Origin of the sequence: Bacillus sp. NH11B (genome assembly GCF_001884205.1) — a bacterium.
GTDB lineage: Bacteria > Bacillota > Bacilli > Bacillales > Bacillaceae_G > Bacillus_A > Bacillus_A proteolyticus.
Window position 1 is genome coordinate 1 of the sequence record NZ_MAOG01000138.1, and the last position, 57,671, is coordinate 57,671.

53 protein-coding genes, 7 pseudogenes and 1 riboswitch are annotated in these 57,671 nt (G+C 34.5%); of the genes and pseudogenes, 10 read left to right on the forward strand and 50 right to left on the reverse strand.

Going from position 1 to position 57,671, the window contains the following annotated elements; translation table 11 throughout:
* Together BAU27_RS33035 and BAU27_RS25785 are read left to right on the forward strand one after the other, a co-directional pair.
* A pseudogene (locus tag BAU27_RS33035) lies at positions 1 to 883 on the forward strand (zinc dependent phospholipase C family protein); the annotation flags it as partial.
* A 144-nt stretch (positions 884 to 1,027) separates the two neighbouring features.
* Positions 1,028 to 1,141: pseudogene (locus tag BAU27_RS25785) on the forward strand (CDP-diacylglycerol--serine O-phosphatidyltransferase); the annotation flags it as partial.
* 1 nt (position 1,142) lies between these two features.
* On the opposite strand, the gene BAU27_RS25790 reads toward BAU27_RS25785, so the two are convergent.
* On the reverse strand, positions 1,143 to 2,522 hold the full coding sequence (locus tag BAU27_RS25790; protein ID WP_071772405.1) for an aldehyde dehydrogenase: 1,380 nt from the start codon (positions 2,520 to 2,522) through the stop codon (positions 1,143 to 1,145).
* 916 nt (positions 2,523 to 3,438) lie between these two features.
* Here BAU27_RS25790 and BAU27_RS25795 point away from each other — a divergent pair.
* Together BAU27_RS25795 and BAU27_RS25800 are read left to right on the forward strand one after the other, a co-directional pair.
* Positions 3,439 to 4,461: a hypothetical protein gene (locus BAU27_RS25795; protein ID WP_071772406.1), complete on the forward strand. Its 1,023-nt coding sequence runs from the start codon at positions 3,439 to 3,441 to the stop codon at positions 4,459 to 4,461.
* Between the two features lie 512 nt (positions 4,462 to 4,973).
* Positions 4,974 to 5,609 (forward strand): lysozyme family protein, encoded by a 636-nt coding sequence (locus BAU27_RS25800; protein ID WP_071772407.1) that lies wholly within the window; start codon positions 4,974 to 4,976, stop codon positions 5,607 to 5,609.
* Between the two features lie 400 nt (positions 5,610 to 6,009).
* Here BAU27_RS25800 and BAU27_RS25805 read toward each other — a convergent pair whose 3' ends face one another.
* Both BAU27_RS25805 and BAU27_RS25810 read right to left on the reverse strand, forming a co-directional pair.
* Positions 6,010 to 6,294, reverse strand: coding sequence for a hypothetical protein (locus tag BAU27_RS25805; protein ID WP_071746594.1), 285 nt, complete (start codon positions 6,292 to 6,294; stop codon positions 6,010 to 6,012).
* A gap of 524 nt (positions 6,295 to 6,818) precedes the next feature.
* Positions 6,819 to 7,850 carry a hypothetical protein gene (locus tag BAU27_RS25810; RefSeq protein ID WP_071772408.1) on the reverse strand — a complete coding sequence of 344 codons (1,032 nt, stop codon included), beginning with the start codon at positions 7,848 to 7,850 and terminating at the stop codon, positions 6,819 to 6,821.
* A 209-nt stretch (positions 7,851 to 8,059) separates the two neighbouring features.
* Here BAU27_RS25810 and BAU27_RS32500 point away from each other — a divergent pair, with 209 nt between their 5' ends.
* Positions 8,060 to 8,299, forward strand: coding sequence for a hypothetical protein (locus BAU27_RS32500; RefSeq protein WP_175546562.1), 240 nt, complete (start codon positions 8,060 to 8,062; stop codon positions 8,297 to 8,299).
* A 213-nt stretch (positions 8,300 to 8,512) separates the two neighbouring features.
* Here the strand turns inward: BAU27_RS32500 and BAU27_RS25820 are convergent, their stop codons facing one another.
* From BAU27_RS25820 to BAU27_RS25910, 18 genes and pseudogenes are all read right to left on the reverse strand, one after another.
* Positions 8,513 to 8,809, reverse strand: coding sequence for a hypothetical protein (locus tag BAU27_RS25820; RefSeq protein WP_002078426.1), 297 nt, complete (start codon positions 8,807 to 8,809; stop codon positions 8,513 to 8,515).
* Between the two features lie 196 nt (positions 8,810 to 9,005).
* Complete coding sequence (locus BAU27_RS25825) at positions 9,006 to 9,203, reverse strand: helix-turn-helix domain-containing protein (RefSeq protein WP_254798010.1); 198 nt, start codon at positions 9,201 to 9,203, stop codon at positions 9,006 to 9,008.
* Positions 9,204 to 9,286: 83 nt separating this feature from the next.
* Positions 9,287 to 9,481, reverse strand: coding sequence for a hypothetical protein (locus tag BAU27_RS25830; protein ID WP_071746591.1), 195 nt, complete (start codon positions 9,479 to 9,481; stop codon positions 9,287 to 9,289).
* Positions 9,482 to 9,720: 239 nt separating this feature from the next.
* Positions 9,721 to 9,915: a hypothetical protein gene (locus BAU27_RS25835; RefSeq protein WP_071772410.1), complete on the reverse strand. Its 195-nt coding sequence runs from the start codon at positions 9,913 to 9,915 to the stop codon at positions 9,721 to 9,723.
* A 265-nt stretch (positions 9,916 to 10,180) separates the two neighbouring features.
* Positions 10,181 to 11,092 carry a 1,4-dihydroxy-2-naphthoate polyprenyltransferase gene (gene menA, locus BAU27_RS25840; protein WP_071772411.1) on the reverse strand — a complete coding sequence of 304 codons (912 nt, stop codon included), beginning with the start codon at positions 11,090 to 11,092 and terminating at the stop codon, positions 10,181 to 10,183.
* Positions 11,093 to 11,287: 195 nt separating this feature from the next.
* A complete protein-coding gene (locus tag BAU27_RS25845) occupies positions 11,288 to 12,172 on the reverse strand; it encodes an alpha/beta fold hydrolase (RefSeq protein WP_071772412.1) in 885 nt (294 codons plus the stop codon).
* A 558-nt stretch (positions 12,173 to 12,730) separates the two neighbouring features.
* The gene (locus BAU27_RS25850) at positions 12,731 to 13,330 is read right to left on the reverse strand and encodes a DJ-1/PfpI family protein (protein ID WP_071772413.1); all 600 of its coding nucleotides are present in this window, start codon (positions 13,328 to 13,330) and stop codon (positions 12,731 to 12,733) included.
* A 55-nt stretch (positions 13,331 to 13,385) separates the two neighbouring features.
* Entirely contained in the window at positions 13,386 to 14,369 is a 984-nt protein-coding gene (locus tag BAU27_RS25855; protein WP_071772414.1) for a phosphotransferase enzyme family protein, read from the reverse strand.
* Between the two features lie 59 nt (positions 14,370 to 14,428).
* Complete coding sequence (locus BAU27_RS25860; RefSeq protein WP_071772415.1) at positions 14,429 to 15,259, reverse strand: GNAT family N-acetyltransferase; 831 nt, start codon at positions 15,257 to 15,259, stop codon at positions 14,429 to 14,431.
* A gap of 153 nt (positions 15,260 to 15,412) precedes the next feature.
* Positions 15,413 to 15,601 (reverse strand): annotated as a pseudogene (locus tag BAU27_RS25865) (low molecular weight phosphatase family protein); the annotation flags it as partial.
* 134 nt (positions 15,602 to 15,735) lie between these two features.
* Positions 15,736 to 16,413: a DUF1266 domain-containing protein gene (locus BAU27_RS25870; protein WP_071772416.1), complete on the reverse strand. Its 678-nt coding sequence runs from the start codon at positions 16,411 to 16,413 to the stop codon at positions 15,736 to 15,738.
* A 12-nt stretch (positions 16,414 to 16,425) separates the two neighbouring features.
* On the reverse strand, positions 16,426 to 17,706 hold the full coding sequence (locus BAU27_RS25875) for a J domain-containing protein (protein WP_071772417.1): 1,281 nt from the start codon (positions 17,704 to 17,706) through the stop codon (positions 16,426 to 16,428).
* Positions 17,706 to 19,406: a molecular chaperone HscC gene (hscC, locus tag BAU27_RS25880; RefSeq protein ID WP_071772418.1), complete on the reverse strand. Its 1,701-nt coding sequence runs from the start codon at positions 19,404 to 19,406 to the stop codon at positions 17,706 to 17,708. The genes BAU27_RS25875 and hscC overlap by 1 nt, the downstream gene beginning before the upstream one ends.
* 553 nt (positions 19,407 to 19,959) lie before the next feature.
* A complete protein-coding gene (arsC, locus tag BAU27_RS25885; protein ID WP_071772419.1) occupies positions 19,960 to 20,364 on the reverse strand; it encodes an arsenate reductase (thioredoxin) in 405 nt (134 codons plus the stop codon).
* A gap of 19 nt (positions 20,365 to 20,383) precedes the next feature.
* Positions 20,384 to 21,430, reverse strand: coding sequence for an ACR3 family arsenite efflux transporter (gene arsB, locus BAU27_RS25890; RefSeq protein WP_071772420.1), 1,047 nt, complete (start codon positions 21,428 to 21,430; stop codon positions 20,384 to 20,386).
* A 15-nt stretch (positions 21,431 to 21,445) separates the two neighbouring features.
* On the reverse strand, positions 21,446 to 21,883 hold the full coding sequence (locus tag BAU27_RS25895) for an ArsI/CadI family heavy metal resistance metalloenzyme (RefSeq protein WP_071772421.1): 438 nt from the start codon (positions 21,881 to 21,883) through the stop codon (positions 21,446 to 21,448).
* A 60-nt stretch (positions 21,884 to 21,943) separates the two neighbouring features.
* Positions 21,944 to 22,249: an arsenical resistance operon transcriptional regulator ArsR gene (gene arsR / locus BAU27_RS25900; protein ID WP_000046014.1), complete on the reverse strand. Its 306-nt coding sequence runs from the start codon at positions 22,247 to 22,249 to the stop codon at positions 21,944 to 21,946.
* A gap of 264 nt (positions 22,250 to 22,513) precedes the next feature.
* Positions 22,514 to 23,278, reverse strand: a complete 765-nt coding sequence (locus BAU27_RS25910) for an SDR family oxidoreductase (RefSeq protein WP_071772423.1) — start codon at positions 23,276 to 23,278, stop codon at positions 22,514 to 22,516.
* A 261-nt stretch (positions 23,279 to 23,539) separates the two neighbouring features.
* Between BAU27_RS25910 and BAU27_RS25915 the strand changes: the two genes are divergently transcribed.
* A complete protein-coding gene (locus BAU27_RS25915) occupies positions 23,540 to 23,980 on the forward strand; it encodes an Lrp/AsnC family transcriptional regulator (protein ID WP_071746572.1) in 441 nt (146 codons plus the stop codon).
* A 155-nt stretch (positions 23,981 to 24,135) separates the two neighbouring features.
* On the opposite strand, the gene BAU27_RS25920 is transcribed toward BAU27_RS25915, so the two are convergent.
* A complete protein-coding gene (locus BAU27_RS25920; RefSeq protein ID WP_071772424.1) occupies positions 24,136 to 25,341 on the reverse strand; it encodes a M20 family metallopeptidase in 1,206 nt (401 codons plus the stop codon).
* Positions 25,342 to 25,428: 87 nt separating this feature from the next.
* A riboswitch (SAM riboswitch) is annotated at positions 25,429 to 25,530 on the reverse strand.
* 75 nt (positions 25,531 to 25,605) lie between these two features.
* A complete protein-coding gene (locus tag BAU27_RS25925) occupies positions 25,606 to 27,885 on the reverse strand; it encodes an AAA domain-containing protein (protein ID WP_071772425.1) in 2,280 nt (759 codons plus the stop codon).
* A gap of 140 nt (positions 27,886 to 28,025) precedes the next feature.
* On the opposite strand from BAU27_RS25925, the gene BAU27_RS25930 reads away from it, so the two are divergent.
* Complete coding sequence (locus BAU27_RS25930; protein WP_071772426.1) at positions 28,026 to 28,418, forward strand: VOC family protein; 393 nt, start codon at positions 28,026 to 28,028, stop codon at positions 28,416 to 28,418.
* 119 nt (positions 28,419 to 28,537) lie between these two features.
* A complete protein-coding gene (locus BAU27_RS25935; RefSeq protein WP_071772427.1) occupies positions 28,538 to 28,861 on the forward strand; it encodes a hypothetical protein in 324 nt (107 codons plus the stop codon).
* Positions 28,862 to 29,243: 382 nt separating this feature from the next.
* On the opposite strand, the gene BAU27_RS25940 is transcribed toward BAU27_RS25935, so the two are convergent.
* The 7 genes and pseudogenes from BAU27_RS25940 to BAU27_RS25970 all read right to left on the reverse strand — a co-directional run bounded on the left by BAU27_RS25940 (position 29,244) and on the right by BAU27_RS25970 (position 37,374).
* Positions 29,244 to 29,549, reverse strand: a complete 306-nt coding sequence (locus BAU27_RS25940; RefSeq protein WP_071746567.1) for a monooxygenase — start codon at positions 29,547 to 29,549, stop codon at positions 29,244 to 29,246.
* 204 nt (positions 29,550 to 29,753) lie between these two features.
* Positions 29,754 to 30,001: pseudogene (locus BAU27_RS33040) on the reverse strand (peroxiredoxin); the annotation flags it as partial.
* Between the two features lie 65 nt (positions 30,002 to 30,066).
* Entirely contained in the window at positions 30,067 to 30,558 is a 492-nt protein-coding gene (locus BAU27_RS25950; protein ID WP_071772428.1) for an anthrone oxygenase family protein, read from the reverse strand.
* Positions 30,559 to 30,641: 83 nt separating this feature from the next.
* The gene (locus BAU27_RS25955; protein ID WP_071772429.1) at positions 30,642 to 30,995 is read right to left on the reverse strand and encodes a DoxX family protein; all 354 of its coding nucleotides are present in this window, start codon (positions 30,993 to 30,995) and stop codon (positions 30,642 to 30,644) included.
* Positions 30,996 to 31,321: 326 nt separating this feature from the next.
* Positions 31,322 to 31,741: a MarR family winged helix-turn-helix transcriptional regulator gene (locus BAU27_RS25960; protein WP_071772430.1), complete on the reverse strand. Its 420-nt coding sequence runs from the start codon at positions 31,739 to 31,741 to the stop codon at positions 31,322 to 31,324.
* Between the two features lie 295 nt (positions 31,742 to 32,036).
* Entirely contained in the window at positions 32,037 to 35,234 is a 3,198-nt protein-coding gene (cypD, locus tag BAU27_RS25965; protein WP_071772431.1) for a bifunctional P-450/NADPH--P450 reductase, read from the reverse strand.
* Between the two features lie 643 nt (positions 35,235 to 35,877).
* Entirely contained in the window at positions 35,878 to 37,374 is a 1,497-nt protein-coding gene (locus BAU27_RS25970; protein WP_071772432.1) for a DHA2 family efflux MFS transporter permease subunit, read from the reverse strand.
* A gap of 288 nt (positions 37,375 to 37,662) precedes the next feature.
* On the opposite strand from BAU27_RS25970, the gene BAU27_RS25975 reads away from it, so the two are divergent.
* Positions 37,663 to 38,256, forward strand: a complete 594-nt coding sequence (locus BAU27_RS25975; protein ID WP_071772433.1) for a hypothetical protein — start codon at positions 37,663 to 37,665, stop codon at positions 38,254 to 38,256.
* 650 nt (positions 38,257 to 38,906) lie between these two features.
* Here BAU27_RS25975 and BAU27_RS25980 read toward each other — a convergent pair.
* The 7 genes from BAU27_RS25980 to BAU27_RS26005 all read right to left on the reverse strand — a co-directional run bounded on the left by BAU27_RS25980 (position 38,907) and on the right by BAU27_RS26005 (position 44,696).
* A complete protein-coding gene (locus tag BAU27_RS25980) occupies positions 38,907 to 39,293 on the reverse strand; it encodes a DUF1259 domain-containing protein (protein WP_071772485.1) in 387 nt (128 codons plus the stop codon).
* A gap of 301 nt (positions 39,294 to 39,594) precedes the next feature.
* Entirely contained in the window at positions 39,595 to 39,756 is a 162-nt protein-coding gene (locus BAU27_RS32505; protein WP_000441003.1) for a hypothetical protein, read from the reverse strand.
* Between the two features lie 259 nt (positions 39,757 to 40,015).
* Positions 40,016 to 40,645: a LysE family translocator gene (locus BAU27_RS25985; RefSeq protein WP_071772434.1), complete on the reverse strand. Its 630-nt coding sequence runs from the start codon at positions 40,643 to 40,645 to the stop codon at positions 40,016 to 40,018.
* Between the two features lie 208 nt (positions 40,646 to 40,853).
* On the reverse strand, positions 40,854 to 41,069 hold the full coding sequence (locus BAU27_RS25990) for a hypothetical protein (RefSeq protein WP_001104095.1): 216 nt from the start codon (positions 41,067 to 41,069) through the stop codon (positions 40,854 to 40,856).
* A 381-nt stretch (positions 41,070 to 41,450) separates the two neighbouring features.
* The gene (locus BAU27_RS25995) at positions 41,451 to 42,302 is read right to left on the reverse strand and encodes a DUF2935 domain-containing protein (RefSeq protein ID WP_071746559.1); all 852 of its coding nucleotides are present in this window, start codon (positions 42,300 to 42,302) and stop codon (positions 41,451 to 41,453) included.
* A 333-nt stretch (positions 42,303 to 42,635) separates the two neighbouring features.
* On the reverse strand, positions 42,636 to 44,081 hold the full coding sequence (locus BAU27_RS26000; protein WP_071772435.1) for a L,D-transpeptidase family protein: 1,446 nt from the start codon (positions 44,079 to 44,081) through the stop codon (positions 42,636 to 42,638).
* Positions 44,082 to 44,276: 195 nt separating this feature from the next.
* Positions 44,277 to 44,696 carry a YhfM domain-containing protein gene (locus tag BAU27_RS26005; RefSeq protein WP_071772436.1) on the reverse strand — a complete coding sequence of 140 codons (420 nt, stop codon included), beginning with the start codon at positions 44,694 to 44,696 and terminating at the stop codon, positions 44,277 to 44,279.
* 103 nt (positions 44,697 to 44,799) lie between these two features.
* Here BAU27_RS26005 and BAU27_RS26010 point away from each other — a divergent pair, with 103 nt between their 5' ends.
* Complete coding sequence (locus tag BAU27_RS26010; RefSeq protein WP_071772437.1) at positions 44,800 to 45,090, forward strand: hypothetical protein; 291 nt, start codon at positions 44,800 to 44,802, stop codon at positions 45,088 to 45,090.
* 179 nt (positions 45,091 to 45,269) lie between these two features.
* On the opposite strand, the gene BAU27_RS26015 is transcribed toward BAU27_RS26010, so the two are convergent.
* From BAU27_RS26015 to BAU27_RS26065, 13 genes and pseudogenes are all read right to left on the reverse strand, one after another.
* Positions 45,270 to 45,899 (reverse strand): class I SAM-dependent methyltransferase, encoded by a 630-nt coding sequence (locus tag BAU27_RS26015; protein ID WP_071772438.1) that lies wholly within the window; start codon positions 45,897 to 45,899, stop codon positions 45,270 to 45,272.
* A gap of 132 nt (positions 45,900 to 46,031) precedes the next feature.
* On the reverse strand, positions 46,032 to 47,027 hold the full coding sequence (gene cuyA / locus BAU27_RS26020; protein WP_071772439.1) for a D-cysteate sulfo-lyase: 996 nt from the start codon (positions 47,025 to 47,027) through the stop codon (positions 46,032 to 46,034).
* A 293-nt stretch (positions 47,028 to 47,320) separates the two neighbouring features.
* Positions 47,321 to 48,553, reverse strand: a complete 1,233-nt coding sequence (locus tag BAU27_RS26025) for a DUF4073 domain-containing protein (protein ID WP_071772440.1) — start codon at positions 48,551 to 48,553, stop codon at positions 47,321 to 47,323.
* A gap of 379 nt (positions 48,554 to 48,932) precedes the next feature.
* The gene (locus BAU27_RS26030) at positions 48,933 to 49,391 is read right to left on the reverse strand and encodes a VOC family protein (protein ID WP_071772441.1); all 459 of its coding nucleotides are present in this window, start codon (positions 49,389 to 49,391) and stop codon (positions 48,933 to 48,935) included.
* 516 nt (positions 49,392 to 49,907) lie between these two features.
* Positions 49,908 to 51,020: an aminopeptidase gene (locus BAU27_RS26035; RefSeq protein WP_071772442.1), complete on the reverse strand. Its 1,113-nt coding sequence runs from the start codon at positions 51,018 to 51,020 to the stop codon at positions 49,908 to 49,910.
* A 52-nt stretch (positions 51,021 to 51,072) separates the two neighbouring features.
* Positions 51,073 to 51,408, reverse strand: a complete 336-nt coding sequence (locus BAU27_RS26040; RefSeq protein ID WP_071772443.1) for a hypothetical protein — start codon at positions 51,406 to 51,408, stop codon at positions 51,073 to 51,075.
* Between the two features lie 105 nt (positions 51,409 to 51,513).
* Positions 51,514 to 51,646, reverse strand: a pseudogene (locus tag BAU27_RS33045) (IS3-like element ISBt2 family transposase); the annotation flags it as partial.
* Positions 51,647 to 51,794: 148 nt separating this feature from the next.
* A pseudogene (locus BAU27_RS33050) lies at positions 51,795 to 52,562 on the reverse strand (polysaccharide lyase family 20 protein); the annotation flags it as partial.
* Between the two features lie 220 nt (positions 52,563 to 52,782).
* Positions 52,783 to 53,742 (reverse strand): RtcB family protein, encoded by a 960-nt coding sequence (locus tag BAU27_RS33440; protein WP_368087161.1) that lies wholly within the window; start codon positions 53,740 to 53,742, stop codon positions 52,783 to 52,785.
* 939 nt (positions 53,743 to 54,681) lie between these two features.
* Positions 54,682 to 54,906, reverse strand: a pseudogene (locus BAU27_RS33445) (RtcB family protein); the annotation flags it as partial.
* A 186-nt stretch (positions 54,907 to 55,092) separates the two neighbouring features.
* Positions 55,093 to 55,518, reverse strand: coding sequence for an ester cyclase (locus BAU27_RS26055; RefSeq protein WP_071772445.1), 426 nt, complete (start codon positions 55,516 to 55,518; stop codon positions 55,093 to 55,095).
* A gap of 161 nt (positions 55,519 to 55,679) precedes the next feature.
* Entirely contained in the window at positions 55,680 to 56,594 is a 915-nt protein-coding gene (locus BAU27_RS26060) for a class I SAM-dependent methyltransferase (protein WP_071772446.1), read from the reverse strand.
* Between the two features lie 290 nt (positions 56,595 to 56,884).
* The gene (locus tag BAU27_RS26065) at positions 56,885 to 57,358 is read right to left on the reverse strand and encodes a DUF4188 domain-containing protein (protein ID WP_071772447.1); all 474 of its coding nucleotides are present in this window, start codon (positions 57,356 to 57,358) and stop codon (positions 56,885 to 56,887) included.
* Positions 57,359 to 57,671: the final 313 nt, after the last annotated feature.

Below are 57,671 nucleotides of genomic sequence, written 5' to 3' on the forward strand. Positions count from 1 at the left end.
GCACTACTTTACAGATGCTACCCAACCTATGCATGCAGCAAATTTTACTGCAATTGATACGAGAGCTATAAAATATCATAGCTATTTTGAAAATTATGTTACAACCATTCAAGATCAATTTGCAGTTAATACTGGAGGGAATTATAACGACTCTCTATCTACACCTGAAGAATGGATTGATTATGCAGCCCGAGTAGCTAAACCTGAAATTAAAAATATCGCTAATGATAAAACATTTAAGTATTACAATAGCGGTAAGGCGCAATTGTGGCAAGAAATGGTTATCCCAGCTGTGCAGCGAAGCTTAGGAGAATCTCAGCGTAATACAGCAGGTTTCCTAAATCTTTGGTTTAAAACGTTTACTAAAAATGTGCAAGCTCCAAGTTTAGAAACTGCACAAATCTATGATATAGCAGGAAATGTTATAGAAGCAGGGAAAAACTATTATATCGTACCAAGTGAATCTCCTTTTCAAGGTCTAACGTTTGAATGGTATGTAGTAAATCGTTACGATTATGTTTTACTTGCAAATAAAAAGAATGATATACAATCTGGTACACCTATGGAATTTGTATTTTACAAAGATAATGATGCAAAGCTACACCACGGTGAAAGCGTATACCTTCGCATGGAGCATTCTAATTATGATCAATATCAATATTTAAATTGGTCCAAATATTCTAGTTGGGTTCACCTTGCTGAGAAATCTGATAGTTTGGCTGACTTTAAAATTCAAATTAACCCGAATAATCCTACAGAATATAATATTTTTACAGATGGTTATCCATTAAATTATGAGAATATAAATGCAGAGAAAAGTTGGATTGTACTAGGTGAAAAAACACAAAAACCTAGCTCATGGAAGTTTGTACCTTTCAGATAACCTAAACACACTCGTTCCTAATCAGAACGAGTGTGTTTTTTGTTTTGAGGTATTTGCTTTTCTTAAGTTGTTGGATGTGGGATCACCATACATGCCCATCTACTTAAGAACGGAAACAGTTTGATCAACTTAGGGGGAACAACCTTGTTCAATCAGATGGTAAAAGCTGTACCGAATTTATTTGCGATTGGAAATTTATTGTGCGGTGTTTTTTCAATTACCATGAATATGAGTGACTACTTGGGAGTAGCCTCCATAATCACTTGAAAATCTTTTGTAAAATTTTAATTTTGTCCCTATACGGCGGAAATACAATCCCTAAGTCTATACTTGAGCATTTCTTTAAAATGCTTTTACGATGTGTAAAAGTATCAAAACTATGTTTACCATGATAGGCACCGAACCCCGCAGTTCCTACTCCGCCAAAAGGCAAGTGTAGATTAGCCATATGTGACATTGTATCATTGACGCATCCTCCCCCAAAAGAAGTTCGTCCTAGTACTTGTTTTTCAACATTTTTATTTTTAGTAAATATATACAAAGCTAACGGTTTGGGATGGTTGTTAATCATATGAATGACATCATCTAAAGCATTGTACTCCATAATTGGTAAAATCGGCCCGAAAATTTCTTCTTTCATAGCTGCAGCATCCCACGATTTTACTTCAAGAAGTGTTGGTTCAATATATAAATGACTTCTAGATGAATTTCCGCCAAATATTATATAATTTTGGTCTTGTTCTAATATAGAAATAAGCCTATCAAATTGTCTCTCATTGATAATTCGACCATAATCATTGCTTTTTGATACATCTGAGCCATAAAAGCTAGTAATAATTTCTTTCATTTTTGAAATTAGTGTTGCCTTGATAGATTTGTGCACAATAACATAATCAGGTGCAATACAGGATTGTCCAGCATTTATGAACTTTCCCCAGATAATACGTTTGGCCGCTATATCAAGGTTAGCAGTTTCATCGACAATAGCTGGTCCTTTTCCACCAAGTTCTAATGTTACTGGTACAAGATTTTTCGCTGCTGCTTCCATGACAATTTTTCCAACTTGAATGCTACCAGTAAAAAAAATATGGTCAAATGGTGCATGAATCAATAAAGAAGTTATTTCTCTATCTCCTTCAATAACACGAATATATTGCTTATCAAACGTTTCACTTATTATTTTGTTCATTACAGCTGAAACATTTGGTGCATTTTCTGAAGGTTTGAGAACTACACAATTTCCTGCCGCAATTGCCCCGATAAGAGGTTCAATTAATGATTGGAATGGATAATTAAAAGGGCCAACAATTAGCACTGTACCATATGGCTCTTTTATTATGTAACTTTTGGAAGGTGCAAGATGAATAGGTGTTTTTACTTTTTGAGGTTTCATCCATTGTTTTAGGTATTTCATTATAAAATTGATACTGTTATATGCGAAACCAACTTCGGCAGCATATGATTCAAATTCACTTTTGTGTAAATCTTGATATAATGCGCTAAGCACTTGTTTTTCATATTTCCGAATAGAAGTTTTCAATTTTTCTAACTGCTTAAGTCGGAATTGAAGACTTCTCGTATGATCATGATGGAAAAATTGTCTATGCTCTTGAATCAGTTGTTGCACATTATCAGCCATTATAAAATCCCTCCAATAGAAAAAAATTCATATACTATGCACATCAATTGTAGAGAGTATTTTAAAACATACTATAAATTTCTAATAATGTGCACTGAAATTATATTCTCAATAAGCAGCTAATATACAAGGTGTGTGATACTTATGTTTACACGGGGAGACAACGCCACATCATTATAAAACCACTATCTATAAAGAAAAAAGACATTATCCTTTCCTATGGTTTCTCAGAAAGAATAACGTCTTTTGTCATTTCAGGGGGGATTTTGTCTTACTAGCTTGATAGCGATGGGGCCCCACCAACAAAACGCTGAAAACATACGCTAAGCAAATTTCGCCATGAAAACAGCCGATTTTTCCTACACTAAGGTATCATCGGCTTTATTTTATTGAATAAGGAGCTGAAATACTATTCTTTTTGTAGAAGTATTATTAGGAAGGAAGGCGTTTTTGTATGAATCTATCGATTTCTGATGAACCCAACGGATAAGCACCGTTCAGAAATTTATTTTTATATTTTGGATTATGATGCTATAATAGCTTCTATTTTAGCGCATATATACGACGTCTTTGGCTCTTAAAAACAAGTCATGGCTTCTCTCCTTTATTATTGTGTTGTGTTTGATTGTGAAGTGCATCAAGATTCCTGTAAAGTCTAATATGAATCGTTTTCATGTTTATGTTCTACACGATTCATCGCTTCATATGATTAATTCCACTTATTCGAATGTAACGGTTCGATAAGTGAAATGTATTACCTCCCCCTATTTTACATCTGAAATGTACATGTTTTACTACAGGTTCATTACAAAATATATTTTCTCAAAACGTCTTATTTTCAAAATAAATATTTTATTATAGATCTATTATGTTACACTACATGATAGTGTTTTATTCTTGAAAAGATGGTGAAAAAATGGAAGAAAACAAAAAAAGTAAGAGATTTTATGCAGTTGCTTTCCTCGTTTCAACAAGTTATATTTGGCTTTTAATTTTAGGAGCTTATAGTATGGGGATTCCCCAATATAATAATTTACTCTACGGCATACTTTTAATGACAGCTTTTACATTTATTTTTACAGTTCCAATTCTTTATATCGGCATTCCATTGGTATATATTGGTGTAGCGCTTGCCTTGCTCCGTATATTCTCTGTAAAGCGAATGTTAAGTTACTATGCTCTATCTTGGGTGGTATTATGGATTACTTTACAGGCCCCTTTATTAATTTATGGACATCATGAAAAAAACTACATATTTAAAGAACAAGTAGAAAAACAACAAATTGTAGAAAAAGTAAAAGCAGCGGTTGAAAAAAAGAATGGTCCTATTAAGATTACAGATATGTTTAAAGATAGTATGCTAGATTGGAATGAAAATGCAGGAAGCCCTGCTCATCCGAAGTTAAACATTAGATATGAATTAGTAAATTGTGATAAAGGAAAAGAAAAGCAAATCAGTGGATATAGCTGTACATCTACTATCGAGACATACTACAAAGATAAAAAATGGATAGTAGATTTAGATTCAAAAGAAAATGCAAATGCAATGAATATATTAAAAAATAACCAAAAGGCTGAAGAAAAGGAAAAGAAGGAATCCCTGAGCGCTGAAGAAGAAACATTAATTCGTAATAGAGCGGAATTAAAGGCAGTGGAATATTTAAAAGAAGATTTTAATTTGAATTTAACAATCGTAAAGCAGACATTTAATAAGAATACGAATTCCAATAATAAAGCAAACCCTTTATCGTATAAAGTTCATGAAACAATATTTAACGGATATTTGAACGAGGATCCGCAAAAAGATGTCACAGTAAGAGTCGAATATGATCCAAACACAAAGAAATACTTTATTCATATGTATAAGTTTGAAATGAGTGATGAATCAGATAAGGAAATTGAAAAACAAATTGAATTAAAAAAAGCAAAAACTAATTAAAAATGAGATATCTGTAGCTTTGAATTTTGTTTATCAAACTTTATTTTAAAGTTACATAATACACCTTATCAAGTTCATTTTATATAAAGTAGTATTCTGGTATGGATATACTTACATACTTCGTTGACTACCTAAGAACAAGCCGAAACATTTACATCTGGATGTGAATGTTTCGGCTTGTTTTTGAATTGAAGAAATGATCATAAAACTCTATTTTGTTATAATTTTTGACAGTTTACTATATAGCAAGGTAGGAGATAAATAATTTGAATCCTAGACATGGTCTGTTAATCTCCCCTTTATACCAATATCCTTTTAAATTACTCTAATAAATGAACTTTATTTTATTTTTATCTTATCTTTACCTTATCTTTAAAATTTTATATTAAACTTTACATCTAAAAGAAAAGATTTCGAGTCTAAAAAAGCAGGGGAAAAGGTGATTATTGCATCTTTTATAAATAACCAACCACCATTGAAAATGCAATTTTTTATACAAGGAGGAGTAATATATGAAGAATAAGAGTAAAAAACAAGTTATTATATTATTTTTTATTAGTATTTTAGGTTTAGGAACAATCATTGGGATACTATATTTTAATCATAAAACTAATATTCATAGAAATAAAGCGCTCGCTACCGAAGAACGTTTATTACAATATGAGCCCATTATGAAAAAAGAATTAGAAAAATATAATTTAGGAGAGAAAACAGCACTTTTGTTAGGAATTATGTACCAAGAGAGTAGAGGTGAGGGCAACGACCCTATGCAGTCCTCTGAATCACTTGGATTAAAGCCAAATGAAATTCAAGAGATAAACTTGAGCATTAAACAAGGGGTAAAGCACTTTGCTCAAATGTACAAATATGGAACAGAAAAAGGTGTTAGCATGGATACAATTATTCAAAGCTATAATATGGGACCAGGGTATATTGATTTTATTTCTAGTCAAGAGGCTAAACGACACTCAGACGATTTGGCTAAAAAGTTTTCTAAGATGAAAGTTGATCAGAATCCAGACATATACACTTGTGGTGGAAATAAACAAAATTTTAGGTATCCATATTGTTATGGTGATTTCACATATACAACAAAGGTGAATGAAAAAACAAAACTTATTGAAGAACTTCTCCAAAAAAAATTTTAAAATATAATTCGAAAAGTTTTAATGCAAGAACTTAAAGTTACGTGTAAGAAATCTATTAAATTAGGTCGTATTAATCCTCGTATTCCAAAAATAGTATGATTACATACCCATTTGGCTAAGATAAGTTTGGATTGATATAACAAAAACGTTATTCTTTCAAATTTATCTTATTTAGAAAGAATAACGCTTTTTTACTTTTTGGAGTAGTTTTATATCCTTAAGTTGCTGGAAATGTAAGATGCACTTAATAGGTTCTTTGAAGGGGATATTAATCTTTAATACTCTGATGGAATGTTTTCTTGAACTAATTCCAGTTCCAACTCATTTTTTGTTTTACCCTTTTTAAATTCATATTGTGTCCCAATTTCAGATTCACTGAACTAATTCAAGAGATACTCCCCTATCCACCAAAGAAATGATATTCGTATTGTCCATTCATGCCATCTTTGACAGCTATAATATTAGTAAGCTTGTAGTTAAGTGAACCATCCCCGTAGTGAACCTCTACTAATAACTGTTCTCGTGACCAAAGAGCATCATAGTACTTTTTAACTCTTTCGTCAGTTCTAATAATAAACCCATCTGCAGTAGACATTTGCTCCTGATAATTCAAAGTTTTAGCTTCAATAAATGAAAGTTCTTCACTATCAACAAAAATCTTTTCAATTTCTTTCGTCACATCCATATAACCTCATCCCCTTTCCTCCAGAATACCATATAAATAATCGTTGACTTAAGAGACAAATTTAAAAGATCCGCTTAAAACCAAGCCGACCATTAGGAGAACCCTACCGATTTTCTTCCTATAATTCTTATCCCTTCCCCTTTTATGCAGCTAGATTGTAAACACTTATACTAGGATTTGAGCACGTACCAATCTTGGAAAACAACCGTACACGTTGTGTCGTCATCCCCGAAAGCAATGAATGATGTATATAAAGTGAAGTGTAAAATAAATGAAACGTATTAGTAAATCATTCATTGCGTACAGGTGATAGAAGTCAGGAATAAGATAAATTAAAGTGAGTTTTCTCCTCACTTTTTTCTTTTGAAGCGTGATGTGAAAATAATTGTAATTCATCAAATACAGAAATAGACATACAAAAACGCCACCCTTTCCTATAATTCTACAGAAAGAATAGCGTATTTTTTGTATTTTGTTTTGTTAGTTTGATAGCAATGTGGCTATGCCCTTCTAAGGGGGCTTTTTTATACTGCAGGTTCTGTTGGAGCTGGTTGAACAGGAGTTACTTCCCCGCCATCCATGTCATCATACCTCATAGATTGATTCATAAATTCACCAATCATTTTTTGCAACTCATCCATTGGGACAATGTTCTTTTCAGAAGTATCGAATGTGAATTTGATAGGTTTATCGATAGATTTAATATCAGAATTAATATTCATATCAAATTTAATTGTTTCTTTTTCGTCTTTAGAATTTTCTGCTTCTACATGAATTGCTGCATCTTGTTTTTTGATCGTTGTTCCATCCATTGTATAAATTAAAGAAACAGATGATTTATCAAGATTTGCATCTTTTAATTTTTCCTTAAAGTCTGCAATTTCTTGTTTTGTTCCAGTGAAGTTTTTCATTGTAGACATTTCATCAAATACCTTTTCAATCACTGTTTTTAAATCTTTACCTGTTAATTTCACAGTATATACATCTTTTTCTTTTGTAAATTTGTCTTCAGGAAGTGCTTTGATTGCATCTAATAACGCTTTCTGCACTTTCTCTTGGATTTCCACAGATTCTTTTGTATCTACTTCCCCTAAATCTTTCATATCCATTTTGATAACTTTTCCTTCTAGAGTAGAAAAACTATCACCAGGAACGCCAGCTAATTGTAATAGTGATTTTACATTATTCGCTTTTACATATAAAGCCTTTTTCCCTTCATCCATAAACATTGGAATCGATATATCCATTTTCATTCCATCTGTTTTAATATTTGCACCAATTGTTATTTCATCTTTTTTTGCATCTTTATCTGTTTTTGAATCAACTGTAAATGATATGTTTTTTAACATATCATTTGCCGCTTTATTTTCTGTTTTCATATCTTTCGCATTAGAATCGAATTTAAAAGAAATTGAACCGCTTGATTCCATTTGTTTTGCATTCAAAATGTTTTCTGTTGAAGAAACAACGGTTTCTTTTGCAGATTTTCCACACGCAGATAAAGCGAAAAGACTTAAACTTGCTGCAACAACTAATCCTATTTTACCAAACTTCATAAAATCACCCTTTCAACTCATTAACATATCAATCATAGCATGAAAAATAAAAAATAGTAATATTTGGATAGAAAAATATTACTACTCAGCTACCTTCTTGATTTGAGGGTTTCTTATTTTCTGTATCTTTTAGATTTCCCTTTTTTCCGTTAACACCTGAATTATCAAGGTTAGGAGGTGAAATATCAGGTAAACTAATCGGTCAAAACATGGCGGTGAAAATACTTGTATCATCCATTGTATTAGCAAAAGAAGGTGCTTTCGGACAGAACTATGTACCAACAATGCGGAATGAAAAAAAACTGCCTACTAATAAACGGATTTCAGAGAAATTACTTTCTTTATTCAATAAAACAAATGATTATAAGCGGATAAAAGAAAAATTAATAGGCAAAACATTAACATTTGTACCCGACCATCCCATAGTCAGCAGGCTTAGTATATTATAATATCGATTCCTTTTATAATAAATTTACATCCGGGAATACATATTACTGGGTAAACGGTATCCTAGCTGCTGGATTCCTTATATCCTTAATTATCAACATAAAAGATATCATCAAGAAAAACTGCACAACTTCTGAAACGAATTAAGGAGCCTATTATTGTTCCTTTTTTTATGCAAAATAAAAAAGCAGCTGTTAAGCTACTTTGAATTCTCCTTATCCCCAAATGAAATGATATATATATTCTCCCGTTACACGTTCATTAATTCCAGCAATCCTAGCGAATCTCATTAAGTCCGCCCCTTGAAGAAAATACACCGAGATCGTAACTGGTACTTGTGACCACATGAATTGATAAAGCTCATTCACTCTCTGATTCGTCGAAACGATTAAATCATTTACAGGCCCATGATTCCATGCAGAGGTTTGAACTGAAGTGAACGGAAGGTCTTTCCCATTAACCACTATTCTTGCCACACTTTGAGTTATGTCCACAACAATCCCCTCCACCATTACAAAAATTAGACCTGTTTCTATACTTATATTCTTGATTAATAATAAATGTTTAAGGCAAACCCCTATTTCATTTCTTTTCAAAAACAATTTATTTGATAAAATAAAAAAGCAGCGGATTCGCTACTTTAAAGTAAATTAAACTATTCCTTTTTCTTTTGCTATTTCGTACAAAACAGTACGACTAACTCCTGTTTCAGTACATATACAGGGTTGCACGAGCAACATCAAACATCTCACATACCTCTACTTTCGTTTTACCAGAAGCAAGCATTTCCATCATGCCTTGAATTTGTTGAGGAGTATGAGCCTTCTTTCTACCGCCTTCTCTTCCTCTTGCCTTCGCAGCAGCTACACCACTAATAACACGGTCATTAATTACTTCACGTTCCATTTCAGGCATTTAATAAGTATAAATTTAGAAAACCCATAAACAAAAAAAGAGTGCTGTGAAGAAACGCACTCATTCAAAGGACTTTACCAATCCTTACGCTTATCACAATCACAGTCACGATCATGATTACGTTTACGACGACATTCATCACAATCACAGTCGCGGTCACGTCTACAACGACGGTCATCACAATCTCTATGTCTGCGTCTACAGAACATTAAATCATCCCAAAATCTATTACAATCTCTGCAATGTCTGAAATTACAATTACATCCCATAAATATGATTACCTCCTCTTAACTCTTGGATTCCTCATATTCTATGCTAAAAAACAAAAACAGCTTGTTTACTAGTCTATTTTCTGCATTTTAAATTAATAATGTTATTATCTAATCTTTAAGTCTCAAATCTATTTCATCCCTTATCTTTCCTTAACAACAAACAAGACGCCACCCAGATTACGCGGTAGCGCCTACGATAATTGCTATACACTTAATCAAACTCATTTATTCTCACATTATTTATTTCTTTGCTTCCATACCCCATTCTCTTTACGATAAGTATTCTTGCCATTCATGAAGTCAGCTGTATTGCCAGGAATGCTATATTTTTTATTTTTCATTTTCTTTTTCTTTCTTTTCTCTTTAGACTTTTCCAAAATAATTTGTTGTAGATCTGCTCTCCATTGCTTTAAGCGTTCTTTTTCTCGCATCTTCACTTATACCCCTAATGAAATTTATATATGTTCATATCAAATATACCTCTAGAATTAAATCAACGAAAGGGGTTACAAATATTTATCAACTTAGTTTAAGTGTATATTTCAATTCAAATGTCCATTTTATTCAAATTTAAAAGAGCACCCGCCATTAGGTACTCTTCAACAAATAAGTATGGTGCTTCGGGTTTCACCTCATATGATTTCTCTATATTAAAATCGAGAATTTGAGGTTTAGTCACTTAACAATAGTTTTTATTTAAAACAGATAACTGATTAATAATCCTGCTGATAATAAGAAGCCAAAAATCGTATTTGTCATCGCTGTTGATTTCATTGCTATGCGCATATACCCGGGATCCTTTTCCCCTTTTTGGAAACTTCGAATTGCAGAGATTGGCTTTTTCAAACCTAGGAACATAACTAATGCCCAAGGGCTTATATAACCCATCAATACAATTACGGTAATCCATAAATAAGCAATGAAAAAGGCTACAGCTAGTGTTACTACAGCTTTCTCTCTCCCAAGGAGGATTACCAATGTCTTTCTTCCACCTTTAATATCTTCTTCGATATCTCGGATGTTATTCGACATGTTGATTGCACCGACTAAAATTCCAATTGGAACGGAAATCAATACACTTTCAATCGTTATAGTATTCGTTTGAATAAAGAAAGCAATGAGTACAAAACATGTTCCCATTAGCAATCCAGAAACTAATTCTCCAAACGGAGTGTACGCAATTGGTAATGGACCACCTGTATATAAATAGCCAACCGCCATCCCAATTAAACCGATAACGACTAACCACCAGCTGCTATTCATACAAATATAAATGCCAATAAATGCTGCTACTACATACAATAAAAGCGCAACTGTTAACACATTTTTTGGTTTCAATCCATGACGGACAATTCCACCACCAATTCCAACAGAATCAGCAGTATCTAATCCGCGTTTGAAATCATAGTACTCATTAAATAAATTCGTTGCTATTTGCAATGCTAAACATGCAACCATCATCGCAATAAATAAAAGCCAATCAATTTCGGCAACATAAAGTGATGCCACTGTCCCTAAAATTACAGGAGAAAACGTCGCCGTTAATGTATGTGGCCTCGTCATCTTCCATATTAATTTAGCGGAACTAATTTCTTTTTCATTCCCCATAACTCTGTTCAATCTCCCTACATTTTAAGTATAAATTACTAGCAGTATCTTTCTATCTATTTTCTGCTGTACATCTATTATATCAAAAAAAGGATTGGTGATAGAACTGTAATGCTCTTGCTTGTCCCCCTATCACTCTTGAATTAAGTTTTTCAACAAAAGGCCCGTTGTTCACATTCGAACAACGGACCTTTTTTATATGAACCAATTTAAAACATCCTCAGTAATCTCTTCTGGTCTATCCCAGTGCATTAAATGCCCTGTATCTTTATAAAGCTTAGTTGTAATATCAATATACTTCTTAAATTCCGCAATTTGCAATTCTCTTATTTCTAAATAATTATCTGGAAGATCACAATACAATAATAAAATATCGCTTTTAATTTTATGAGATTTCAATGTTTTATACACCGTATATTGAAACTTAATTACACTTCGAGCGGTATCGCCAGTAGCATGCCATTTCACTTTACTCTCTTCTTCTCGCATTAAATCATAAACCGCGCGTTCTATTAATGGTGACCATCTGCTATAAACCATTTTTTCTGATTGGATGAATGCTTCTTTACTGTCAAAAATATATTCATCAAAATCTTTTTCATAATGAGTGATTTCTTCTTCTAATGATCGCGGTGGACACTCCCCTTCTTTCGAATCTTTATATAGCTTCGCAAAATAATCTGCATTCATTTTACCATGATGATAACCACCATCTAACAAAATCATTTTATTAACTTTTTCTGGACATTCTGCTGCATAGTGAAGTGCAACGCTTGCTCCCCATGAATGTGCTAATATATGAAATGTTTCTTTTCCTATCTGCTCCAGTAATGCTACTACCCAATTTGTTAAATGGAATGCACCGTAATCTTCATCCTTCTTAAAACTTGGTGTTTTCCCATGTCCAGGTAGATCAAATGATACAATATGATATTTATCCTTTAAAAGTTCCGCTATTTCTATAAAACTTAATTTTGTACTTCCTAAACCATGAAAACAAATGATTTGAGGTTTACTTTTATCTCCCCATTCACAAACACTTGCTTGGTATTCACCAAATTCTACAAAAAAGTGATTCATTTTTAATCTCCTCTAATTATTAGATGTAAATTAGTTCCAATTCAAAATTGTTTTTTCAGAATAAATAAATTCAACAAAATTATCCAAATCCCTTTTTCGCAAATGATTTTTATAGAATACGAGAGTTAGAAAGTACCAAACACTTAACTTCATGTATATCGATGCGAATTCATTTAAGTTAATGGTTAGACTACATCTTCACGCCTATGAAATTAATATATTTTAATAATTATATTATTCGTGATTCTTGTACTATTGTTTCATCCTCTTTAGACGCTGTCACAAAGGGAATAAAGTGAAACTTTATTCAGCCCTCACCAATCGGGCGTTTACGGGCAGCCCGGCTCCCACCTAACTTCTTTGCATTCACTGAATTGTGAGGTGGGGGTCTTACTGCCCGGCAAATAGCGGGATAAAATTAGGTTATATTCAGCCAAATTATTAACCATAGAAAGTTCATACATAGAAGAAAGAGCCTACTTGTATTAAGTTGGCTCTTTCTCTTTTAAAATATCTAATACGCTCTACGGCAAAAAATATGATTCAGCGAATAAAAAATTACTTCCAAACAACCCCTCGCCTTTCATATTCCATTCTATATTCAACAGCAGCTGCAATTTTGGAGCTTGCGAACTTTTCAGTAATCCAAAGACCTAAATCGATTCCTGAAGTAACTCCCCTTGCAGTAATAATATCGCCTTGATCCACAATTTTGTAACGAAGAAGTTCTGCACCGTATTCACTCATTTCATCCTGTGCCAAATAGTGCGTCGTCGCCTTTCGACCATTCAATATACCTGAGGCAGCTAGTAGCATACCTCCTGTGCAAACTCCAGCAACAATTGTTCCTTCCTTGTGCATCCCTTTAATCATTTCGGTCAAGGTACCAATCTCTGCTTGCTTTCGTGCGCCATGTTCGGCTTTATGATTCCAGCCACCACCAGGTACAATTAACAAATCTGGGCGATTATCCATTCGTAAAAAATCATTTAGTTTAACCGTAGCTCCAAACGAAGTAGTAACTTCTTGCTTTGGTTCACTTGAAACGAATTCAACCGTAAATGAAGCCCCTTCTTCTATCGCTCTTTTGAGTACCTCAAACGGTGCGAAAGAGACAAGCTCTCCGAAGCCATCAAACAATACAATTTGTATTTTCATTTTTAGAACACCTCATATGGTTTCTTTTTTGAATCCGAAATTAGGAGAATAAATGTTATCTACAAATTAACAATGAAGATAATTTTTTCCCCCTCACTCTATAAGCTTCCAAATGTTCTTCTAATTCCCTCTCATCACTTATTATACTTAGCGTTTTCTTCACAAAATTCCAATTCAAACTACCAGATAGCCATAGTAATGAAGAAAGTCTTTTATAATCATTTAAAGTTAAAATATTATTAGCCTTATACCCTTCTAAAAATGAACTAGCAACTCTCGCACACACTTCATGCGAATGTATTCCTTTTGTTCGAGAATACCACTTTATTAAAAAAGCTAATCCTTCAATGCGGTCTACATAACTAATAGATTCAAAATCTACAATTCCTTTTACCTGTTGGCTTGAGTCCCATAAAACATTCAAAGGATTTAAATCTGTTTGTACGATAAACTCTAAGTCACTCGTATGTGCGCATTCTATATGATATTTAGCAAGATCTATATACTCGCGTAATTCCTTACATGCGCTTGCCTTACTTTCTAACATATTAAGAAACTGGGCATACCCATCTAAATGAGATTTCTTTTGAAAAATCGAGCTTTGAAATGTACTAGAAATATCATGGATCTTTCTTGCTTCCGTTCCAAAGGCTTCTGCAATATTTTCTGTACAATGTGTAATATGTTCCCCTTCAATCCAATTAGACAATACAAATCGGTATTGTTCATCATTCCAAGTGACAAATGTAAATGACTCTCCTGCCCTATTCTTGTTAATTTGCATAAAAGGAATCCCCTGCTCGCGTAAATAATACGTATACCGTGCCTGCTCTTTCAATTGTTCATTTGATAACGTCCCAAAGGCTGGATTGATTGTTCGAGCGCTATTCATAAATCTTGCGGAATATCGCTTTCCATTCACCATAATTTTATAGTGTAGATCGGTATTCCAACTATCCTTATGTAATTCTTCCTCCACTGCTATTGAATGAATTTCTTTAAAATAATGCATTAATACGTCTTTTATTATGTGTTTCACCCTATTCTCCTTTCATATAAAAACCTTTTAAGTTGATAGGTTTGTAAAATACGTCTAAGTTACTCAAATGGAAAATAATACCCTACATAATTAAACACATTTGCAAACCCTACATTTTCTACAACAGCCACAGAAGGCTTGTTCAATTCCATACAGTCCCAATATGGAATGATGTTATTCTCCAAACACTCTCTTACAAAACTATGAGTTATCTTTTGGGCTAATTTTCTTCCCTGATGACCTTCTATTGTTTCAATATCTATACAATGTATATTTTCAAAGACGAATCCTGAAAAACAAACACTTATGATCATATTGTCATAAGTAATGCAATAGCCTATTCCCTTAGTAAAAAATTCATCTGGTGAGGACCAAAACTCTAAAATTTTTGATTTTAAAAATTCAATGTTCTTCAATGATTTTTCATGATTTTCATAGAGGCTTTTACTTATTTTCAATACTGTATACCCTAGCTCAATTTTAGGTTCATAATTATATTCATAGTCTTCTTTTTTAATCGTATACACTCTTTGATTCCAACTCTTTAATTTACGATGCTGAAATATTTTTTCAATTGTTTTATTCCATTTTGAATGATTGCCGATTCCTTCAAAGCAATTTAGTTCAACCTTTCTCGCCTCAGGTTCTATTACATTATTAATAAAACTATTAATTTCTTTATTAAACTTTTCATTTTCTGCACGTCCTATAAAAAAGAAGCCATCGTTATTACCTAACCATATAAGCCCAGAATTAGGAGAATAGATGTTATCTACAAATATACGACCAGGGTTCACTCCTGCAATGACAGCTTTTACTTCTAATTGCCCTTTTTCATTTACTAAACCGGTACATTTATAAAAATCATTCTTGTTTAATTCAGAAATCATATGTTAAACCACCTTCCTGGAACTCCTCTATTCTAACTTTACCACTATGACAGAATATTCTCTATTCGTTTTAATAGTTGTTTTTAACAATGAAATATATAATAAAAAAGAGCCAATTCCCCTATACGATAGAAGATTGACTCTTTCCTTTATTTACTCACCTGTTTCAGAAAATCGTTTAATCCGTTCTCCGATTTCATCGCGAACACGTTGAAATTCAGACCACTCTTTTCCTACTGAAGCGTTAAATCTCCAATGAATACGATTTACATGTGGAGGAGTAGGCAAATACATGGAGTCCGCATAATTCCAAAGAACGTTTTTATCAAGTATTTCTAAGGTCCACAATTGGGACCTGTTATAGAACTAAACTTAGATTTTCAAACGACTATATTGCTAATTCTTCATTTGGTGAAGTATTATGTATCAACAATTCTAATATAATCCGGTCTAGTTGTAAGATTCCCCCTCAAAAATTATCCTTCATTCAAATCTGTAAGGAGGTCATTTTCCCATACAATTGTATTCAGGTAAGAATCTCTAACTCTAAACATACTCTGTGGGTAAGTAAAATTATATTTATCCACATTCGTGAACTTTATGTCCGATTTATTAAAATGGCAACCGATATGATAAGCTAAAAAATACTCTTTCCAATCTGAATAGGATTTTTGAGCAAGTTTTGCCGCTTGTATCATATAATGTTCTGCTTCTTTTTTAGATAAATAACCTAATCTATTACCAATTCGACTTAAATAAATACACTGTGCATAATCAAATGCAGCAATCCCAGCATCCGGTAACATATGCAATGAGTAATTCACAATGTAGATTTTTTCATTGCTTGACTGACTCGTAAGTGACAGCTTTCGCCCTGCTTCTGAAAGAGGAGTTAATTGATTGTGTATAGTGTGAAATTCTTGGCGTGTTCCTTCTTCTAATAACCATTCAATCTTTTCTTTTAATTGCGCTGAGTCGTTACAATCAAATTCCCTTAATTGTCTTTTCAAAAATCTTTTACCAAGTATACGGTCTCTTATAAATGTAAATTCATATTTTGTAAAATAATGAACAAGAAAATAACTATCTATACAAATTGTAGACAGGCATCGAAAATATTGTTCTATCTGCTTTTGCTTTCTTGAAACGAACACCTAAGCTCCTCCTTAAAATTTGATTTTCAATCTATAAAACTTCCATAATTCCCAAACGATTGGAAGAAAAAGAATATACTTGAAAGGTAATCGCGTTACAGTAGCAAGTATAAAGAATAAGAAATACACCCAAGTACGACTTAAAAATAAGCCACTATACCAGAATATCCACCCAAATATATGAGCCTTTGTTATCTTTTGTTTAGGTGCTTTCTTTCCACTTTTTGCAAAGAATGTATTGACGTATGAGAAAAACTCAACACGGGTTATATCTATTTTCAGGGCATCTTGCACTATTTTTTCAGCTTTCTCTATTTCTCCTATTTTTTCTAAACATTTTGTCATCATAAGCATCGCATCCATATGCTCTGGATGGACAGAAAGAAGATGTTCACAATCTTTGATAGCATCGTGAAATTGACCAAGATTATACTGAATACGGGCACGATATAATAATGCATCTGGATCGTTTTTATCAATAGACACAATATCGCTAAATGCCTGTAATGCCTTCTCCTTATTATCTATACGTAAATAATAAATACCTTGCATACGTAATAATTCGGGGTCCCTTTGATACATTGCAAACGCACGATCCAATTCTTCTTTTACATCTTCTAGTTCATTCGCTATCAGTTTCCTTTGAATTTCTTCTCGTATATAAAAATACAACTCAAAATCTAAATCATCATTTTTTTCAAAAATATCATAACGCATTTCTTCTTCGCCGCTAATTCTTTCTAATAAAAATTGGATTGTTTCTTCTCCGTATTCATTTACTAAATCATCTTTTTGTTCACTGAATCGAAATACTTGATCGATTAATTCCCAAATCGAATGTGGGAAGTGATAATGATATAAGAAGAATTCAATTAACTGATCTTGTAGTGCTGCTGCATATTGAACATCCCATACCACGTCTGAACGCAATATTTCTTCCCAATTTCCCTGCTCTATCCGTGCAAAGAAATTATCATAAAGAGTCTCAATGCTTTCCATGAATACATGGACTGGATGCTCAGTGATCGTAGTAGTAGCAATTTCTGCATCACTGTTAGTCCATGGAGAAATTGCAAGTTCCCTATCAGGAGCGGTAATTTCATCTATTTGAATCGACGGCTTATCTTTCATATTTTTCGCACTTTTTACTGCCTGATCAAACGCTTCTCTTAATCGTTGATATCCTTCTGGATCCTCTTCTGGATGATGTATTTTTAAAAGTTTTGCATAGGCTTTTTTAATCACCGAAATATTGTCAGTAGGTTCAATCTCCAACGTATCCCAAATCCTCATTAGCGATTTGCCCACCTTTCCATACTTTCAATATGTTCTTTTAATATACTAGAAGCTTCTTTAATCTTTTTATCATTTTGTGTTGTAAGCACGCTCTCGAATTGTTGTAGTAATATAGAAATCTTTTTACGTTCATCGCCCAGCAACTCTTCGTAAAGTCGTTCACACTTTGCAAGAAGAAGTCGATTTTCTTCTCTATCTCTCGGATGAATTTTAATATCTCTTAACTCTAAAAGTCTCTTTTCTATTTCTTCATCTGTAAGATTTCCAGCGTTTTGCTGAATGATCGTTCTTTTCTTTTCTCCAGTTGACGTACTTATTACCTCAACTTCGAGAATGCCGTTAATATCGTATGTATAGCGAATATCAACCGATTCATTTCCAGCGGGAGCGGGAGGAATTTTAATTTTGAGTTCACCTAGTTTCAAATTGTTTACTACCCTGCGGTTTTCTCCCTGATATACATCAATAATGATAAATTGTTGTCTATCCTTTACTGTATATAGTCGCTCCATTTTACTTACAGGAATAGGTGTATTTCTCTCTATAATTGGGAAGAAGTAACCAGACTCTGTCTTACCATCTCCAAATTCTTGAACGACACTTGTTCCTAAAGAATATGGACAGACATCGGTTAAAATCACTTCTTCTAACGCCTTATTTCGTTCTTTCAAGGCAACTTGAATCGCGGCACCTAAAGCAACTGTTTCATCAGGATTTATGTTTGCATAAGGCATACGCCCAAACATTTTAGATATAACAGATTTCACAAGTGGCATTCTTGTAGCCCCACCAATTAAAATTACAGCATCTAAATCCTTCGGGTTTAACGAAGCATCGCGAAGGGCACGTTCAATTGGATAACGAAGACGTAACAGTAGTGGTGTTACAATTTTTTCGAATTCACCTCTATTTATGCTCGTTTCATATGTTTGATTTTGAATCACAACATTCATAGTCGCAGCTGACTCATCACACAGAGCAAGCTTACAACGTTCTGCTTGTGTATAAATTAATGATAATGTTTTAGAATCAAGTGAATCTGGATCCAGTTGATGTGATTCCAGGAAAAAGCTCATTAAACTTTTTGTAAAATCTTCACCACCAAGATAATTATCACCAGCAATAGATTTTACATCCATTATCCCTTCAAACAATTCCAAAATGGAAACGTCAAAAGTTCCTCCCCCTAAATCAAATACGAGAAATTTTGTTTCTGACTCTTCTTGGTATAATCCATAAGCAATTGCTGCAGCCGTTGGTTCACTAATGAGACGTTCTACGGTTAATCCAGCTATTTCCGCTGCACGTTTCGTTGATTTTCTCTGTGTATCATTGAAATAGGCAGGGACACTAATTACAGTACCGGTAACCTCTTCATTTAAATACGCTTCTGCATCTTGTTTCAAAGATTTAATAATAAAAGATGAGAGTTCTTCAGATGAAAAAGTATATGTACCTAGTTCATATTTTTTCTCTGTTCCTATAAAACGTTTAAAAGTTGCCGCTGTTAGTTGTGGATGAGTTATTAGTCTCTCCTTCGCAATACGCCCGACCAAAATTTCACCCGTCTCATCAACACTAACTACCGATGGTGTGAGGAATTCACCTAAAACATTAGGAATAAGTGTTGCACCATTTTCCGACCATGTAGCTACTAAACTATTTGTTGTCCCTAAATCAATTCCAATTGTTGCCATACTAATCCCCTCTCTTTTTTACTATATTTTACTATACCATTATAAACAGGAAAAGTATGTAAAAAACTAACAATATCAAACTTTCAGAATACAAAAATTCTATTTCAATCTAGTTAAATGAAATACTGTGTTAAGTTATAAAAAAAGTTGTTTATTTTAAAATAAAATCGTTTAAAAGTGCCAGTCATTTCAAATCAACCTTCTCTACATTCCTTAGACTCCCTTTCACCTAACTACAAAAAACCCAAAGGAGTAACCTCAGTAGGACAATTTATTACATTTTATATTTTGCGTTCCACTCTGTTCTCAAAAAAATGAGAGTAAACGCTATTCGCTATACCCCCACCACCAAAATTTTATAAACAAAAAACCATGTAAGGTGCACTCTAAAAGTAATGTATACGTTAAACCGCCTTCCTGAAACTGCTCTATTCTAACTTTATCACTATGACAGAATATTCTCTATTCCTTTTAATAGTTGTTTTAAACCAATGAAATATATAATAAAAAAAGCCAATCTCCTATACGATAGAAGATTGACTCTTTCCTTTATTTACTCCCCTGTTTCAGAAAATCGCTTTATACGTTCTCCAATTTCATTGCGAACACGTTGAAATTCAGACCACTCTTTTCCTGCTGGGTCATCAAATCCCCAGTGAACACGATTTATATGCGGCGGAGTAGATGGACAGACAGCATCTGCATGGCTACAAAGCGTAACGACTAAATCAGCACTATTTAAAATGTTTGCATCAATTATATCTGATGTTTGATTTGTTATGTCGATATTTACTTCTTTCATTGCTTTAATAGCATTTGGATTTACACCATGTGCTTCGATTCCTGCAGAATATACATTCCACTTATCTCCTAAGTATTGTTTTCCCCAAGCTTCTGCCATTTGGCTTCGGCATGAATTTCCTGTGCATAAAAAGTAGATTGTCTTTTTGTTTTCCATGTTGTTTTCCACCTTTGTTTTAGCTTTTTATTGGTTGGTCATTAAAATATTTACGCTTAAACCAAAAAGCAACGTTTACAAGTGCAATCATTACAGGCACTTCAACTAACGGTCCGATGACAGCTGCGAATGCCGCACCGGAATGAATACCAAACACACCAACTGCTACAGCAATCGCTAACTCAAAGTTATTACTACCTGCTGTAAATGCTAACGTTGTAGTCACCGGATAGTTTGCACCAATTTTTCTTCCCATAAAGAAAGAAACAAAGAACATCACAATAAAATAAATGAATAACGGAATTGCTATTCTTACTACATCTAATGGCACGCTAACAATCATTTCCCCTTTTAAAGAGAACATAATAATAATCGTAAATAGCAGTGCAATTAATGTAAGTGGGCTGATTTTAGGTATAAAGACCTTTTCATACCACTGTCTTCCTTTTAGCTTTACTAGTACAAAACGTGTCAACATACCTGCTATAAAAGGAATTCCCAAATAGATAAATACTGATTTCGCTACCTCTACCATTGTAATATTAACGATAGCCCCTTCAATGCCTAACCATTCCGGGATTACTGTTACAAACACATATGCATAAACTGAGAAGAATAACATTTGGAATACCGAATTAAACGCCACTAAACCTGCTGCATATTCTTTGTCCCCATCTGCTAGATCGTTCCAAACAATTACCATTGCAATACAACGGGCTAAACCAATCATAATGAGTCCGACCATGTATTCAGGCTTATCTGGAAGAAAAATAATTGCTAAAACAAACATAAGTACAGGTCCAATAATCCAATTTTGCACTAAAGATAAAACCAAAACTTTTACATCTTTAAATACCCGGCCCATTTCCTCATAGCGAACTTTCGCCAACGGTGGATACATCATTACAATTAAACCAACAGCAAGCGGAATAGACGTCGTTCCAACTTGTAATGTATTCAGTCCCTCTACTACACTAGGAAACACAAATCCTAAACCAATTCCAACAGCCATCGCTAGAAAAATCCATAATGTTAAATATCGATCTAGAAAAGATAAACGTTTCATTTTTCCCATCTCCTATTAACAACAAGAATTTTTAGCCACCTCATTAGAAATCGTGCAACAAGATAACTCTTCTATTTTATGAACATCACTATTTGCTTTTGTATAAAAGAACTCCCACTCGTTACCATCAGGATCCGTTACCCAAAACTTATCTTGTACTGCATAGCAACAAGTCGTATCCATCTCATCACGCGCAAAGAAACCTTCTTTTTCTAATCTTTCTTTATGTAATGTGATTTCTTCAGCTGTATCCACTTGGAAACCAAAATGATTTACCTGATTTCCATTCACTTCATCTCGCACGTTCAGCGTGAAATTAAGTCCTGGAGTCTCTAATAAAAATTTTGCATAATCCATTTTCACCTTAACTGGTGATACACCGAATACCTTTTCATAAAATTCAATAGACTTCTCTAAATTCGTAACATTTATACCGACGTGAACATATTTCATACCTTATTTCTCCTCTTTATATATCATTAATCAATTTTTTTTGATTAATAGCGCAAAAATTTAACAACAACTACCTTTTCCTGTTTTTCTAAAGATACAGCACAATTCTTCTGATAATAAATTATTCACTTCCGCATCATTTAAATCATAATAACTCCACGTACCTTTTGTTTCTTTTACAATTAAACCTGCATCTAATAAAATCTTCAAATGATAGGACAACTTAGATTGCGTCATTTCAAAAATCTCTGTTAAATCACATACACAAGTCTGACCTCGCTGACAAAGTTCATACATAATCTCTAAACGCTTCTGATCCGCCAACGCTTTAAATTTTTTCTCATAGAGCTGAAAATCTTGTGCCATTTTAGTTCACTCTCCCTTCATCAATTTTTTTGATGTTTATAGTATATACGCTGATGTATTCTTTATGCAACTTATTAATCAAATTTTTTTGATTTTAAAAAAACTTCCTCGCACCATAACTTTGCTACAACTAAAAAGGACCATAGCCTTTTCAAAAATGAAAAACTACGGTTCTTTTTACAACTTAATAGTTAAAATATTTCCGAGGAATGGAGTCTCTATAACTGTTTTTAATTTTAATTTGATCGTTATAAAGTAGTGCCCCTATAAACAAAACCCTCCAGAAACATCTAAAATCTGCCCCGTTACCCAGCGGCTATCAGAAGAAGCAAGGAATGCTACTGCATCTGCGATATCTTCAACTTGCCCTATTCGTCCAAACACAGATGAGTTCGTAGCAAAACTTCGTATTTCAGGATCATCTAGCAATTTCGCATTCATATCTGTCTTCGTATATCCAGGCATAATTGCATTCACTGTTATACCTCTTTCTCCAAGATGCTTAGCTAGAGGAAGTGTCATCGTATTTAATGCCCCTTTACTTAAACCGTATGCAATTGAGCCTGTAAAACCAAGTCGTACTTCAGCTGATGAAATGTTAATAATGCGTCCCTCTGTTCGTAGTAACGGTAATGTTTGCTGAATTAAGAAGAACGGTGCTTTAAAATTTACAGACATAATTTCATCAAAAACTTCTTCTGTCGTATTTTCAATCGTTCCTTGTGTACCTATCCCTGCATTGTTTACTAAAATATCAATCTCTGATGTACCAACTCTTATTTGTAATTCATTCTTTAATTGTTCTACTAGATTTTTGACACCATCAATTGAATTGAGATCAGCTTCAATTAAGAATGCCTTTCCTCCATTAGATTCAATCTCACTAATCGTTTCATCTGCAGCTGTTTTATTTCGGCCGTAGTGAATTGCAATTAATGCCCCGTCCTTCGCCAATCTCATTGCAATAGCACGGCCAATTCCGCGACTCGCCCCTGTTACTAACGCTACTTTCCCATCAAGATTCTTCATTTTTTCCATCCTTCCTAAATTTCCGTTTGATAAAATGAAACTTTAATCAGCCCGACTCCCACCTAACCTCTTTGCTCCAGCCGAATTTTGAGGTGGGAGTTTTACTGCCCGCAAATAGCGGGATAAATCCTATACTTATATTTTCATGCAAACACCAATCATTTTAAATATAGATTTATAGGTAATTCAGTTCTTTTACTTATGATATTATAGTTATAAATTGCAATTTACTTTAGAAAATAAAACAAGGGAGATAACCCAATGCAAAATGCAATAAAACTGGATGACATCGATCACAAAATAATGAACTTGTTATATGAAAATGCGAGGATTTCCGTTTCAGAAATAGGACGGATCATATCCATGACACAGCCTGCTGTAAAAGAGCGTATTAATAAGCTTGAAGATCAAGGAGTTATAGCGGCTTACCGAACGAAATTTGAGCCTTCCAAAATTAATAAAAACATTCAAGCATTCATTATGTTTAAAACGAGCCAATGCTCTGATTTTATCCAATATTGTAATGCAGCTCCTGAAGTAACAGATTTATATCGAATTAGCGGGGAGTTTAATTATATGATGAAGGTCATGAGCGATTCGATGGATTCTCTCGCTACATTTTTAGACTCTTTAATGCAATTTGGATTATCGTCTCCTTTAATTGTATTAAAGAGTGAGTTTGAGGAGAAATTGTCGTTCTGATAAAGGGATACGTAACAGTAAAAGTTTCTCTTTCTTGAGAAAAACCAACAAAATCAATGATTAGTAAATAAAAAAGAACATTGATATTTCAATGTTCTTTTTTATATCTCTACTTATTAATTAGATTGCTCTTCGAAAAGAGCACCTTAATCTCCTTATTCCTGATTCCTCTGCTCCTCCCTAAACTCCTCCTTCACCTTCTCTAGCAACCCTTCTTCCGTAATTAATCGATACGCTGTATTCGCTAGTGCTTTTGCAGATGTAACAAGTGCTTTGTCTCCTAACTCTGAACGTGCTGCTTCTCTAAATTCATTTGTATGCGCAATTAAGTCATCTGGACCGATTTTAATATATGGGTGAATTGTCGGTACAACTTGGCTTACGTTTCCTGCGTCGGTTGAACCGATGCCAAGTCTTTCTTTACGATTTACTTCTTCACCTTGTAATTCTAGTTCTTCAGCTACGATGTCGTTATATGTTTTTGTTACGAGTAATTCATCGATTTCATTTTGGAATTGATGAATTTTCACTTTCGTACCTGTTGCTAACGCTGCTCCTTGTGCAATATTTTTCACTTTTTCTGTTACTTCTGCACATCTTTTTCTCGTTGCTGCGCGGATGAAGAACCTTGCTGCAGCGTAGTCAGGAATAATGTTAGGTGCTTTTCCACCCTCTGTAATGACGCCATGAATTCTCACGTCTGACGGAAGTTGTTGGCGAAGTGCGTTAATACCGTTATAGAGCTGAATTACCGCATCTAATGCGTTAATCCCTTCTTCAGGTGAAGCTGCCGCGTGAGCTGTTTTTCCGTAAAAATGAAAATCAAGTGGATCAACTGCTAATGAAGGACTCGTCGTCGCTGTTTTTCCGCTCGGATGAATCATAAGCGCCGCATCGATATTTTTAAATAAACCAGCCTTTACATAACTCGATTTTGCGCTACCGTTTGGCCCGCCTTCTTCTGCTGGCGTTCCAAACACGACAACTTCTCCGCCGATTTCCTCAAGCGTTTCTGATAGTGCAATTGCTGCCGCAACGCTAATTGTGCCAATTAAATTGTGACCACACGCATGACCAAGTCCTGGTAAAGCATCATACTCAGCTAAAAATGCGATAACTGGTCCTTGTTTCCCTGAACTTTTTCGTGCGATAAAACCTGTTTCATGACCAGCTATATTGTGCTGCAATTGAAACCCTGCACTTCCTAGTAATAAACTTAACGTTCTTGATGCGTAAAATTCTTGGTTACCAATCTCCGGATTCGCATGAATATCATGACTTGTTTCTATGTACTTTTCCTTATTTCTTTCTATGCTCTCTTCAATTGTTTTTCTTTGTGACGTTACTCCTGTCGCTCCCATTTTTCTTCCCCCTTTTATTTTCACGTAAAAAAGCCTCTTTCTAAAAGATAGAAAGAGGCTTCTGTATATACAGTCAAATGAGCTTCTTTCTTATCTTTCAAGTAAACTTGCTGGAATTGGCACAGTATTCATATAGAATCCGCTGCCGAGGTATCGTAGGGCCAGTCCCTCCACCTCTCGTGATAAGAATTTTCATAAAATTATATTAAATTATTTTTATTCTAAGTTTATTCCGAATAAAAGTCAAGGAATTCCTATCCGAATTTACCGAATATCCAAAAATCCTTTTAATACACCAATCGTTTCCGGCGCTTGTAGTCTTGCACATATATACGGGAATTCCGTGCTCCCTTCAAACATCATTTGAGATGTGAGTGGTGCCCCTGCCCAAAAGATTTCATCATCAATTACTAGGAACGGGAACGCTTTATTTTGTCTTTGTAACTTTACATTTTTTAATGGAACTGGTCCATCACTATAAACTGTTACTTGCGCATTTGTGCGCATTAACGCTTGCCATACTCGTTTATCCACTTGTCTTGTACTTGGAAGTGAAATGATAATTTTTCGTTTTGCCACTAAAATATCTTTTAATAACCCTTTCGGCTCTTCAAGATTCATTTCCATAAACCAGCGTAAACGTTTCGAAATTTTTCGCTCCCACAATTGTCTTGATGTCGTGCGATCATACACATCACCGTGACGTTCTATATGTGCTGTTAATTGTGATAACGCTTGTTTTCTCGAAAGGTTTTTACGCATATAATGGCAATCCGATAATTGAATGAACTTCCCTCTCGCTCTCGTTACTGCTACATTGACGAGACGATGGTTTTTATGATCAAAGAATAATACACCAGGACGTTCTTGCGGATAACTATCAACCGTATCAAAGATCATCATATCTCTTTCAGAACCTTGAAACTTATGAACTGTTGCCGCTAATACTGGTATGTTTTGATATTTCGTTCTCTGTAACATTTCTCTAATACAAGTTGATAAAAAGCGGGACTGTGCTCGGTACGGTGTAACTATACCAATTGATTGAACACCGTCTAACAGTCCAATTAACATCATTTGCATCGCCACTAAACCAGACATAATATTAAAACGCGAACCAGAAGCAGCGTCTTTTAAAGAAAATGCTCCCATTAAGCTCGTATCAAATAAAACACTCGCCTCATTTGCGAACGGTTGTAGTTGCGCAAGTTCTTTACGCTCTGAAACAGATGGATGATCGTACACTCTATTTTTATAAATAAATGAGTTCGTAAACTTCGATATGTCTGCATGCATACGTCTTTGTTCCTGCAACATAAAGAGGTTTGGATGTGTCTCTGATTTATTTACAGTATCAACAATTCCTGCATGATAAAACATATCTTCGCCGAGCCATTTCCGAACGAGTTCATGGTTCGCCATTGCGATCGGAGGTAACTGTAAAAAGTCACCACAAACGACGATACGTTTTCCAAGTGAAGCTGCTAATGCAATTTGCGGAACATAGGCCATACTTACTTCATCTACGACAACTAAGTCAAATGTACGCTCATAAATAAGTGAATCAATGGCACATTTCGATAAAGTCGCACCGATTACTTTCGCATTTTCAATATATTCTTTTTCTACTTCTTTAATTTTCGCTTTTTGCTTTCGAAGTTCACCTTCTATTTCTTGCATACGCTTCTTATCAGCAGAAGTCGCTTTATATGATAAAATCTTTTCACGAAGATCTTGTCGTGTTTCTTCTAAATAGAGTCTCTCTTCTCCCCAAGATCCGTTCGTCGTTTCAACTAATTTCGATGCAAGTAACGTTTCATGATCTCGTATATGTTCATGTTGACTATAACCGTAACGAACAATTTCGCCAGGCGTCCATTTCTTTTTCTTTTCAATTTGCTTCGTTACTTCGCTCATTAATACATCTACTGCCGCATTACTATGAGCTAACACAAGTACCGATTTTCCTTTTTGATAATGCGCCGAAATAATACGTGATAAATTGTAAGACTTCCCTGTTCCAGGTGGTCCCCACACGTACGTTGTCGGGTTGTAAAATGAACGATACGCCAATTCATTTTTCGTATTTTTCATCTTCTCAATATGCCTTGGACTGCTCGTCCCCTCAACAAGACGCTTTATACGATTACGTTTCAGCTTATCCTTACGCGCTTCTTTCAATCTCTCTTGCAGTTGCTCTAACAATTGCCACGGTTCACTATATAAAACCGCTTCTCGTATTTCGCCTTGTATATAATCATTTAACTTCAGTTCTATTTCTAATCCATGTACAGATAGTACTTCCCCTGTCGCTTCCTCACCATCGAACTCAATTCGAATCGGTGAACCCTCAGGTAAGCTTACTTCCGAAATAAGCTGAAATACATACACTGTATTTTCATAATCTGTATATAAAAAACGACCGTTCATGATAGAAATTTTACTACCACCTATCGTTTTCCAATGTTTAATTTCATATGCTAATGCATAGTGCCACTCTTTCATCGTTTCTGATAATGAAGGAGTTTGAGTAGGTGTATTCATCGTATAATCTCCTTCCTTCTCCCAAACATACTTTCTCACTATACCATATAACGCCCTAAAAATTGTAACAATTATATCTTGCTTATTTTCTTAATTTTCCATATTATTTTATATATAATTTTCAGAAAGAAGGGTCGCACATGCCAATTAGAAGAATTGAACACGTAGGACTTATGGTTGCAGATTTAGAAACATCTATTTCATTTTATGAAAAAGTCGTTGGCTTACAGCTCATTAAGCGCATGGGACATCCGAACCCAGATTTAAAACTCGCTTTTTTAGGTGTGGAAGAATCAAAGGAAACGATACTTGAACTAATTGAAGGTTATAACTCTTGCCTTCCAACCGAAGGAAAAGTACATCACATTTGCTTTAAAGTGGATTCATTAGAAGATGAAATCAAAAGACTAGAAAGCCACAAAGTAACATTTTTACTAGGTGAAGAAATCGAAACATTGCCAGATGGAACACGTTACATATTTTTTGCTGGACCTGATGGAGAGTGGATTGAGTTTTTTGAGACGGAGAGATAGAAAAGGATCCGGTATTCTGACTCCTTTTTTCGCAAGTGCAGAAACGGTTTGAACACCAGTAACTTTCACCCTGAAAATTCACCAAGATTAAGAAACAATCATTTTGTGAGGAGTAAAGAATGATAAATACAGTCTATATTATTGTTTTTTGGATACTTATACTATTCCCATTCCTGTATGTAATCAAGATAAAGCATTGGAATATAAAAGTAGTTGCCGTATTTGTTGGAAGAATCCTATTAAGTATTATCTTTTTTATAAACGGAATGGTTTTAGGACTGCAACGAAATTGGGTAGAACCTCCCTATGAAAAAGAATGGGATTTCTTTCTAAAGTCTTTGCAGCATGGGAAAACGGAAGCACTTTTAGAGGTATTACTTATAATTATCATTGTCACATTTGACTTACTATTTATATTTAATTATATAAATAAAAAGAAATAGGATGTTCTACCTATAGTTACTAAATAACAGTTTTGTTCATATTTTCGTAATATGTATAGACTGGTATATATATTATAATCTTAGCAAATTACAAATAAATTTGCATTTACTGTGACCCTTACCTCCCAGTAAGGGTCTTACCCTTTTATAAATAACTATTTCAATACAACTTTTTTCACAGTACTTTCACGTCAATTTCACAAATTCAAGAACTCTCATATGTTACACTTAGAATATCCTTTTCCAAGGATCTATGTGCCAATACACGAATCCCTATCTATATAGGGATTTTTTTGTGTGAGATCCCCCTCATCATCAATTTAAGAATTCAAAAAAGAAGGGGATTATCCCCTCCTTTTTAAGCTTGCTCCGACTGTCGGAATTATTTAATATAACCACGATTCAGTTCCGTTAACTTTTCATTGATGTTAAAAATTCTTACTCTAATATCTTTAACACCAGCTTCTTCAAGTCTGTTTTTGTGCATTTCCGCGTATTTTTCAGCATCTTTTGTTTCTTCAAATACATAGATGCCTCCAGCTTCTTTTGTTTCTTGATTCTCTGTCCATATTTTCCAATGGAATCCTTCTTCTTCATTAATACTTTTTGCTAAATCCGAAAACGCCTTTTCCATTTCCTCACCAAAAGGACCTTCAAACGGAAAATCAACTTGTAATAAATATGCCATTTTCACTCACTCCTATTTTCAATATAAAGTTCACGGGGAATTCCTTTGTATAAAAAACTCTTCTCATTCTTTTACTAATTATGATTCGAATGATAGTAATGTCTAAATTCGTATTGCTTTTATTCCAGCACTAGTTTGAGACTTTCCCTATTCTTTATTGTATTAAAAAATTAAAGAGTTATTAAAAACTCATTAAAAAGAGCTCTATTTAGACTTGAGATTCTTACCTATATATTGAACAATTTTTCTAAACTCTGTCGAAGTTGGACGACCAAATGGCATCGTTTGTCTCTGTTGATATAGTAGTTGTCCATTTTTCTTCACAAGAAAGTAGGCTGGTTTTCCATGAGTACCGCGGGCTTCATAAGGGGAGCATCGCCATGATAGAAAACATCATAAGCTTTTAAATCCACCAGATATTCATCTGATAAAATCAGGAACGATAAGTTATTTTCCAATGCCGTATTCCTTAAGAATTATCCGGTTAATCACTATTTATCTAAATATATTCATACTACTAATTAATAAGCAACGCTATTAGTAGTGCCGACACACTCAAAATGCACGTTAAGGTACGCGTGTGATTCAGCAACGTCCAACGGGATTCAAATTCGACTCTGAGTTCCTCCCATCCAGAATCTCTTACAGGTAGTTCAGCTGAGATAATCGCTCTATTCATCGGAAGGTTTCCTGTGAAAGTGATCAGTAGAGTCGCAACATAACTAATCAATGCGATTAATCCTAAAATAAATTTATCGAATTGCTGTAGGTAAACCGCTAATACAACAAAACCGATCTGCGCTATAAGAGCACCGTTTGAAATGAAGAGAAAAATCGGATTAGCCACTGATGAGGTAAAGTGTCTAACCGAAAGAACAAAGGTACGATCATCCGCATTACGAAGACCAGGCATGACAGAATTAGAGTATGCAAAAACGGTTCCAGCAACAATACTTGTTGTCAATATAGCAAGAAACGCTAAGACTTTGAAAAATAATAACTCATTCATACGTTTTCACACCCCCTATCTATAAAATAATTACAAAACGATATGAACTTGAACGCATACAATTTAACAGTTTTCGGTTATGTCTAAAAAATATGATACAAACTTATCCCTATACTAAGGACAAACAAAACAAGCGCAGGTATTGCCTTCTTAAAGGGATCTCTCGCTAGTACAATAAGAGTTAATGCAGCTGCAAGCATCGTACCGCCTAACAATAATCCTGCCAATAAAGCTGCTGTTGGGAACCAAATTCCTATCAACATTCCAATTGCTCCTACAATCTCAAAAGCTCCAGTTAAAAAATTAAAAAACGAAGGTAAACCAAATCGCTTGAACTCATCTGCCATTTTCCCAGATATAATTTTCGTACCTGTCATTAAAAAGAACAGAAACAACACTGCTTTTACAATATTGATGAAAATTAAAATAGTAACCACACCTTTCTTATTATTTGATAAAAACTCAGTATTGTTCAGATAGTAATCACTACCTTTACCCTATTTCCTGAGATTGACCATAGGGAAGTCGCTTCAATTTACATTCCCCTTCTTAATATTAAAGGGATGGATTTTACATGCTATAGCATATATAATACAAAAATTTGACTGGTACTAGGCAAAAAGGTGACCCTGAATCAGATATCATACAAAATAAAGCTATCTTCCCATTCCTCCAAACAAACAAAAACTATATGCTATAGCACATAATACATAAAACAAAGTTTGTTCCTTATGAATAGCGTAGCATCAATAAGGAACAAGTATTAATAGCGTGTATCATACAATTTGTTTAATAATGATTGTAATACTTTAATCTCTTCTTCGCTCAAATTACTCGTAACGAAATGGTGAGCGTCTTTCACTACAGGCAAGAGTGTTTTCTTTAACTCGTCACCTTTTTCAGTTAAAAAAAGGTTGTGTGAACGCCTATCTTGGTCATTCAAAGCCTTCTTTACAATCCCTTTTCTCTCCATTGACTGTATCATTCTTACGACAGTAGTTTGATCTTTATCAATCGCTTCTGCTAACTCTTTTTGAGTAGTGGCCCTTTGGCTACAAAGAACACTAATAATCCCCCACTGCTCTGGCGTAACTCCAAAAGGCTTTAATTTCTTCGTAAAATAATTGGTCATTTTCACATCAGTACGATGAACAAGATAGCCTATTAAATCATGTAAGTTCATGTATCACCTCTATATATTAAGACATAAAAGGATATAGCATACCAGTCAATTATTCAAAGTGAATGTATTTGTTTTACTAATTACATGCTATGACATATATATTAAATTAGGTCATTTTAATTGTCAAATGAATTACCTATTATTTTTCTACAGTATCAGTCCAGCTTATTTAAAAATAAGAAAATCCCGTATTCAATAAAAATACGGGATTTTTATAAATGAGTTTATTACTTAAATCAACACTTATTCGAAAGAATTTCATTCGTTACATATTACTTATCTAATTAAGAAAAATTCATATACCAGCCCAAACATCTTTTCCATATCGCCCTTCATCTTGCACACGGTCCAACCAATTCCTTGCTTCTTGTTCACTGACTTCATGAATTTCTTGATATGCTTGACAAAGGGTATCTTCTACGTCAGGAGCCATTTTACTTCCATCACCACATATATAAAGATGAGCTCCATTATCTAATAACGAAATTAACTTGATTCTATCTTCTTTTATTAAATGCTGTACATATGTTTTAGGATGTCCTTCTAAGCGAGAAAAAGCTGTGTGTAAAGAGATTAATCCATCTCTTTCATCATTTTCTAGTTCTGTACGATAGAGATAATCCTTTTCAGGATGACGACAACCAAAGTATAGATGTGCTTGTCCTAAGTTCATACCTTTTTGCTTTTGAACACGTCGTGCTTGTAAGAATCCACGGAATGGTGCAATTCCAGTACCTGGTCCAACCATGATAATTGGTGTTTCTGGATTTTCAGGTAATTGAAAGTTTGATTGTGGCGTTCGAATGAAACAGATAATCTCATCTTTATTATGACGCTGAGCTAAATAATTAGAAGCGACTCCTTCATATGTCCCTTCCCCACTCCATGCAGGCGCATTCACAACACCAACCGTAATGCTCAGACGATCCTGTGCAACGAGTGGAGAGCTTGAAATAGAATAGTAACGCGGTTTGAGCGCCGGAAGAAGTTCTAAAAAACGTTCAAATCGAATTTCACAAGCCTCATACTTTTCAAGAAGATCCAACATTGAAATACGTTTCTTTAATATTTGTTCATGATAAACTCCTTCTTCCAATAATGATTCTAATTCCTTTTTATGAGGAGGACATGCTGTGAATGCCACCATTTCTCGTATTTGTGCTCGAGTGGCTGCTTCTTGAACTTCGACACTATAACTAAGGAGGTCAAATAAACTAACCGGACTGTCTAAAGGTATGTGATTTACACTTCGTCCACTTGCACTCAGTATGACTTGATCCTTTCCGTTTAATCCAAAGCGTTTTAAAATTCGGTTGACATTTTTCTCACTATTAATTGGCAGCACCCCAAGGTGGTCTCCTTCTTGATACGTAGCGCCTTCTGGCAAGGATATCTCAATATGTCGCGTGCTTCTTTCACTGCTAGATGATTGAAGTTCACGATTTTCCAATATAGATGCATAAACTGCTTCATATGTTCGCGCAAGAGGAGATCCTCCAAGACGACTAACAAATTGTAAACTTAATGTACTGCGTTCTTTCTCCACGTTTTTGTTAAGTTCCAATCCAAATGCCTTCATCGCATCAGACCACATACTTTGTTTCCATTGCTCGAGCTGTTCCTCAAAATCACCACTTGCATCCGCTTCTCCACGTGTAGAAAATCTTGTTGCTCCTTTTTGAGCCATTTGCTCATCAATGTATCTTGGAATTCGCTGATAGGTACTAACCCAATTATGATCTCCACAACCAAAAACTGCGTATTGAACACCTTTTAGCTCATCCGGTTTTAATTCCTCCAACCACTGCACAAACTGTCCGGCATTACTTGGTGGCTTTCCATTATAAGAAGAAGTTACAATAAGAACCGCTCCTTCTTTCGGTAGACTTCCAATTCGATCGTTAAGAGCTGCCACTTCCGTTTGAACACCTTCTAAACTAGCTGTATCTGCTAGTTCTCTTGCAATACCTTCTGCTACCCCTGTATCCGAGCCATACAGAACAAGAAGCGAAAGATTATCTGCTCCAATAATAGAAGGAGTCTTCTGAACTTGCTGCTTGATTTCATGGTTTTTCAGTTTCTCCTCTGTAGGCGCAAGAACAGTAGTATGGCTAATAGTTTGATTTCGGGGTAGAATCCTAATTTTAAAATCACCAGGCTTTAGCGTTAATGTTTGTTTTACGTCCAGCTGATAGTCTTGATAATCGATGAATTCAAAATGTTGAAGAAGCATGCCCATTACGAGTGTGGCTTCATGAAGTGCAAACTGCATACCGATACATGCTCTCTGGCCATTCCCAAATGGCTTATAAGCATGATGAGGAACCTTATCCAGCTCTTCAAATCGTTCAGGTTGGAATTCTTCCACATTGTCTCCCCACGCGTCTTTATCCCTATGCAGCTGTGGAATAAGGACAGAAATACGTTCTTCTCCTTTCTTAATTGGATATTTCCCACCAATCACTGTATCTTCTTTTGCATAGAGACTAAATGCTGGAGCAGTAGGCCATAGACGTAGCGATTCATTTAAAATCATCCGAATATACTTCAGTTTCATAACTTGTTGGTATGTTGGAGTCGGATCTGTCAATACTCGGTCTACTTCTTCATAGGCTTTTTTCAATTTATCTGGATTCTTTAATAAAAAATAGATTGCAAAAGATAACAATCCACTTGTTGTCTCATGCCCAGCTATTAAAAAGGTAATAATTTGGAAACGAATATTTTCATCATCTAATTTTTCACCAGTTTCCGGATCCTGTACATTTAACATACGGGAAAGTAAATCATTTTCTTCCTGATTTTCACTACTTTTACGTTCAGCAATAATATTATCTACTAAAGAAAACATAGATTGAATATCATGCTGAAATTGACGTTTCGTTCTCCACATGAGTTTATCTTCTATATCCAGCCGCTGTAATTGGTGCATCGCCTCATCTAGAGCACGGCTCATGCTATTGATAAAAGGATGAGGGGTCTCACGATAAAAGCTATTAAATCGATAATTAAAACCACATAGACCAATTGTATCTAATGTAAGGCGAGTCATATCTTCCGGAACATCTACGTTTTCATTCGGATTAAGCCGTGCCCATTTTTGAACGAGTTGTACGGCAATATCGACCATCATGGCATGGTAATCTTTCATTGCCCGTTGGCTGAATGTAGGCATCAAAATATTATGAGCTTTTTTCCAGTTAGGCTCGTCAGTCTCACTTGTAAATAATCCGTCTCCAGCAAAAGCACGAACTTTTGCTAAAGCACCATCTATACTTTTATCGAACCGTGTTTCGTCACAGACTTCTGCTACCAGTTCATGTCCAGAAACGACAATGATGGTATTACTTAAAGTTTGAATTCGAAAAATGGGACCATACTCTTCCGCCAGCTTAATAAACGATAGAGTCGGTTTATCTTTATCGATTAATGGGAGGTTACCCAGCGGTCCATATGTTTTCGGCTGAGGAATGGCAGATACATTTTTATCCATTAAAAACACCCTTTCAAAAAAGCATGAAATAAAGTGAAACTTTAATCAGTGGGGGGGTTTTGTTCATCCCACACTGATTATCAGCCCTCACCAATCGGGCTTTTACGGGCAGCCCGACCCCCGCCTAACTTCTTTGCTTCCGCTGAATTTCGAGGTGGGGGTCTTACTGCCCGGCAAATAGCGGGATAAAATATCCCATTCAATAAAGAAAAGATAGCAATGAATCGTCTGGGATACAGATATGTAATTGATTACCTTATTTATCTTTTCCCTAACTATTCATGATTATGATATTGCTTATAAGGTTGATAATCTAAGTTATTTGTTGACATTAGATTTATAACTTGCAGAAAAAATACTAAATTAAAATGAAGCGAATTATTATAATGTTTATCAGAAATTGAAAGCTAAAGATTGTAGTATTGGGAAAACCAGTAGTTTCTAATGTCAATTCAAACAAATACGATAAACAAGTATACTGTGTTACTAATGAAAAAGGATCTGATATGAATATCAGATCCTTTTTACTATATATAATTATTTCACTGTTTTTTTCCAGATTTAAATACCAGCGCCTTAGCAGCAGAAATTTGCATTTCTTCATAGTCTAACTAATCAGCAAAAATTTTTTAGAAATCATTATCTAAAGTTTTGTTTCACTCGACCGATTTAACCTCTCGACAGCTTCCACGCTTGTATCTACACGTTTAACGAAAAAAACTAATAGTAGTGCAACAACATTCATGCCAAGCGCTACATAGAATGAATATTGAATTCCGGATAATAAAGCTTTCTGCGTTAACATTGCCTTCGTAGCTTCTGTGAAGGTTGTTGGATCTACATCAACCATTAGACTTTCAGCTTTTGTTTTTGTTACAGAATTCATAATCGTAACAAGAATAGCAGTACCAATCGAACCGGACACTTGTTGAGCTGTATTATTAACAGCCGTACCGTGCGGATTTAAGCGAGTTGGCAATTGATTAAGGCCATTTGTCATAAGTGGCATCATCACCATCGCCATCCCAAACATCCGCAGTGTGTAAATAAGAATAATATGCGTGTGACTAGAGTCGATTTGCAGGTTTGCCAGCATATAAGTTGAAACAGCTGTAATGGAAAGTCCTACTATACCAAGAAGCCGAGGGCCATATTTATCAAATAATTTACCTGTAATTGGTGACATAACCCCCATTATTACCGCACCTGGAAGCATCATCAGCCCAGAGCTCAGCGGTGAAATACCGCGGACATTTTGTACATAAGCTGGTGTTAAAATCATACCCGAAAACATGGCCACTGCGTTGACAATTGCAATTACAGACGCAAGTGCAAACATTGGGTACTTGTAAACACGTAAATCCAATAATGGTTCATTCATTTTTAATTGACGGATAATGAAAGCAATTAGGGCAATAGCGCCTATGATTAAGGTTGTTAAGACAACTTTATTCGTCCAACCATCGGAGCTTGCAGAACTGAATCCATATAACAAACCGCCAAAACCGACAGAAGATAATAGTAATGAGAGATAATCAAGCTTTGCATTTTTGTTTTGTCTCATGACATTCTCCGATTTCCAAATCCCCAGCAGTAAGCTAATGATTGCTAACGGTAAAATCATTTCAAAAAGCAAACGCCAGTCATAATACTCTACAATATAACCTGATAGTGTCGGTCCAATTGCAGGAGCTGTAATCATAACTAATCCAAAAATCCCCATTGCTGTTCCCCTTTTTTCTCTTGGAAAGCTTACTAGCATAATATTCATTAACAAAGGCCCCATGGCTGAAGAACCTGCCGCTTGAACCATCCGGCCAGTAAGTAATAAACTAAAGTTCAGTGCTACAGCCGCTAAGGCCGTACCAAGAATAAAAATCACCATAGATGTAATAAATAAGCTCCTATTGGAAAAGCGGGTTATTAAAAATGCTGATGCTGGAATTAATATACCACTTACAAGCATATACCCTGTAGAAAGCCACTGGATTGTTGAAAAATCTTTAATATCTAAATCCTTCATTATTGATGGCAAGGCTACATTTAAAAGCGAGTTATTTAGAAATGAAACAAATGCGCCAATAAAAAGGATTACAAGCATTAAATATGGTGGTTTTCTTTTATGTAATGTTTCACTCATATATTTATTTGTCCCTTCATTATCAATTCCATTGATTCGTTTAAATCGTTTGTATATCTGCACAAAAATACATTATCCTTGCAGTATTTTGCCAAACTCTTCGAATGGATATTCTCTTTTTAGCAATTCTATTTGCTCAACGTAACATTTTAAAATCTTTTTTATTGATTACACCTTTATAAACATTTAAATACAGGCTTGTAAATCTAGTTATGTAACCATCCATAAAAAGGAATATTACATAGGCTAAATCTAACATTACATTTTTAAAGTGAGGGGAATACGCTTATGCACCAATATTGGTATTTGAATTCAGAGGGAAACGGGGAGCAATATAATAACCAAATTTCAATGTCATCATTATATTCACAGCCCCAAATAACTAAAGCTGAGGGAATGAATGGTCTGAAGATTCCTGAGAATTGGAGTTGTCGAGTCTATCCATTTGGTTGGGATTCACCAGCCAATTATACGGGTTTCAATCCCCAGTCCTCCCCCTTCTCTTGGGGCCAGCCAAACAATTATGCGGGGATGATGCCCCAAGGACATCCTGCTAATTGGGCTCCATTTTCAGGCCATGCAGGTTTCAATTTTCACCCCTCCTCCTTCCCTTGGGCTCAACCATTCAATCATACAGGGATGTTCGCACAAGGGCATCTTGCCGCTTTACTATCACCGCCAGCCAAGGCTTTTAATTTTAATTCTAATAAATGGGGTGTTTTCGGCCCCCCCCCAGCGTGGGGAGGACAGGTAAGTCCCATGGGATGGGGGAATAACGGTCAGCCAGGAATGCTTGGAAACTTACTTGCAGTAGGAAAAAGCAGCATGAATGGAATAGGAATGATTAGTAGTCTAATCGGTATAGGGAAGTTCTTCTTTTAGTTAATTAGAACGGGCGGATAGGTCCATAGCCCAGACTTAAAAAACATTTCCTTTTCCATTGATTTAATCTTCTTAAACATGCCCCCTCAATGTATTGATTGTACGCTTCCAATACTCCCTCCAAGTTCATTTCCTCGTCTTCCAAATTATAAAAACATCTATTACCTTGTATCTGATAACTTGATAGAGGTGTGGTAACACCAACAAAACGCAAATTTCGTACGTAAAAAACCGGTTCCTTTACGAAAGAATCGGTTTTTTACTCTTTATTTATTTGAAAAGTAGTCAAATTTTTTTGGAATCTCTAACAGATCTGGGTAAAACATAATAAAAAGTACAATACCAGCTAAAATAAATGCTGTTGCTGATGAAGCGAAACTTTAATCCGTGTCAGTGGGGTGCTCATCCCCCACTGATTATTAGTTGAGGCAAATCGGGCATTTACGGGATAAAATACGTACTCGGCTTTTGAATAAAATCTAGTAAAGCATAATCATCAGAAACGATTGGTTTTCTTACTCGATTTGTTAACTGTTTCTATTATTTCAGACTCACTTGCTAATACATAAATAATAGAATCTTTTTCTTGTCCATCGAAAGTGGACTGAAAATTCGCATGTGATAGCATCTCATTTAACGAAAGAAATTAGTTAATTGCATAACGCTCTTCTAACTTTTCTTGCGAAAGCTAGTGGATCATCAACGTCTTCAATATTAACGTAAATCAAATTTGGATCATCACATAACCACTCATTGTGTATAGATGAAACGATTATTCCTTGCTTAATAATTGAAGCAACAAATCCAGTGACTTCCTTTTGTAAGAGCGCTACCCGGCCTAGACATAATGCCCGTCCAGTTTTATTATCTCTTGATTCGAATGAGAAGGAAGTTGTTACTCTAAAACGTTTTCCTAAGATTGTTGCCTTTATTTCATCCCGATTTATTGTTGCTACGCATTTTCCACCGGCGAATCCTTCTTGGCCACCGATAATTCTTGCAAACTGTTGACAAATTAATTCATCATTAAACGCCATACCTTGAATCATCCCCCCTTTTACTGTTAGGTTATGAATGAATACTTAGGTCTGAAACGGTAATGAATCTATTCTAGTACAAAAAAGATTATCGGAATCTAACGAAGTCTATTTTATGATAAGACATTTTTAGGGAACATAAAAAAAACACCCTAAGGTGCCATCCTCCGACTTGAGAATCATATCTATGTATGGAGTAGTTTAGAAAAGAGAAGTTTCTAACTATAATTTATAGAGCTCTTATACCATGAATTACTTACATACATATTTCCTTATTTATCCGAAGAAGAATCCCGTTATATTACTTTCTGATCAGTCTCGTTAAAGCCATCCCAATAAATCCAGCACCCATCCCTATTAGCCATCCAGCATGAGTATCACCTAATATAGATCCCACTCCTCCGCCAAGAAACATGCAGCCAACGAATACTAATCCTCCAATTCCCCAATTCGGCCGTTCCATAATTCAATCACATCCTTTCCATAAAACATATGCGATTAGCTACCTGAACTTTCTTGCGTAGGATGGTTAATTATTTTGCTAGAAAGGGTATCATTATTTGGCTTGGGTTCAGCAACTTTTAGTAAATTCAAAAAAACGACGATTGACCGATAACAAGCAAAAAGCCCCTTCAAATTTGAAGGGGCTTTTTAGTATATAGAAATTAGCTTAAAGCAAAGATAACATCTCTTGAAAGGGGGCATTTTTTTATTATTCATGTTTATTGAGGAGCCTTCGTTTGAAGCAACTTTAACCCCATACCAATAAAAATCAGTCCTGTTACTTTATTTAGAATCGTTCCTACCTTTTGGTTTCCTCTTAATTTTTTTGTGACATATGAAGAGAAATAAGCAACAAATAAACACCACAATAGTCCTGTTACTGTAAAAGTAATTCCTAAAATGATAAAAGGTATAGGACCTGAAGCCTTTGTATCTATAAACTGCGGAAGAAACGCAATAAAGAATAAAGAGACTTTTGGATTCGTGAGACTTGTTAAGAGTCCTTGTAAATATATCTTTCTAATGTTCAATTTATTGGATGAGGCTTGAAAAGCTACATTTGTCTTATCGAGTATCATTTTAATTCCTAAATATACAAGATAGATAACACCTATAACCTTAATGGTGTTAAATAACACAATGGATTTTGTAAGTATAATAGATAAACCAAAAGCAACCAATAACGTATGAACTAAAGAACCAGTAATAATACCAAAAACAGAATACACACCTGCTTTTCTACCTTGTGAAATACTTTTTCCCACAATATACATGGTATCTGCACCAGGAATTAGATTTAATAAAATCCCTGTTAGTAAAAACACCTCGTAATTAATAATACCGTACATTCTAGCACCCCTATCTATTTTTTTGGTGCCCTTATTGATATTAGATGAAATAAAAGAAAAAGAAAAGCGTTTTCTATTTATTCAATAAATTAGTGAATTCTTAATTTACAACCGATAAAACTGATGGAGTGTACTATTCGTATCACGGACCCAAAACTCACTATTGAATAAGTAAAACCCCAGAAATCCAAAGATCTCTGGGGCTTCATTATATATTTAGCTCTTTTTGCTTTTTGTTTTGTTTATGTCTATACAGCAATTTTCGACTTATGAGAGAAATCAGTAATAAAATCAGTACTAGCACGAAAAGTTGCATATATGATAAATTAAAATATTTAGCACCTGTAACAAGTAAAAGTGTAGAAATCGTACCTTTTACAATGAAAAAAATAATAATCCATAATCCGCCTTTTTTCCAGTTCATTTTTATTTTACCCTTTCCTACGTTTAAATTCATAAAAAAAATTAGTGATAGTTCTTGAAAGTGACATTTTAATTGAAATCTATTACATTAATAAAAAAGTAGACTTTTTTCACAAAAATCATATCCAATTACATGGGACGATTCCATAATAAATGCAAATGATATTCAGTGTCAATTTTATTCAACATTTTTAATTCGAACTGTCTCCATAATGTGCCGATTTGAATAACCATTCTTTTCATCTCAATCTCTTTCCGCTTTGTTTCTTTTGGGTAATTTGTAAGGGGATAATTTGGAAATATTAAAAATCACAAGGAAAAGAAGCTAACAATAAATTGTTAACTTCTCAGCTTAAGGCAAAATAGTATCTTTCCTTATTTTTTAATATCTAGGTTGTGATTTAATATTGGTAAGATGAGCATCAAACATATCAATGATTTCAAGAAATCTATCCGCTTCACGAAATACATGGTCTGCTAATAATGGATGAATAATACTCTTTATTTTACATTGCTCAATTAAATCACGTGCCGTTTTCTTAAAATCCCGAAGAGATGTGACTGACACACGATTTTGATCTAAAAATTGATCTAAAAGAGGAACTGTTTGAGATTGTGGTTTCATAGATTCTAAGTCAATTGCTTGATACATTAATTCATCAAAATCATTGCTAAAATTCCGTGCTGTATCTACAAGCTTTCTTTCCGATGGATCAAGAAGATGACCAATAAATTTAGCATGGTCTGCCATAATCCTTAAAAAGAAAACATTTTCTTTAATAATAGCATCAGGAAGGGCATCTAATTTACCTTCATTTAATTCAATTAAGCGTTTTCTAAAATAATCAGCTTCCCTACTTGTATGGTCAACTAACAGTGGAAAATTATTTTGCCCTGGCAATTTACATGTGAGAATTAATCCTAGAATTTTTCGTTTAAATCCCCAAATATTAGTTGCAGCTTGTTGTACTTCTGAATTAAATCTTTTTATTTGCCCAGGATCTGTTTCATTTGTATAGGAATACGCTATTTGTTCGATATGTTCAAACAATCGATAAAATTGATTAGCTTCTTCGATTAGTTGGGTATCCTCACATCTAAACCCCAATCGAAGAAAAAAAGAATGCTCCTTCATGATTCTAGACCAAAAACGAATTTCATTTAATGACCGTTCAACAAACATTACAGACGTAACACCCGTATCAGGATGTAATGAGGTTTCATCCCTATTCATTCTTAATCCCCCCAGTAAATACTATGCTAGTTCCATTCTTATGAGTAAATATAAATATAAATGCCATCTTTATAAATCCATGATGATATTGAGCAGGTCCTTTTGGAAATAAAGAAAAGATACCATCAGGTGCCTTTCTCTGACTTGATAACCACATTTTATGTTTAAATGTACCTAGCTTATATTTTGTATTTTTTATAACTATCCCCCCGCACACGAGAAGTGCATAGTATAAATAGTAAAAAAGAAGCAGAAAATCACTCAGGATTTTCTGCTTCTTTTTTAAGTTTAAGTTCTTGATACATACATCGCTTCACGCAAGATTGCTATTTTCTAGTACACGATAACTGGATCATAAGTGTTCAAATTATCATACACAGTTTTTGCAACATTAGGAAGAAGGTTAACACACCCACCTGATCCCCCTGTTAAATAGGCATTATTCGCCCAGTTTGTTCGCCAGCCAGCATCATGGAATCCTTGACCGCTATTTGTGAATGGAACCCAGTAATCTACTTTAACTGCATAATCAGCTTTACCTACTGCACTGCCTTTGAGCGTGTATGGTGTTCGTTTATATAGGACGTACCACACACCTGGTGATGTATCTTCACTCGTGCTATGTTTACCAGTTACTACATTTGTTGTGACTGCTAATTTTCCATCTTTATAAATCCAAATTTGTTGCTCTGCAATTGAAACTTCCGCATACGTGTCTCCGATGCCATTATTCGATGTTGTTTTATAACCGATACCTTCCTTCTCCCAACCATTTCCGTGAATATTAGAAGCAGATAGCGATTTTTCACCCTTTTCAAAAGCTTGCCCAACTTGTTTTGTTTCTTTTTCAACATCTAGTGCCCAGCCGTAGCCTTGCCCTTTTACTGATATGACCGAACCAGAATGAGTTTTAAATGCGAAATCTTTATTTAACGTTGATTTAGCATTATTAATTTCAGCAATCTTATTCTTAATGTCGCTCGCATCGATTGTAACTTTCATATCCTTTGACATAGAGGCATTTTGAATTAAATCTTTTGCTTTTAAAGGATACACTTCATTCTGTACTTTATACTCAACGGACTGCCTAAGAAGATTTTGTAGTGCTTCCTCCTCTTTTTTGACAATCGGGTCGTCTTCTTTAATAGGCTTTATGTATGCAGACTTCAGATGAATTTCACTTTTATACTTCTGCTTGTCGTAATCTTTCAGTAGACTAGTAACGTCATACTGTTTTCCATCAACGCTCTTCGAGATAACAACTTTTCCTTGTTCAAGCTTCGCCATAGCATCTTGAGGCGCTTTTAGTTTTTCATTCATAGAGATGAGCTTTTCTTCTACAAGTTTTTTCATCGTTTCACTACGATACTGATCTGCCTCGTCCGGTAGCAATGAATAATTTTTTTCCTTTGAAGAAGGGAAAAATGTCCACTGGCTTTTTAATAGTTTCTTAACTTGTGGCAAATCTTTTTCCGTAAGTTCCGTTTTTGTATCTTTTTCATCTAAAATTTGTTGTTGATCGACATAGACTTTGTTTGCTAGTCCAGATGTTTTTAGTTTCTGTATTGCCTGATCAGCACTCAAACCACCAACATTGGTGTCATTAATCGTAACATTCGAATTGAAGTGAGTTGCCTGGTAATAACTCATTCCCCCAATGAGAAGTGCAATTATACCAACACCCGCTGCGATAAGCTTCCAATTTGTAAAACGTTTGCTCGATCTTACTCGTTTTCTCTCAACTTCTTCAACTGATTCATTTACTGTATTGTTGTTCATCAATTTTTCCCCCGTATACATTAACGTCAATCGATTTTAAACCAAAACCATTGACTAGTGTACCTTATTTTTCCTGAAATTTCATTACTTTTGACTAGATTTGATTGCATTTAATTGATCAACTTTAGACTTTTTAATAGAACACAAGTAGTAAACCATTACAATAAACACCAAAAAGTTAAGTAACATATACTTTTATTCAGCTAACTTCTCTCCCGTAACAATCCAAAACAAAGCGGCTGCATTTTTCCCTTCTAATTGAGAATACCGATTATCCCCCGCCATTACTTCTACTTTATCTTTATTAGGACTTATCCAAATTTGATACAATACAGCTTTCGCCTCTATTTTCGGATTTTTAAATTGAAAAACAAAGTGATAATCAGCTGAACGAGACATTTCCACTTTTTTATTTTCAAAATGAATTTCATTTAATATTTTCTTTACTTGCAACACTTGATTCTTGTCTGTAACTACATTCAAATCCTCATAATCATCACCAATGCGTTTTTGCACTTCGATTCTTTGATCTTCATTTCCTAGTATATTTGAACAGCCGGTTACTACGAATATACAAATAGCGATAAAAACTACAATCAAATTTCTGATTCGCATATTAGTACCCCTCTTTTTAATAAAAATTATCTATAATTGTAAAATAAAGGTAAACACCTTGCGATTAGACATATAAACACTAATAAAGAAGGAGTGCCCTTCAATGCAACTAAAAACATACACTTGGAAAAGTTATACGTTTCTCATTGTAAGTATATTCGTTACTATTAACCTATTTCTCTTCTCACCTATTTTAGACAGAGTTGGAGTAGAATACGTGGTTCCTTTCGCGTACTTCATTTTAACTTCCGCTGTTATAGCAATTATTTTAGCAGTTATCTCTTTTTGTAGTCGTACCGAAAAGAGAATTTTATCTATTATCGGTTTAACCTTTACGTTATTTAATACAGCAATTATTTTATTTTTCCTTTGGTTCGGTTATCATTTCACGTAAAATATAAATATAATCCGTAACAAATGGTTCGTTGAAAGTTTAAAACTTGCTTTAAAATAAATTAAGCGAAGTAAGGGACGCCATTTGACTCCCCTTACTTCGCCTTTAAAGAAGAATGAGTAAATCGCTTACTCAATCAGCTTATTAAGTAACCTTTCACTATTTTTACACTATGGTAATTATAGTGTTTTTTGACATTTGATCATTATAAATTTAAATGGAGGTTTACTTGCCATATTTTTATGTGGCTCCACAATTTCTGTAGTTTCCATCAGTCCATATTTTCCAAAGTCTTGTTTTACCGAGTCAATATCATAGAAATACATTTTTACCCCTTCCATTATCTCGAAGTAGTCTTTCCCCAGTTGTTTACCCTTCCCAAACATTGGGGCATCTTTAGAAATAGTAGTAAAAATCATATATCCGTTTGGTTTTAACTGACTATAGCAATCTTTAATAAACTTCTCTCTCTCATCCTTATTCAATAAATGAATAAGTGCATAAGAAAATATGCCATCATACAGTTTGTTATCAAAAGGCATATCCGTAACTGAACCATGGAATAAATTGGCATTAACTTCATTTTCCCTCGCCAATTCGATCGCTGTTTTTGAAATTTCAATACCTGTTACTTGTATTTCGTTATCAATAAAAACCTTTGCATTTCTTCCATATCCAATACCAGGAATCAATATATCCTTCACTTTCTTTTCAAGGAAAAAATCCTTCGTCAAAATTGCGGAATCTGAAGGTTCAAATCCCCACATCATTTGATTTTCTATAAAACTTGCTTCCCAAAATTCTGTCATACATCAATCTCCTTTATATATATCGTTGTTTACCATTGCATGTTGAAAAATCATCGCATATTCACGGCATTGTATCAAATTTCAACATTTATTCAAAACAAAAAGCATTGGATACCCAATGCTTTTTCACACTTACGCAAATAAAAACGTATTCGCATATAAAGCTGGTGAACCACCTGAATGTACGAATAAAATGTTGTCCTCTTTATTAAATTTACCTTTTCTAATTAAATCGATTAGTCCCGCTACTGCTTTACCTGTATAAACTGGGTCAAGTAAAATACCTTCAGTTTTCGCAAGTAACTGTACTGCTTCAACCATTTCTGATGTTGGTAAAGCGTAACCTGGACCTACATATTCATCAAAGCATGTAACTGCTTCGCGTGAAATAGAGTTTGGAATACCAACGTGAGCTGAAGTTTCATCTACAAGTTTTGCTACTTTCTCTTCTTGCTCTGCTTTTCCTCTACTTACATTTATTCCGATTACAGGAATTTTGCTTTGCGTTCCGGAAAAACCAGTAATTAAACCAGCATGCATACCAGCGCTACCACTTACACAAACAACTGTACTGAAATCAATTCCTTGTTCAAATGATTGAGCCATAATTTCTTGCGCACAAGCAATATATCCCATTGCGCCAGTAGGGTTCGATCCACCAACTGGAATGACATATGGCGTATTTCCTTTTTCACTTACTTCTTTCGCTACTTTATGCATTTCTTCCATAAGGTCTGCTCCGTTTGGCACAACAATTACGTTTTCAGCACCTAATAAATGATATAAGAAATAGTTTCCGTTAAAGTCTGGCTTTTCTTCTGGCTCAAGCCCTTCTTCTAACACAAGAATACATTTCATTTTTTCTTTTACCGCAGCTGCAAGTGTTAGACGGCAATGGTTTGACTGAATACCACCAGCTGTAATTAACGTATCTGCACCCTTTTCCTGTGCATCCGCAACTAGAAACTCTAACTTTCTCGTCTTATTACCGCCAGCTGTTAAACCAAGTAAATCATCTCGTTTAAAATAAATAGTCGGGCCACCAAGTGCTTCAGAAAAATTATTTAACTTTTCAATTGGTGTATATGATTCTGTATATTTTTTTCTAGGGAATTTAGCTAAATTCATTGTAACGCTCCTTTTATACTCTTTCACAATATATGTAACGATACTATTATTACATGTAAAAATGATGAAGTCATCTTTCTGGATTAAAAATGTATTGAATTTCATTTCGGTAAATGCAATTGCATTAATGATTTTAACCTCAGTACGGTACATGAAATTTACATCAACGATTTTTCAAATATATCGTTCATAACTTGAAATATATCAACGATTCGACATAAAATATCGATTTACCGGCAAAAAAACAACAAAATAAAAAGAGCCCACTCATTAAAAAGTAGGCCCTCTTCCAATTACTTATTTACCGAAAAACGAAGCAGCTGTGTTAATCCCGGCTGTAAATTCATTTCTCCTTTATGACGGACGTAAACGATTTTTTCCCCATCAATTTTCGGAGGATTCCCTGGATTATACGTATGCCACTCATTCGTTCCATCTATAGAGTACTCCATATATTCAGTTGCACCGACAATTATATTTTTACTATCATCCGCTGTTACATTTGGTGCCATTTGTGCAATTTTCGAATCGCTAATTAATAGTTTCTTTATGTCTTTATCACGTTTATAATCATACGCTGTTACGATTACATCGTTACCGTATGCTTTTATTTGTAATCCTTGTTTAAATGAATATCCATCTGGAGCAGTCTTCTCTCCCCCATTCGGTCCAGCTGACATCCAGCCTGTTTCAATTCCGCCTGTATTTACAACTGTAAATCCTTTTTCATCTCCGCCTGCAATTTTCTTTTTACCAGCCCAGTCCGGTAAATTTAAATCCCAATGCGTATGACTCGTAAAGAAAACAACTTGCGGATAGTCTTTTAATATATCGTACAATTTATCGACGTTTAAATAGTCTTGTAAATATGGTGATTGTCTTGATCCAGATACCGTATCAGGTAAAACGTGATGAGAGAAAATGAAAATTGGTTTATTTTTATCTTTTTGGCTGTACTCTTCTAAATTTTGCTTTAACCACCCTAATTGTTCATCACTCATATATACTTCGTCCCACATTTTTGAATCGTGATATTTCATATATTTTTCTGTTCCTAAAAATAAAAGCGGATAACCGTCTAATTCTTTTTTATGATATGCCTTATCTTGTCCGCTAAATTTTAAATATCGATTAAACAATGTTTCTTCCGTTACACCATTTGGCCATGTGCTTTGAGATAATTTCCCATCAGCTGTCCATTTGCCAGCATAAAATTCATGATTCCCAACAGTTGACCATACATTTCCCGGGAGCTTATTTTTGTTTAACACACGCTTAACATCATCATATTGTGACTGCTGTCCAGTTGGCGTTATATCCCCATTCATAATAAGTGCTCTAGAAAGTGGCGTCACTTTGTTCATATCTTTTAACACATGATCAAAATCCCCTAAATCCCCTTGAATATCACTAATAACATTAAAAGTTGTAGCTGATTTTCGGACTTGCTCTTTCCCTTCTGCATGTGCTGAAAACGTCGGTAATAAAGCCGCCATAATAGCTAATGAGGCAACTGTCTTTTTCATACAAATTCTCCCCCTAATAATAGAATGTATAAACTGACATGTTCTGCTTTCTCTTAGATGCTTGTCCAATTCACATTATAAGGAGGGATTGTAAAGATTGATGGAGTAAAAAATTAATTGTTTTTTAAGAGGTTTTGTCTTTTTTTGCAATCCACAATTAGCGATTCGCGCCAATCCAGCTTTCTAGCCTTTAACATTAAATAAATGTAAATTTATATGATAAATCTTTTAGTTTCCGTTACATAACGACAATAAAATACGCTACTTTTTTAAGTTCTCTTCATTTAATCCGAATAACTCTGGTAAAGTAAAACGTCCACCTTTTCTGTATATTTTTCAAAAAAGAATAACATTTTCCCGTTTATAGATACAATCTCATTTATTTTTCTCGGTGTTCCGCATCCCATTCACTTAAATAAGATGCATACTCTAATTCATCTGGATCATCATGTAACATAGAAATAAATTCTAATTTATTCCCATCACAATCCAGAAAGTATACACTAGCAGCTGGCATCCATCTTTGGACAATTGGCTCTTGATTTCCTTTTCCTTGGCTTCCTACCACTTCTATTCCACGACTCTCTAACCACAATTTAGAAGTCTTTAGAAATTCTAAATCTACACCAAAAGCAAAGTGTTTCATCTCAAACACATCAATATTATGTACCTCCCATAACCCAAGCATTTGCTTTTTACTTTCTCCTATCCAAAAGAAAGCCAATTTTCTTTTGGATAGTTTTTTTGCTAATGCTAACCCTAGCTTATTTTGATAGAAATCTATCGCCTTTTCTAAATCTCTTACTTGTAAATGAGTTTCATATATATTCTGTAACATTCTACTTGTTCCTTTCTTTATTGATAACAACGGGTTAAATAGTTACTGTAATTTAAAATCTGAAATATGTATAATCATTGTAATGTATCTCCAAATCTGATATATCTATTTACTATTTTATCGAAATAGATATATGATAAATCCAACTGAGGTAGTAAATTCAAATGAAATTTCTACTACTTTTGTAGGAGAAATCTCCATTAAAAAAAGACACAGAGATTTCTCCCCATGCCTACTAATCCTCTACTTCTTCACCGCATGTACAAAATGCACTGTTTCAAAGGCTTCTAAATAAGTGCTAGTTCTATTCACATTATATGGAGGGATTTTAAAGATTGATGTAATAAAAAATCAAGTGTTTTTCAAGAAAATTTGTCTTTTTCACTCAACAATTACCGATCCGCGCCAATCTAGCTATCTATTTATTCGCATTAAATAAATGTAACTTTATACAATGAATTCTTTAGTTTGTTATGGCGGATTTTAATCTCCTTTACACAATTTCAATAAAGCACTTTACCTTTTCAAATTCTCTTCATTTAATCCTAACAACTCCGGTAAAATAAAACGGCCATCTTTTCTAATTAGTACGTCATCAAACCAAATTTCACCACCGCCATACTCTTGTCTTTGAATGTTTACTAAATCCCAATGTATCGCTGATTTATTACCATTGTCTGCACCTTGTAACGAATCTCCAATTGCTACATGAAAACTACCATTTATTTTTTCATCAAATAACGTATTATTCATCGGGTGCAATATATAGGGATTAAACGCTAGTGCAAATTCTCCAATATACCTTGCTCCCTCATCCGTATCAAGAATTCGATTCATTCGCTCTGTCTCATTTGCATATGCCTCTATTATTTTCCCTTGTCTGACATGTAACTTTATATTTTGAAACGCATAACCTTGTTGAACAGATACTGTGTTAAACGTTATTACTCCATTTACAGAATCTTTAACAGGTGCTGTATATATTTCGCCATCAGGGATATTATCCGTACCATCTCCCTTTAAAACGCCTATTCCTTCAATTGAAAAATTTAAATCCGTCCCTTCTCCAATAATCTTCACTCGTTTTGCCTTTTCCATTAATTCTTTTAATGGCTCCATTGCTTTCGACATTTTATTGTAATCTAACGTACATACATCATAATAAAATTTTTCATAAGCCTCAGTGCTCATATTCGCTTCTTGAGCAGAAGCCGCATTCGGAATTCTTGTTGTCACCCATCTCGTTTTATACACTGCCTCACTATGTGCCTTTCCAAATATCTTTTGATATAATTTCATTTTTTCTGATGGCACATCTGCTAATTCATATGCATTTCTAGGGCTACGAAGATTAATATATACTTGCATCTTACTTAAGCGATAACATTCCCAATCTGCAAATAACTTAAATTGTTCTTCAGATCCTGACAAAATCAATTGCCTAGTAACAGAAACGTCGCGCATTGATACATGCGCATATCCTCCTGCTTTTTCCACAGCTTTAATAATTTCACGAATTACCATAGGATCTATTTCAGTAACACTTTGAATTAACACTTGATCACCAGGTTGCACTTTAGTAGAATGGTTGACTAATACATCTGCTAATTTAGATAATCCTTGTTTCATTACGCTCCTCATCCTTCCATTTCAAAAACTTAATAAAAAAGAGAAATACTCTTCAAGCATTTCTCTTTTTCATCCAAACAATTGATAAAAAATAAATTATTAGAAATATAATATATAAATTCCATAACGTAGGTATTGCAGCTGCACTAAGATAAAGAGTTCCTGGTAACATCCAAATGCAGCAAACAATCATAAAAGTTTTTTTCCTAGTAACTGCCGCAATTACTGTTAGAAAAGAAGGAAGTAAGAACATGAAAAATACAGTGATATATACTTCCTTATCAAGCACTTGCTTGCTGTAAGGATTAAAATAAAGGAAAACTATCGAAAGGGTAAAAATGCTTATAGCTGCTACTACTCCTATATAGACATTTACATTATTTTTCATAAGCCTCCTACTTCCAAGAGTCATATTTTTATCAGTATATTTTCTATCACTACACTACATTTCATTTCCTTGTTCTTCACAAAAAATTCATTGCTACTGTCAGTGTTTTTGATTAAAGATATCCATAATCGTTGATATATACAATAAATAATAGATACGTCACATCCGTAAACCATTTTTTATTTGGCACTGAAGCTTCGAATTAACGTTCCAATCGATGAGGAGCTACCACTTGTTCCGGATATCTGTTTTCCCTTTTCTAAGGAATCACTTTTGGTCACCATATCCTGATAGGTCGCCTTTTCATTTCCAATCTTGGCATCTGTGATGAAAATCTTCCGTTCTATCACCGGACCAGGTTTCACTTCACCATACTTCGGTTTCCACTGTGGGTGGTAAAGCCCTATCTTGAGGTAAGGCGTACGCGCACGTCTAGTATAGGCATTAGGACCTTGCACTTCCCATACAACTTTTCCATCTTTCCATATTCGTAGTAATCCTTCACTTCCTGCTGACCACCTTGCATAGATTACCCAAGAAGACCAAACTCCTTTTTGCACTAGTCCATCCAATGTCTTAAAATCGCGCCCTATATTCGCAGGAGAACCAAATGCTCGTTGTATATTCCATCTATCACCTTCCACTGCAATAGCCAATTCCGGAAAATCCCGATCTACTCGCTCACTGCCGAGTACGGCGTGCCATTGCATGACGATATCGTTGCCACTGCTCTTGTCGAACTCCCAATCCTGCGGGATATAAATCCGTGCTGAATACCAACGTTCGTGGAACCCTTCTTCGTATGGCTGTGCAATTTCTGAACGGAATTGTCCTTGAGAATGTGGAACAACGAACTGCACTGCTTTGTAATTCCTCGTCATGTCGGGCGCATCTACTATATGTACACGCTGCGAGATCGTATCAGTATCTAGGTTGATACGGTTTTCCGGCTCGTTGATCGCTATTTTCCATTTTTCTAGTCCAGATTGAAAGTTGTCTTCTAAAATAATAGGATCGTTTACTTCCTTAAACATAGACTTCTTTTCTTTTTTGGAGACATCCGACTGAGTCACTGTCTTTTTTATATCAACCAACACGATACCAGCTACAAGTAAACTGACAGATAGGACAAATATAGCAAGAATTTTTTTCATCTTTCATGACACTCCATCTAGTTTATTTTTCTCTCGTAACTTCACCTTATAACGCTGAAAACGTCGCATCCCATTTGGTTGAAATTTGAAAGTCTCGTATTTAAAAGCCTAACTGGAGTTTCTCTATAAGAGCTCACTGCATCGATTTTAGAGGATTATTAGAAAATATAATGCCTACTTCCCAATATTATATTTTCTAATAATAAACGTTACTCCCCTTTTAATTCGCTTTAAAATTGTAAATCGGCTTAATAATATGTTTGATATCAATTGTCTCTTTTGTATTCTCAACAATTTCATTCATTGGCTTATATACCATTGGTGCTTCATCTAACGTGCTTTCTGCAACAGATGTAGTCCAAACTTCTGTCATTGTATTTTGAAAATCCTCTAAGTTAAGTACTTCTTTCGCCTTCTTACGGCTCATAATGCGTCCTGCCCCGTGCGGTCCAGAAAAGTTCCAATCTGGATTTCCTTTACCAAATGCAATAATTGAACCGTCTCTCATATTAATTGGAATAATTACTCGTTCATCTTTCTGAGCTGAAATAGCACCTTTTCGTAAAATCATATTTTCCATATCGATGTAGTTATGGATTGTAGTGAATTGATCTGTTACTGTCCAATCCATTCTAGTGACAATTTCATCCATCATTGCTTTACGATTTAACTCCGCATATTTTTGAGCAATTTTCATATCATTCATGTAATCTTTAAATCCTTGACCTTCTAAATAAGCTAACTCTTTGCGAATCAATGGCTTCTTAATCCCTCGTATAGCTTCCTGTATTTCTTGTTGTCTACCTTCTCTTGTAAGACGCCCAATGATTTCTTCTTTAATAGATTTAACATTAATAAGTTGCTCGTAAGCAAGGTTTTGATAATACTCTGCTACTTGTTTCCCTAAATTACGCGAACCACTATGAATGACAATGTATACATTTCCTTTATCGTCCTCATTCAGTTCGACAAAATGATTTCCACCACCAAGTGTACCAATACTTTTTTGAGCACGCTGTAATGTAAATGGAGCCCTTACACTATTAAAATCAATCATTTTTGAAAATCGATGTTCCTTATCTCGAATACGAAAACCACTTGGGACAAATTTACGAATTGTTTCGTCTAAGTGATCGAAGTTGATTTCTTCTTTTTTCTTATCGATTACTACTACTTGCATGCCACAATTACCTGTAATAGCAATACATCCATTTCGTCTCATAATCCAATATCCAGTATGAGTAGTAAAACAGTATTTAAATCCATCTTCAGAAGAAACAGTTTGAATTTCTGTCTTTGGTGTTCCTGCTATTTGTACTCTAGGCTTTGATTTTGCCACTAAACAACGATACGACTCTTTACCTTCTCTCTTGTCATGATTAATAGATGTACGAATTCCTTGTGTTGCAAAAGCATATTGTATAAAGTCTGCATCTTCTTTATAAATGCTACAATATGCTCCTTGATCCACTGCATAATCCCAATGTTTTACTTCATCACAAATAACAGCCAATTGAGATAAGGATGCTTCATATAATTTATCCATTCTCTTCTCCATCATTGGCGGCTGGAAGCGAAAATGAATAACATCGTCGTATGTTTTCTGAGAGTACATAATGTTAGCGGCCTCTAAGAGTTTTTTAATTCTTGAAATTTTACGCTCTTTCTTTAATTTAATGACACATGTGGTCTTATTCTCTAATCGACCGTCTGCCATAACCATCACCTGTACTCTAACTTGTGCATCCGTTAATGGGAGTTGTGTCGAAATCTCTAAGTCTGGTATTTCAGTAATAAAATTATCACGAAAACCAAGTTTTACTTCTGAATGCTTGTTAAATAATTCTTCTGCTGTCAAAGTATAGCGTTCACCTCTAGATTTCGGCCTATGGTGTGAACCCTTCTCCACTAAAACTGTATGCTCCTTAGAAAGCATTTGATCAATACCATATTTGGTCTTCAAATGATAAAATTCAGTTTCTTCTTTCTTAATAAACATAATAGGCTTTTCGAAATAGGTACGATCGTTTTTAATGTCATATGTCGCAACCTCTTCACCATTATATTCAGAAATTTTAACCCATCCTTGCTTGGATAAAAACTCTGTATCTTTATCCACACAACCAATATCTACCCCGACTAAATTAGGAACAATTTTATCTTGAATTGTCATTGTTGTCCCAATCGTACAACCTGCCCCCGCATGTGTATCTGGCATAATACGAATCTTACTATCCTTTGCGAATTCTTGGTTACAGAGATCAATAATTTGACCTGCTGCTGTCTCTTCAACATTAGTAGTAAACACCTTCGCTTCATTGAATTTCCCTTGTAATTTCAACATCTTCTATTTCCCCTTTCCTTTAGATTCTACAAAACAGCGATTCATATATATTTTATATTCAGATGTTATATAATATATAGCAATATATTTATAATTATATTTTCCATCACTACAGCTCATTTCCTTTTTTAACAAAAAAAGACACAGAGATTTCTCCCCATGCCTACTTATAGCTTTAAAAATTAACTACTGAATATTTTTATTGCGCTCTAATTGGTTTTGAATTCCTGACCTATCAATTTGAATCCAATACTCTGCAATTTTCCCATCTTCTACTCTATACACTGCACTTGCTATTTGAATGATTGGAAGTCCTGTAGGTTGATATCCATCGATTTCTCCTACATGCATACCTACTTGTTTCCAACGTACATATACTTTACTTCCTTGTACTAAAAATTCTTGAATTTCTAAAGAAAAGTTACCGTATACTTCAATCATCTCTCTTACATGTTCAGCATAATCTTCAGGTGTTCTGCAAACTGTTTGTTCTTCTTCAGATACAATTTGATGTGCCAATACTTTTTCTGCCATTAATTGATTTGAAAAGTCAGGATTATTCCCCGAACGTACTTCATCAAAAAATTTTCTAACAATTTGTTCTGGCGTCATTTAAAAACCCCCTTATTAAGAAATCCAATGCTAATCATATCATAGTTTATTTTAATCTACCTATTAAAGTAAACTGGTTCATGTGTACAATAACAAGACGAAATCTCTTCTTTCTTAAGAAATCCCAATTGTTTCCCCTGAAAATTCACTATACTAATTATCTACTTCTTCACCGCATGCATATACTGCACCGTCTCAAAAGCTTTCAAATAATCATTTCTTCCTTCAAAATATAATTTATTTATGTCCTCTGGTGATAAGTGCTCATAAATGAGTAAACCCGACTTCTCTAACAATGCTTCCATTTCGCAATAAGAATAACATGACTTCATCGGTTCTCCGCCTACCGCTGCCATTTTCACCATATTTTCAACTCGGTTAGACAACCCTTTTTCCGTAAATAGGTTTTCATCGGGATAATCAAAAACAATAGAACTACCTGCTGGAACCATCTCGAATAAACACTCTATTAAACTAGAAAGCTCTTCTTTTGTTAAATAGTACGTAACACCTAAAAGGCTAAAGAAAGTCTTTTTATTTTCAAATCCTTCATTACGTAACTGTTCATCGGAAAAACCTTTCGTGAAATCCATGGAAACAAAATGAAGATTATTTGGAATTTCTAGTTCTGCTTCTTTTATTCTTTCCTTCTTAAACTGCTGCGTAGAAGGATGATCCACTTCAAATACTTCTATTTTATTTTCTAATTCTTTGTGTCTAAAACTGAACGTGTCTAAGCCAGCACCGAGTATGACGTATTGTTTTGCTCCCAATGTAATTTCATGGAGTAATACTCTTTCACAATATGCCGCACGTGCTAAAGGAGTTGGTGATAATTGAACTTGTGTAATCCATTTTAATATTTCCTTCGGATCACCTTGAAACTGCTCTACAATATCTTTATTGAAAAAATGTATTCCTTGAACCATATTCGTTTCAATTTCGTTACGTTCTTTTGGCGATATGAATTCTTTAGCGATATAATCATCAAAGATTTTCGGATTATCAAACTGACTATGATACGCCCTGCTGAAAGCTGATACTAACGACGTTACACTTGCTTCACCTTGTTTCATGCACATACACTCCTTCATTTTCACAACAAAAATAGGGTCCCCCTGGCCAGGAGAACCCTATTATACACATTATTTTTATATTGGTAAATTATAGCATAAATAAGTTTTTTTGTCAAGTTTTTAGCTCTCCTTAACACTTCGAAAAATTGTATGTTTTCAAGAGGAAAATTGAAATTACATACATAATATTCCTATTTTAATGAACAGGTCCTTTTGAAAAAAAGAAAAACACTCTGAGGTGTCTTTCTTATACTTCATTTTTCACTAAAGTAAATATTAAAAATTCTAAATTATTCACCCATTCTTTTTTTAGCAGTATTAGTATCTTGAGATACTGGTATGTGCTCGGTAGCTATAGCTAAACCTGTTTTTGGCATATTAACATAGATTGCTTCAGAAGCACCTTTTTCTATTTGATAGGTTTCATGAAATACACCGACACTCCCATTATCTTTAATCTTATTGTTGTATGATTTCCAAGCATATGAATGGTTTTTTCCGTGAGCGTAGTTTACTAACTCATCGAATCCTTTCCAGTATTGAATTAAGATTACTTTTCTCCAACTAAATAAAAATTCTGTATGTAAGAAACCCCATTGTGGGTTTTGATACAATTCTTTAATCATAGGTCCCATAGCGTTAAAAACTGGTATCCACTTCCAAAATTTTAATAGGTTATTAATACGCATACCAATAATAAAAACAACAAATTCTTTATCCTTGCTATTGGCTATATGCCTGCCGTTAAAAATTTTAGCTCCCACTTTAATCCCCCTTTTTTACTGAACATAAATAATGTGCAGCTCCCAAATAAACCATAACATTTTCCCATGAATTTTCCAATTAATTTAACATAGATTATGAAAGGCTGTACTTAACAATAAAAGGTATACGTTTCCCATCTTTTTTATTAATAATAGCTATTATTAATAGTTACTCTAAATCTCCTTTTCACCAGGAACATTCCCTTACTTCAGGGATTTTTAAAGCTTCAAGTAATTATTCCTTATGCTTCACTTCAAGAGAAATAAACGAAATTAAATTCCCTTCCATATACATATTTCAATAATGATAGTA

Coding starts and splice junctions, on each gene's coding strand:
- BAU27_RS25940 (WP_071746567.1), bottom strand. CDS start 29,549: ATGGCATATTTATTACAAGTTGATTTTCCGTTTGAAGGTCCTTTTGGT.
- BAU27_RS25910 (WP_071772423.1), bottom strand. CDS start 23,278: ATGAAGAATCTTGATGGGAAAGTAGCGTTAGTAACAGGGGCGAGTCGC.
- arsC (WP_071772419.1), bottom strand. CDS start 20,364: ATGGAAAACAAAAAGACAATCTACTTTTTATGCACAGGAAATTCATGC.
- BAU27_RS25950 (WP_071772428.1), bottom strand. CDS start 30,558: ATGAATGAGTTATTATTTTTCAAAGTCTTAGCGTTTCTTGCTATATTG.
- BAU27_RS25895 (WP_071772421.1), bottom strand. CDS start 21,883: ATGAAATATGTTCACGTCGGTATAAATGTTACGAATTTAGAGAAGTCT.
- BAU27_RS32505 (WP_000441003.1), bottom strand. CDS start 39,756: ATGGAACGGCCGAATTGGGGAATTGGAGGATTAGTATTCGTTGGCTGC.
- BAU27_RS26030 (WP_071772441.1), bottom strand. CDS start 49,391: ATGTTACAGAATATATATGAAACTCATTTACAAGTAAGAGATTTAGAA.
- BAU27_RS25920 (WP_071772424.1), bottom strand. CDS start 25,341: ATGGGAGCGACAGGAGTAACGTCACAAAGAAAAACAATTGAAGAGAGC.
- BAU27_RS25995 (WP_071746559.1), bottom strand. CDS start 42,302: ATGAATAGGGATGAAACCTCATTACATCCTGATACGGGTGTTACGTCT.
- BAU27_RS25930 (WP_071772426.1), top strand. CDS start 28,026: ATGCCAATTAGAAGAATTGAACACGTAGGACTTATGGTTGCAGATTTA.
- BAU27_RS25935 (WP_071772427.1), top strand. CDS start 28,538: ATGATAAATACAGTCTATATTATTGTTTTTTGGATACTTATACTATTC.
- arsB (WP_071772420.1), bottom strand. CDS start 21,430: ATGAAACGTTTATCTTTTCTAGATCGATATTTAACATTATGGATTTTT.
- arsR (WP_000046014.1), bottom strand. CDS start 22,249: ATGGCACAAGATTTTCAGCTCTATGAGAAAAAATTTAAAGCGTTGGCG.
- BAU27_RS26015 (WP_071772438.1), bottom strand. CDS start 45,899: ATGACAGAATTTTGGGAAGCAAGTTTTATAGAAAATCAAATGATGTGG.
- BAU27_RS25915 (WP_071746572.1), top strand. CDS start 23,540: ATGCAAAATGCAATAAAACTGGATGACATCGATCACAAAATAATGAAC.
- hscC (WP_071772418.1), bottom strand. CDS start 19,406: ATGGCAACAATTGGAATTGATTTAGGGACAACAAATAGTTTAGTAGCT.
- BAU27_RS25960 (WP_071772430.1), bottom strand. CDS start 31,741: ATGAACTTACATGATTTAATAGGCTATCTTGTTCATCGTACTGATGTG.
- BAU27_RS25875 (WP_071772417.1), bottom strand. CDS start 17,706: ATGAGGATTTGGGATACGTTGGAGATTGAACCTACTGACAATATTTCG.
- BAU27_RS25810 (WP_071772408.1), bottom strand. CDS start 7,850: ATGAAGTTTGGTAAAATAGGATTAGTTGTTGCAGCAAGTTTAAGTCTT.
- BAU27_RS25925 (WP_071772425.1), bottom strand. CDS start 27,885: ATGAATACACCTACTCAAACTCCTTCATTATCAGAAACGATGAAAGAG.
- BAU27_RS33440 (WP_368087161.1), bottom strand. CDS start 53,742: ATGCAAGTAGTAGTAATCGATAAGAAAAAAGAAGAAATCAACTTCGAT.
- BAU27_RS26040 (WP_071772443.1), bottom strand. CDS start 51,408: ATGAAAAATAATGTAAATGTCTATATAGGAGTAGTAGCAGCTATAAGC.
- BAU27_RS25850 (WP_071772413.1), bottom strand. CDS start 13,330: ATGAAAATACAAATTGTATTGTTTGATGGCTTCGGAGAGCTTGTCTCT.
- BAU27_RS32500 (WP_175546562.1), top strand. CDS start 8,060: ATGGCGGTGAAAATACTTGTATCATCCATTGTATTAGCAAAAGAAGGT.
- BAU27_RS25845 (WP_071772412.1), bottom strand. CDS start 12,172: ATGAATCACTTTTTTGTAGAATTTGGTGAATACCAAGCAAGTGTTTGT.
- BAU27_RS26055 (WP_071772445.1), bottom strand. CDS start 55,518: ATGACGCCAGAACAAATTGTTAGAAAATTTTTTGATGAAGTACGTTCG.
- BAU27_RS26025 (WP_071772440.1), bottom strand. CDS start 48,553: ATGAAAAAGACAGTTGCCTCATTAGCTATTATGGCGGCTTTATTACCG.
- menA (WP_071772411.1), bottom strand. CDS start 11,092: ATGGGGAATGAAAAAGAAATTAGTTCCGCTAAATTAATATGGAAGATG.
- BAU27_RS25790 (WP_071772405.1), bottom strand. CDS start 2,522: ATGGCTGATAATGTGCAACAACTGATTCAAGAGCATAGACAATTTTTC.
- BAU27_RS25805 (WP_071746594.1), bottom strand. CDS start 6,294: ATGGATGTGACGAAAGAAATTGAAAAGATTTTTGTTGATAGTGAAGAA.
- BAU27_RS25820 (WP_002078426.1), bottom strand. CDS start 8,809: ATGGTGGAGGGGATTGTTGTGGACATAACTCAAAGTGTGGCAAGAATA.
- BAU27_RS25970 (WP_071772432.1), bottom strand. CDS start 37,374: ATGAGTGAAACATTACATAAAAGAAAACCACCATATTTAATGCTTGTA.
- BAU27_RS26010 (WP_071772437.1), top strand. CDS start 44,800: ATGCAACTAAAAACATACACTTGGAAAAGTTATACGTTTCTCATTGTA.
- BAU27_RS26005 (WP_071772436.1), bottom strand. CDS start 44,696: ATGCGAATCAGAAATTTGATTGTAGTTTTTATCGCTATTTGTATATTC.
- BAU27_RS26000 (WP_071772435.1), bottom strand. CDS start 44,081: ATGAACAACAATACAGTAAATGAATCAGTTGAAGAAGTTGAGAGAAAA.
- BAU27_RS25830 (WP_071746591.1), bottom strand. CDS start 9,481: ATGGGATGTAATTGTAATTTCAGACATTGCAGAGATTGTAATAGATTT.
- BAU27_RS25975 (WP_071772433.1), top strand. CDS start 37,663: ATGCACCAATATTGGTATTTGAATTCAGAGGGAAACGGGGAGCAATAT.
- BAU27_RS25835 (WP_071772410.1), bottom strand. CDS start 9,915: ATGCGAGAAAAAGAACGCTTAAAGCAATGGAGAGCAGATCTACAACAA.
- BAU27_RS25860 (WP_071772415.1), bottom strand. CDS start 15,259: ATGATTTCTGAATTAAACAAGAATGATTTTTATAAATGTACCGGTTTA.
- BAU27_RS25985 (WP_071772434.1), bottom strand. CDS start 40,645: ATGTACGGTATTATTAATTACGAGGTGTTTTTACTAACAGGGATTTTA.
- BAU27_RS25980 (WP_071772485.1), bottom strand. CDS start 39,293: ATGGCGTTTAATGATGAATTAATTTGTCAACAGTTTGCAAGAATTATC.
- BAU27_RS26035 (WP_071772442.1), bottom strand. CDS start 51,020: ATGAAACAAGGATTATCTAAATTAGCAGATGTATTAGTCAACCATTCT.
- BAU27_RS26060 (WP_071772446.1), bottom strand. CDS start 56,594: ATGAAACAAGGTGAAGCAAGTGTAACGTCGTTAGTATCAGCTTTCAGC.
- BAU27_RS25795 (WP_071772406.1), top strand. CDS start 3,439: ATGGAAGAAAACAAAAAAAGTAAGAGATTTTATGCAGTTGCTTTCCTC.
- BAU27_RS25825 (WP_254798010.1), bottom strand. CDS start 9,203: ATGGAACGTGAAGTAATTAATGACCGTGTTATTAGTGGTGTAGCTGCT.
- BAU27_RS25800 (WP_071772407.1), top strand. CDS start 4,974: ATGAAGAATAAGAGTAAAAAACAAGTTATTATATTATTTTTTATTAGT.
- cuyA (WP_071772439.1), bottom strand. CDS start 47,027: ATGAATTTAGCTAAATTCCCTAGAAAAAAATATACAGAATCATATACA.
- cypD (WP_071772431.1), bottom strand. CDS start 35,234: ATGGATAAAAATGTATCTGCCATTCCTCAGCCGAAAACATATGGACCG.
- BAU27_RS25990 (WP_001104095.1), bottom strand. CDS start 41,069: ATGAACTGGAAAAAAGGCGGATTATGGATTATTATTTTTTTCATTGTA.